Annotated in this window: 49 protein-coding genes; 22 read left to right on the forward strand and 27 right to left on the reverse strand. The window is 32.6% G+C overall.

Annotation, left to right across the window (positions count from 1 at the left end; translation table 11 throughout):
* From QZ824_RS00345 to QZ824_RS00355, 3 genes are all read left to right on the forward strand, one after another.
* The coding region (locus QZ824_RS00345) for a DUF4221 family protein (protein ID WP_291274059.1) at positions 1–361 on the forward strand (361 nt) is incomplete at its 5' end.
* Between the two features lie 16 nt (positions 362–377).
* Positions 378–806 carry a hypothetical protein gene (locus QZ824_RS00350; protein WP_291274060.1) on the forward strand — a complete coding sequence of 143 codons (429 nt, stop codon included), beginning with the start codon at positions 378–380 and terminating at the stop codon, positions 804–806.
* Between the two features lie 207 nt (positions 807–1013).
* Positions 1014–2111: a DUF4407 domain-containing protein gene (locus QZ824_RS00355; RefSeq protein WP_291274061.1), complete on the forward strand. Its 1098-nt coding sequence runs from the start codon at positions 1014–1016 to the stop codon at positions 2109–2111.
* A 70-nt stretch (positions 2112–2181) separates the two neighbouring features.
* On the opposite strand, the gene rpmA is transcribed toward QZ824_RS00355, so the two are convergent.
* Positions 2182–2442, reverse strand: coding sequence for a 50S ribosomal protein L27 (rpmA, locus tag QZ824_RS00360; protein WP_014387567.1), 261 nt, complete (start codon positions 2440–2442; stop codon positions 2182–2184).
* Between the two features lie 19 nt (positions 2443–2461).
* Positions 2462–2881, reverse strand: coding sequence for a 50S ribosomal protein L21 (gene rplU, locus QZ824_RS00365; protein ID WP_291274062.1), 420 nt, complete (start codon positions 2879–2881; stop codon positions 2462–2464).
* A 180-nt stretch (positions 2882–3061) separates the two neighbouring features.
* Here rplU and QZ824_RS00370 point away from each other — a divergent pair, with 180 nt between their 5' ends.
* Entirely contained in the window at positions 3062–4387 is a 1326-nt protein-coding gene (locus QZ824_RS00370) for a pitrilysin family protein (protein WP_291274063.1), read from the forward strand.
* Between the two features lie 10 nt (positions 4388–4397).
* The gene (locus QZ824_RS00375; protein WP_291274064.1) at positions 4398–6458 is read left to right on the forward strand and encodes an insulinase family protein; all 2061 of its coding nucleotides are present in this window, start codon (positions 4398–4400) and stop codon (positions 6456–6458) included.
* Positions 6459–6509: 51 nt separating this feature from the next.
* Here QZ824_RS00375 and QZ824_RS00380 read toward each other — a convergent pair whose 3' ends face one another.
* The 5 genes from QZ824_RS00380 to rplM form a co-directional block, all read right to left on the reverse strand.
* Positions 6510–7400: an EamA family transporter gene (locus QZ824_RS00380; protein ID WP_291274065.1), complete on the reverse strand. Its 891-nt coding sequence runs from the start codon at positions 7398–7400 to the stop codon at positions 6510–6512.
* A 59-nt stretch (positions 7401–7459) separates the two neighbouring features.
* Positions 7460–8281, reverse strand: coding sequence for a translation elongation factor Ts (gene tsf / locus QZ824_RS00385; RefSeq protein ID WP_291274066.1), 822 nt, complete (start codon positions 8279–8281; stop codon positions 7460–7462).
* Between the two features lie 146 nt (positions 8282–8427).
* Complete coding sequence (gene rpsB / locus QZ824_RS00390; protein ID WP_291274067.1) at positions 8428–9186, reverse strand: 30S ribosomal protein S2; 759 nt, start codon at positions 9184–9186, stop codon at positions 8428–8430.
* Between the two features lie 130 nt (positions 9187–9316).
* Positions 9317–9703: a 30S ribosomal protein S9 gene (rpsI, locus tag QZ824_RS00395; protein ID WP_014387574.1), complete on the reverse strand. Its 387-nt coding sequence runs from the start codon at positions 9701–9703 to the stop codon at positions 9317–9319.
* Positions 9703–10158 carry a 50S ribosomal protein L13 gene (gene rplM, locus QZ824_RS00400; RefSeq protein WP_291274068.1) on the reverse strand — a complete coding sequence of 152 codons (456 nt, stop codon included), beginning with the start codon at positions 10156–10158 and terminating at the stop codon, positions 9703–9705. The genes rpsI and rplM overlap by 1 nt, the downstream gene beginning before the upstream one ends.
* 202 nt (positions 10159–10360) lie before the next feature.
* Between rplM and QZ824_RS00405 the strand changes: the two genes are divergently transcribed.
* Complete coding sequence (locus QZ824_RS00405; RefSeq protein ID WP_291274069.1) at positions 10361–11389, forward strand: LacI family DNA-binding transcriptional regulator; 1029 nt, start codon at positions 10361–10363, stop codon at positions 11387–11389.
* On the opposite strand, the gene surE is transcribed toward QZ824_RS00405, so the two are convergent.
* On the reverse strand, positions 11384–12145 hold the full coding sequence (gene surE, locus QZ824_RS00410) for a 5'/3'-nucleotidase SurE (protein WP_291274070.1): 762 nt from the start codon (positions 12143–12145) through the stop codon (positions 11384–11386). The two genes, QZ824_RS00405 and surE, sit on opposite strands and share 6 nt — an antisense overlap.
* Positions 12146–12276: 131 nt before the next feature.
* On the opposite strand from surE, the gene QZ824_RS00415 reads away from it, so the two are divergent.
* Positions 12277–14451 carry a carboxy terminal-processing peptidase gene (locus tag QZ824_RS00415; RefSeq protein ID WP_291274071.1) on the forward strand — a complete coding sequence of 725 codons (2175 nt, stop codon included), beginning with the start codon at positions 12277–12279 and terminating at the stop codon, positions 14449–14451.
* Positions 14452–14921: 470 nt separating this feature from the next.
* On the opposite strand, the gene rodA is transcribed toward QZ824_RS00415, so the two are convergent.
* The 6 genes from rodA to purH form a co-directional block, all read right to left on the reverse strand.
* Entirely contained in the window at positions 14922–16178 is a 1257-nt protein-coding gene (rodA, locus tag QZ824_RS00420) for a rod shape-determining protein RodA (protein ID WP_291274072.1), read from the reverse strand.
* A gap of 4 nt (positions 16179–16182) precedes the next feature.
* Positions 16183–18126, reverse strand: a complete 1944-nt coding sequence (mrdA, locus tag QZ824_RS00425; protein ID WP_291274073.1) for a penicillin-binding protein 2 — start codon at positions 18124–18126, stop codon at positions 16183–16185.
* The gene (mreD, locus tag QZ824_RS00430) at positions 18123–18629 is read right to left on the reverse strand and encodes a rod shape-determining protein MreD (protein ID WP_291274074.1); all 507 of its coding nucleotides are present in this window, start codon (positions 18627–18629) and stop codon (positions 18123–18125) included. The genes mrdA and mreD overlap by 4 nt, the downstream gene beginning before the upstream one ends.
* A 2-nt stretch (positions 18630–18631) precedes the next feature.
* Positions 18632–19462 (reverse strand): rod shape-determining protein MreC, encoded by an 831-nt coding sequence (gene mreC, locus QZ824_RS00435; RefSeq protein ID WP_291274075.1) that lies wholly within the window; start codon positions 19460–19462, stop codon positions 18632–18634.
* A 10-nt stretch (positions 19463–19472) separates the two neighbouring features.
* Entirely contained in the window at positions 19473–20501 is a 1029-nt protein-coding gene (locus tag QZ824_RS00440; protein ID WP_291274076.1) for a rod shape-determining protein, read from the reverse strand.
* 143 nt (positions 20502–20644) lie between these two features.
* Complete coding sequence (gene purH, locus QZ824_RS00445) at positions 20645–22171, reverse strand: bifunctional phosphoribosylaminoimidazolecarboxamide formyltransferase/IMP cyclohydrolase (RefSeq protein ID WP_291274077.1); 1527 nt, start codon at positions 22169–22171, stop codon at positions 20645–20647.
* A 122-nt stretch (positions 22172–22293) separates the two neighbouring features.
* Between purH and QZ824_RS00450 the strand changes: the two genes are divergently transcribed.
* Entirely contained in the window at positions 22294–23544 is a 1251-nt protein-coding gene (locus QZ824_RS00450; RefSeq protein ID WP_291274078.1) for an ABC transporter permease, read from the forward strand.
* Positions 23545–23704: 160 nt separating this feature from the next.
* Here QZ824_RS00450 and QZ824_RS00455 read toward each other — a convergent pair whose 3' ends face one another.
* Both QZ824_RS00455 and QZ824_RS00460 read right to left on the reverse strand, forming a co-directional pair.
* Positions 23705–26404, reverse strand: coding sequence for a carboxypeptidase-like regulatory domain-containing protein (locus QZ824_RS00455; protein ID WP_291274079.1), 2700 nt, complete (start codon positions 26402–26404; stop codon positions 23705–23707).
* 58 nt (positions 26405–26462) lie between these two features.
* On the reverse strand, positions 26463–27371 hold the full coding sequence (locus tag QZ824_RS00460; RefSeq protein ID WP_291274080.1) for a GLPGLI family protein: 909 nt from the start codon (positions 27369–27371) through the stop codon (positions 26463–26465).
* On the opposite strand from QZ824_RS00460, the gene QZ824_RS00465 reads away from it, so the two are divergent.
* The gene (locus QZ824_RS00465; RefSeq protein ID WP_291274081.1) at positions 27370–28224 is read left to right on the forward strand and encodes a hypothetical protein; all 855 of its coding nucleotides are present in this window, start codon (positions 27370–27372) and stop codon (positions 28222–28224) included. The genes QZ824_RS00460 and QZ824_RS00465 overlap by 2 nt on opposite strands.
* 3 nt (positions 28225–28227) lie before the next feature.
* Positions 28228–28842: a deoxynucleoside kinase gene (locus QZ824_RS00470; RefSeq protein ID WP_014387593.1), complete on the forward strand. Its 615-nt coding sequence runs from the start codon at positions 28228–28230 to the stop codon at positions 28840–28842.
* 117 nt (positions 28843–28959) lie between these two features.
* Here the strand turns inward: QZ824_RS00470 and QZ824_RS00475 are convergent, their stop codons facing one another.
* The 8 genes from QZ824_RS00475 to QZ824_RS00510 all read right to left on the reverse strand — a co-directional run bounded on the left by QZ824_RS00475 (position 28960) and on the right by QZ824_RS00510 (position 42413).
* Positions 28960–31422, reverse strand: coding sequence for a sugar-binding domain-containing protein (locus QZ824_RS00475; RefSeq protein WP_291274082.1), 2463 nt, complete (start codon positions 31420–31422; stop codon positions 28960–28962).
* The gene (locus QZ824_RS00480) at positions 31415–32083 is read right to left on the reverse strand and encodes a copper homeostasis protein CutC (RefSeq protein WP_291274083.1); all 669 of its coding nucleotides are present in this window, start codon (positions 32081–32083) and stop codon (positions 31415–31417) included. The genes QZ824_RS00475 and QZ824_RS00480 overlap by 8 nt, the downstream gene beginning before the upstream one ends.
* Positions 32080–33078 (reverse strand): isoaspartyl peptidase/L-asparaginase family protein, encoded by a 999-nt coding sequence (locus tag QZ824_RS00485; RefSeq protein WP_291274084.1) that lies wholly within the window; start codon positions 33076–33078, stop codon positions 32080–32082. Before QZ824_RS00485 ends, QZ824_RS00480 begins: the two co-directional genes overlap by 4 nt.
* Positions 33079–33088: 10 nt before the next feature.
* Positions 33089–35362, reverse strand: coding sequence for a family 20 glycosylhydrolase (locus QZ824_RS00490; protein ID WP_291274085.1), 2274 nt, complete (start codon positions 35360–35362; stop codon positions 33089–33091).
* Positions 35363–35451: 89 nt separating this feature from the next.
* Positions 35452–37929: a sodium-translocating pyrophosphatase gene (locus tag QZ824_RS00495; protein WP_291274086.1), complete on the reverse strand. Its 2478-nt coding sequence runs from the start codon at positions 37927–37929 to the stop codon at positions 35452–35454.
* A gap of 97 nt (positions 37930–38026) precedes the next feature.
* The gene (locus QZ824_RS00500; protein WP_291274087.1) at positions 38027–38557 is read right to left on the reverse strand and encodes an inorganic diphosphatase; all 531 of its coding nucleotides are present in this window, start codon (positions 38555–38557) and stop codon (positions 38027–38029) included.
* A gap of 323 nt (positions 38558–38880) precedes the next feature.
* A complete protein-coding gene (locus QZ824_RS00505) occupies positions 38881–41364 on the reverse strand; it encodes a DUF5686 family protein (protein WP_291274088.1) in 2484 nt (827 codons plus the stop codon).
* A 68-nt stretch (positions 41365–41432) separates the two neighbouring features.
* On the reverse strand, positions 41433–42413 hold the full coding sequence (locus QZ824_RS00510) for a pyruvate dehydrogenase complex E1 component subunit beta (protein WP_291274089.1): 981 nt from the start codon (positions 42411–42413) through the stop codon (positions 41433–41435).
* A 262-nt stretch (positions 42414–42675) separates the two neighbouring features.
* On the opposite strand from QZ824_RS00510, the gene QZ824_RS00515 reads away from it, so the two are divergent.
* The 5 genes from QZ824_RS00515 to QZ824_RS00535 all read left to right on the forward strand — a co-directional run bounded on the left by QZ824_RS00515 (position 42676) and on the right by QZ824_RS00535 (position 47320).
* Positions 42676–43422, forward strand: coding sequence for an electron transfer flavoprotein subunit beta/FixA family protein (locus QZ824_RS00515; RefSeq protein WP_291274090.1), 747 nt, complete (start codon positions 42676–42678; stop codon positions 43420–43422).
* Between the two features lie 31 nt (positions 43423–43453).
* On the forward strand, positions 43454–44422 hold the full coding sequence (locus tag QZ824_RS00520) for an electron transfer flavoprotein subunit alpha/FixB family protein (RefSeq protein ID WP_291274091.1): 969 nt from the start codon (positions 43454–43456) through the stop codon (positions 44420–44422).
* A gap of 124 nt (positions 44423–44546) precedes the next feature.
* The gene (locus tag QZ824_RS00525) at positions 44547–45170 is read left to right on the forward strand and encodes a bifunctional nuclease family protein (protein WP_291274092.1); all 624 of its coding nucleotides are present in this window, start codon (positions 44547–44549) and stop codon (positions 45168–45170) included.
* Positions 45171–45228: 58 nt separating this feature from the next.
* Entirely contained in the window at positions 45229–46482 is a 1254-nt protein-coding gene (locus tag QZ824_RS00530) for a nucleoside permease (RefSeq protein WP_291274093.1), read from the forward strand.
* A 13-nt stretch (positions 46483–46495) separates the two neighbouring features.
* Positions 46496–47320: a thymidylate synthase gene (locus QZ824_RS00535; protein WP_291274094.1), complete on the forward strand. Its 825-nt coding sequence runs from the start codon at positions 46496–46498 to the stop codon at positions 47318–47320.
* A gap of 7 nt (positions 47321–47327) precedes the next feature.
* Here QZ824_RS00535 and QZ824_RS00540 read toward each other — a convergent pair whose 3' ends face one another.
* Positions 47328–47489 carry a hypothetical protein gene (locus QZ824_RS00540; protein ID WP_291274095.1) on the reverse strand — a complete coding sequence of 54 codons (162 nt, stop codon included), beginning with the start codon at positions 47487–47489 and terminating at the stop codon, positions 47328–47330.
* 109 nt (positions 47490–47598) lie between these two features.
* Between QZ824_RS00540 and QZ824_RS00545 the strand changes: the two genes are divergently transcribed.
* The 3 genes from QZ824_RS00545 to QZ824_RS00555 all read left to right on the forward strand — a co-directional run bounded on the left by QZ824_RS00545 (position 47599) and on the right by QZ824_RS00555 (position 49612).
* The gene (locus QZ824_RS00545; RefSeq protein WP_291274096.1) at positions 47599–48084 is read left to right on the forward strand and encodes a dihydrofolate reductase; all 486 of its coding nucleotides are present in this window, start codon (positions 47599–47601) and stop codon (positions 48082–48084) included.
* 94 nt (positions 48085–48178) lie between these two features.
* Positions 48179–48910, forward strand: coding sequence for a bifunctional demethylmenaquinone methyltransferase/2-methoxy-6-polyprenyl-1,4-benzoquinol methylase UbiE (gene ubiE / locus QZ824_RS00550; RefSeq protein ID WP_291274097.1), 732 nt, complete (start codon positions 48179–48181; stop codon positions 48908–48910).
* Between the two features lie 3 nt (positions 48911–48913).
* Complete coding sequence (locus tag QZ824_RS00555) at positions 48914–49612, forward strand: porin family protein (protein WP_291274098.1); 699 nt, start codon at positions 48914–48916, stop codon at positions 49610–49612.
* A gap of 1 nt (position 49613) precedes the next feature.
* Here QZ824_RS00555 and QZ824_RS00560 read toward each other — a convergent pair whose 3' ends face one another.
* Positions 49614–50336: an RNA methyltransferase gene (locus QZ824_RS00560; RefSeq protein ID WP_291274099.1), complete on the reverse strand. Its 723-nt coding sequence runs from the start codon at positions 50334–50336 to the stop codon at positions 49614–49616.
* A 111-nt stretch (positions 50337–50447) separates the two neighbouring features.
* On the opposite strand from QZ824_RS00560, the gene QZ824_RS00565 reads away from it, so the two are divergent.
* The 3 genes from QZ824_RS00565 to accD all read left to right on the forward strand — a co-directional run bounded on the left by QZ824_RS00565 (position 50448) and on the right by accD (position 54963).
* Positions 50448–52922 (forward strand): BamA/TamA family outer membrane protein, encoded by a 2475-nt coding sequence (locus QZ824_RS00565; RefSeq protein ID WP_291274100.1) that lies wholly within the window; start codon positions 50448–50450, stop codon positions 52920–52922.
* Between the two features lie 43 nt (positions 52923–52965).
* The gene (fbaA, locus tag QZ824_RS00570; protein WP_291274101.1) at positions 52966–54033 is read left to right on the forward strand and encodes a class II fructose-bisphosphate aldolase; all 1068 of its coding nucleotides are present in this window, start codon (positions 52966–52968) and stop codon (positions 54031–54033) included.
* Between the two features lie 75 nt (positions 54034–54108).
* Positions 54109–54963, forward strand: coding sequence for an acetyl-CoA carboxylase, carboxyltransferase subunit beta (gene accD, locus QZ824_RS00575; RefSeq protein WP_291274102.1), 855 nt, complete (start codon positions 54109–54111; stop codon positions 54961–54963).
* 35 nt (positions 54964–54998) lie between these two features.
* On the opposite strand, the gene metK is transcribed toward accD, so the two are convergent.
* Complete coding sequence (gene metK, locus QZ824_RS00580; protein WP_291274103.1) at positions 54999–56249, reverse strand: methionine adenosyltransferase; 1251 nt, start codon at positions 56247–56249, stop codon at positions 54999–55001.
* A gap of 284 nt (positions 56250–56533) precedes the next feature.
* On the opposite strand from metK, the gene QZ824_RS00585 reads away from it, so the two are divergent.
* On the forward strand, positions 56534–57457 hold the full coding sequence (locus QZ824_RS00585) for a choice-of-anchor J domain-containing protein (protein ID WP_291274104.1): 924 nt from the start codon (positions 56534–56536) through the stop codon (positions 57455–57457).
* Positions 57458–57484 lie beyond the last annotated feature (27 nt).

Raw genomic sequence — 57484 nt, forward strand, 5'->3', positions numbered from 1 at the left:
TAACGATCCTAATAAAAAAATGAATGAAAGTTTGTATGAAGATTGTTTTTATTCAAGATATCATAATGTTTATTTCGATAAAAAGAAGAAGTTATATTATAGAATTTTTGTTCCAGGGCAAGATATAGAAAAAAATGATAAACGATTACGTAAATTAGTTTCAAATCCAAAATCAATATCTGTAATTGTTTTTAACAAAAATTTTGAAAAAATTTCTGAGCTTTTATTAGATAATTACAAATTCAATATAGTTGCATTTACTAATGATAATGGATTTTATATTTCTGTAGATAATGAATTTAGTAGTAACAAAAATGTAAATCTCCCTAATTTATTAAAATTTAGAAGATTAGGTTTTTAATTTCAATAATTTATTTATGAAATATATTTATATATACATTTTAATTTTTTTTTCTACTCAAAGTTGTGTAAAAAATGAAAAAATCCAAACTGAATCTGAAATATTGAAAGAATTCATAGAAAGTAAAAATGTTGTTTTTAGTAGATACGAAAATATAATTATTATCCCTTTTAATGGTTGTGGTGAGTGTACTAAAAAAGTATTAAAATATTTCAATACTGAAAGTAGTAAGAAAAGTTTGTTTATTATTTCGGAAATTAATAGGTCAGATTTAAAAATGTTGAATTTAAAATTTAATAAATGTCTTTTTGATTATGATTCTGAATTAGTTAGTTTAGGTGTGTTAGAGAATAAACCTTTGCTGTATAAAATTAACAATGAAGATTTAGTTTTTATTTCAAAAATTGATAACAGTAATGTAGATAAAATTATTTTAAAAATTTAATATTTCTATTATAGATTTAAATTGTGAACTTCTTAATATAATTTTGAAACCTTGTGTATTTTCACAAGGTTTTTTTTTAAAACTTACAACAAATGATATCTTTAATTATAAAATGTAACAAATATTCATTTTTGGCAACAAATTTGTAATCATCATCAATCAACTAACCAGAGGTGTAGGCTTTTGGTACATTAAAAACGAATAGTCATGTTAAAAAGATTTTTTATTCTTTGTTCGGGAGCGGACAAAGATCTTATTGCCACTTGCTCCGATGGCGAACAAAACAAATATGCGGGTATAGGAGCTACCGTTTTTTTTACTGCTGTGATGGCTTTTATCGCCAGTGCTTATGCCTTATATACGGTTTTTGATAATGTGTACATGGCTGTATTTTTTGGTCTTGTTTGGGGCTTGCTTATTTTCAATTTAGATCGTTTTATAGTATCTACCATTCGTAAGAAAGGTAATTTTATGGACGAATTCATTCAGGTTTCTCCGCGAATTGCTTTGGCGATTATCATTGCAATTGTAATTTCTAAACCCTTGGAAATTAAAATTTTTGAAAAAGAAATTAATACGGTATTGTTGAAGGAAAAGAATGAAATGGCTATTGCCAACAAGAAACAAGTAGCCGATTATTTTAAAACCGATGTAGATAAAAACCAAGCCTCTATTGATAGTTTGAAGAATCAAATTAAAGCTAAAGAAAAAGAGGTAGCGGCGTTGTATCAATCGTATATAACTGAAGCCGAAGGTTCTGCGGGAACGAAAAAAATGGGTAAGGGACCTATTTATAAAGAAAAGCGTGCTGCTCATGATGCTGCAATAAAGCAATTGGATTCCTTAAAAGTGAGTAGTGCTAAAACGATTGCCGAAAAAGAAGCAAAAGGTAAAACATTACAAGCCGACTTGGATAAAAAAGTAGCGGATTCTCAACCGATTATTGATGGGTTTGATGGTTTAATGGCGCGTATTAATGCGTTGAATAAATTGCCTTTTTTACCTTCGTTTTTTATTATGTTGTTGTTTTTGGCTATCGAAACGTCGCCGATTATTGCCAAGCTATTAGCGAGTAAAAGCGAGTACGATTTTAAATATGAAGATGCCGAAATCAGTTATAAAACCATAATAGAACAAAATGCTTACCAGCGTGATTTACAAAAGAAAACTAGTGCTGAAATGTACGACGGAGTTTATAACGATTTACGTGAAGATCAAGAACTTTATGAACTAAAAAAGAAAAACGCCAAAGCGGTTTTAGAAATGCAATCGCAGGAATATTTGAGTAAGTTTAAGAAGGTATAATTTATTTATATATAGCAAAAAAATCCTGAAGAAACCTTCAGGATTTTTTATTTTTTAAAGTATACTTTAATTATGCTTCAAATGGAACAACAGATACATAAGATTTGTTGTCACCTTTTTTCTGGAATTGTACAACTCCATCAACTTTAGCATGTAAAGTATGGTCTTTACCCATGTAAACATTTTGTCCTGGGTTGTGCTTTGAACCTCTTTGTCTAACAATGATGTTTCCAGCAATAGCAGCTTGACCACCATAAATCTTAACGCCTAAACGTTTCGATTCTGATTCTCTACCATTCTTCGAACTACCGACACCTTTCTTGTGAGCCATGACGTAATATTTTTAATTGTTATTCTTCAGTTTTTTTAGTTTTTGTTGCTTTTGCTTTCGGTTTAGCTTCTTCAGCACCTTCTGCTACTTCAACGTCAGCTTTTTTAGTTGCTTTTTTCTTAGCTCCTGTTGCTGAAATTCCCTCAATTAAAATTTGAGTTAACGCTTGTCTGTGACCGTTTTTCTTTTTGTAACCTTTTCTTCTTTTCTTTTTGAAAATAATTACTTTGTCACCTTTTAAGTGTTGTAACACTTTAGCTTCTACTGAAGCACCTTCTACAGCTGGGGCGCCTAGAGTGATGTTCCCGTTATCGTCAACTAATAATACTTTGTCAAAAGTAACTTTAGTTCCTTCTTCTGAAGCTAAACGGTGAACAAAAACTTTTTGGTCTTTGCTTACTTTGAATTGTTGCCCTGCTATCTCTACGATTGCGTACATAACAATATGATTTTAATTAAATTTTAAGTTTGCAAATATACGTCTTTTTATTTACCCTGCAAGATGTGGTGTCTTTTTTTTATCCAAATAGCTTTTTGGTTAATTTTTATGCCTTTTTTGTAACATTTTTATTTTTTTTAGACCTATCTTCGAACATGTTATATTAACTACAAATTTATTATGAAAAAAATTGTAATGGCTTTAGGAACTATGGCTATGCTTGGAAGTACTGCACACGCGCAGAAAGTAGCATTTGAAGAGTTCGATTTAGAGAATGGTCTTCATGTGGTTTTACATCAAGATAATTCGGCTCCAGTAGTAGTTACATCAGTGATGTATCACGTAGGAGCAAAAGATGAACAACCAAATAGAACTGGTTTTGCTCACTTTTTTGAGCATTTATTGTTTGAAGGTACAAAGAACATCGGCCGTGGTGAATGGTTCAAATTAGTGACGGCGAATGGAGGAAACAATAATGCTAATACGACTGACGACAGAACGTATTATTACGAAGTTTTTCCTTCTAACAACTTAGAGTTGGCTATTTGGATGGAATCTGAACGATTAATGCATCCTGTAATCAATCAAATTGGTGTAGATACGCAAAATGAGGTGGTTAAAGAAGAAAAAAGATTAAGAGTTGATAACCAACCTTATGGTAATTTATTAAAGGCGGTTAAAACCAATATGTTTAAAGTGCACCCTTATCGTTGGACAACCATCGGTGAAATGGAACACTTAGATGCAGCTACGTTAGAAGAATTTCAAGCTTTCAATAAGAAATTTTACATTCCTAATAATGCTGTGCTAGTTGTAGCAGGTCAGTTTGATACTGCTCAAGCAAAAGAATGGATTAAAAAATATTTTGGAGCAATTCCTAAAGGAACACCGGTTACACGTCAAAAATATGAAGAGGCTCCTATCACCCAGCAAATTAATGCTAAATGGGAAGATCCAAACATTCAAATTCCAATGATTGTTACGGCTTACAGAACGCCTTCTATGAAAACGCGTGATGCACGTATTTTAGATATGATTTCGACATATTTATCTGATGGTAAATCTTCAGTTTTGTATAAAAAATTGGTAGATGATAAGAAAAAAGCTCTTCAAGTGGCAGCTTTCAATTATAGTCAGGAAGATTACGGAACGTATTTCATTTATGGTCTACCTATGGGTTCAACTACAACGGATGATCTAGTAAAAGAAATTGACGAAGAAATTGTGAGACTTCAAAAAGAGTTAATTTCTGAAAAAGATTTCGAAAAACTATTAAACAAATTTGAAAGTAATTATGTAAGTGCCAATTCAAGTGTAGAAGGTATTGCAGATAATTTAGCTACTTATTACATGCTTTATGGGGATATTAATTTGATTAATACAGAAATCGATATTTACCGTTCTATTACAAGAGAGGAAATTAGAGAAGTAGCTAAAAAATACTTAAATCCAAATCAAAGATTAGTATTGAATTATGAACCAGCTAAAGAGAAAGCTCAAAAATAATCAAATCAAGATGAAAAAGTATATATATATAGCAGCCAGTTTATTTTTAACAATGACGATGCAAGCACAAGATAGACCGATGCCAAAATCAGGTCCAGCACCTGCAATAAATATTAAAAAACCAGAAACTTTTACTTTAAAGAATGGTTTAAAAGTAATGGTGGTGGAGAATCATAAGTTGCCTAGAGTTTCTTATAATTTGACTATTGATAATGCACCTTATGCAGAGGGAGATAAAAAAGGAGTAGCTGATTTATTGTCAGCAATGATTGGAAACGCTACAGAAACTATTTCTAAGGAAAAATTCAATGAAGAAATCGATTTCTTAGGAGCAGATATGAGTTTTTATGCATCTGGTGCATCTGCAAATGGATTGTCACGTTATTCTTCAAGAATATTAGAACTGTTAGCTGATGGAGCTTTAAATCCAGTATTTACACAAGAGGATTTTGATGCAGAAAAAGCAAAATTGATTGAAAGTTTAAAATCAAATGAGAAGAGTGTGCCCGCTATTGCAGGTAGAGTTGAAAATGTATTAGTATATGGTAAAAATCACTATAATGGTGAATTTACTTCAGAAGAGACATTGAAAAATGTTACCTTACAAGATGTGATTAATAATTATAACACTTATTTTGTTCCTGCTAATGCTTATTTAGTTGTAGTAGGAGATGTTACTTTTAAAGATGTTAAGAAGAAGGTGGAAAAATTATTTGGTGGTGACAATTGGAAAGCAGCGGCTCCTCCTATGTTATCTTATAATGCGCCTAAAGATTTGCAGTATTCTCAAATTAACTTTATAGACATGCCTAATGCGGTTCAGTCTGAAATTTCATTAGTGAATTTGTCGTCTTTAAAAATGACAGATAAGGATTATTTTGCAGCATTAATGGCGAACCAAATTTTAGGTGGTGGAGGTGAAGGAAGATTATTCCTTAATTTGCGTGAAAAACACGGTTGGACTTATGGGGCTTATTCTTCTTTATATTCTGGAAAATATATAGGTAAGTTTAAATCAAGTGCTTCGGTTAGAAATGCAGTTACTGATAGTGCTGTTGTCGAATTTTTTAATGAATTAAAAAGAATCAGAACAGACTTAGTTTCTGCGGAGGAATTAAAAAATGCAAAAGCGAAGTACATTGGAAATTTTGTGATGCAAATTGAAAAACCAGCTACTATTGCTCGTTATGCGTTGAATATAAAAACGCAAATGTTACCTGAAGATTTTTATGAAAATTACATTAAAAATATCAATGCAGTAACAGCTGAAGATGTTAAAAATGCAGCTAATAAGTATTTCTTGGCAAACAATACAAGAGTAGTAATCGTTGGTAAAGCAGCAGATGTTTTGCCTAATTTAGAAGCCACAGCAAAAAAAGAAGGATGGCCTATTGCTTACTTTGATAAATATGGTAATTCAGTACAGAAACCAGCGGTTAAGAAACCTGTTCCTGCAGGAGTAACAGCACAAACTGTCGTTAAAAAATATGTTGATGCTATTGGTGGCGAAAAGGCACTAGCTGGAGTAAAAACCTATATGTTGTTTGCGAAGGGTTCTATTCAAGGACAAGAATTAACTTTGACTCAGAAATTGTCTTCAGCTAAAAAATTATCTTTTATCATTTCTGGTATGGGTATGGAATTAGGTGGTGTTAAAATAAATGACAAAACTGGTTTTGAAATTCAACAAGGACAAAGAAAAGAAATGGATAAGGAGAAATATGCCGATTCAAGATCTAGAGCTGTTCCATTTATTGAGTTAGAATTGTTAAAGGCAAAAGATATCACATTAGAGGGTATTGAAAACGTAGAAGGTGTGGAGACTTATGTGGTTAAGTTTGGGAAAACGAAATATTTTTATGATACAAAATCAGGATTGAAAGTAGCTGAAGAAAAAGAAGTGGAAAGAAATGGTCAGAAATCTTCGCAAACGGTTAATTATGATGATTATGTAGATGTAAAAGGAATTAAATTCCCATACAAAATGACGTTAAATGTGGGTATGCCTTTAGAGTTTATTACACAAGATGTAAAAATTAATGAAGGTGTGACAGATAAAGATTTCGAATAATCATTATTTGTTTCAATACAAAAAAGGCAGTGTTTTTAAACACTGCCTTTTTTATTTTTTGTTAGTGATGTATACACCAATTAATATAATGGCTGTTCCGATGACTTGTAAATAGCTCACCTCTTCATGGTCTATAAGACTCCAAAAAGTGGCTACAATAGGTATTAGATACGTGACATTAGAGGCAAAAATAGGAGAGGAAAGCTGTATTAATTTATAAAAGTAAATATTTGCCAAGCCTGTGCCTATAATCCCTAATAGTGCAACATAAATTAAGGGGTTAAAATATAAGTCTAAAGTCGGATTTGAGTTTATAAAAGTAATTTCAATTGTGAAGTTAGTAAAAGCTAATATTGTTATTGCTGGTAATAATAAAAAAGCAAAATTTCCAACGGTAATAGTAAATGGGGTAACGTCTGCTAAATATTTTTTTACTAAATTGATATTACTAGCATAACACCAAGTGGCTACAAGTACTAGCAGTGCATAATAATAATTTTTATTAGGATGACTATCAGCTCCAGCATAAACTAATATTAAACATCCTATGATACCTAAAACAATGCCTCCTAGTTGTTTTCGGGTAAAGGTCAGTCCAAAAAAGAAACTCCCTATAAGTAAGGTGTTTAAAGGTGTAAATGAGTTTAATGTTGAACTAATGGAACTACTAATTTCAGTTTGTGCTAATGCGAATAGAAATATTGGAAAGAAATTGCCTAAGAGTCCAGCTCCAATAATAGGAACGATTTTATTTCTTTTGATATTGAATAATTCTTTCCATCCTATGCTTAATAAGAAAATAGAAGTAAAAATTATACGCAATGCCCCTAATTGAAAAGGGTTCAATCCTCCCTCTAACCCCTTTTTCATTAATATAAACGAACTTCCCCAAACTAAGGCTAGTGCGGTTAATATAAACCATTTAGTGTTTTTTGTTTCCATAGTAAATAAAAAAAGGCTGTCTATTTAGACAGCCTTCAAAATTAGTGTATTTTTTAAGATTATGCTAAAGCAGCTCTTCTAAATCCTGTAACTGTTAAGTTAGCGTCTACTGACTTAACATAGGCTGCAACGTTCATTGAAGGTTCTTTAATGTAATCTTGATTTACTAATGTATTATCTTTAAAGAAACGAGCAATTTTTCCTTTAGCAATGTTGTCTAACATAGCTTCTGGTTTACCTTCTGCTCTTAATTGATCTTTAGCGATTTCAATTTCTTTCTCGATGATTGAAGCATCTACTCCGTTTTCATCTAATGCAATTGGAGCCATTGCAGCGGCTTGCATAGCAACGTTTCTTGCAGCTTCGTCACCACCGTCAACTTTAGCAGATAAAGCTACTAATGTAGCAATTCTGTTTCCAGCATGGATGTATGAATTAACAAAAGCACCTTCTAATCTTTCGAAAGCACCGATTTCAATTTTCTCACCGATAACTCCAGTTTGTTCCATTAATTTTTCATTAACAGTAATTCCACCAAAGTCAGAAGCTAAGAAAGCATCTTTATCAGCATAATTTAATGCTTGGTTAGCTAAATCAGTAGCTAATTTTACGAAACCTTCATTTTTACCTACGAAGTCCGTTTCACAGTTTAATGAAATAATAACACCCACAGTGCTATCAGCATTAACAGCAGCAATAACAGCACCTTCAGAAGACTCTCTGTCAGAACGGTTAGCCGCTACTTTTTGACCTTTTTTTCTTAAGATTTCAATTGCTTTTTCAAAATCACCTTCAGCTTCTACTAAAGCTTTTTTACAGTCCATCATTCCGGCACCTGTAATTCCTCTTAATTTATTAACGTCAGCAGCAGTAATTGACATTTGTACTATGTTTTAAAATGAATAATAAATTTTGTTGTAAAAAAAGTAATTCCAAGCCTTAAATCCCAAATTCCAAATATATCAAATCAACAATAAATTGTTAAGTGAATTGGAACTTGGAATCTAATTCTTGGAATTATATATTTTTATTCTTCGCTAGCGTTAGCTTCAGCTTGTACAGCTGGTGCATCAGCAGGTTGCTCTTCTTTCTCAGCTTTTCTATCAGATAAACCTTCTACAATAGAAGCAGATACTAAAGATAAAACTTTATCGATTGATTTAGAAGCATCGTCATTAGCAGGGATAACGAAATCAACCTGACGAGGGTCAGAGTTGGTATCTACCATTGCAAACACTGGAATGTTTAATTTCTTAGCTTCTTTTACAGCGATGTGCTCAGCTTTGATATCTACTACAAATAGAGCAGCTGGTAATCTTGTCATATCAGCAATTGAACCTAAGTTTTTTTCTAACTTAGCTCTTAAACGCTCAATTTGTAATTTTTCTTTTTTAGATAACGTGTTGAAAGTACCGTCTTTTTTCATTCTATCAATAGAAGCCATCTTTTTGATTGCTTTACGGATAGTAACGAAATTAGTTAACATACCACCTGGCCATCTTTCAGTGATGTAAGGCATGTTACAAGCTGCTGCTTTCTCAGCAACGATGTCTTTAGCTTGTTTTTTGGTAGCTACGAATAATACTTTTCTACCTGAAGCAGCAATTTTCTTTAAAGCTTCATTAGCTTCTTCAATTTTAGCTGCAGTTTTATATAGATTGATAATGTGTATTCCATTACGCTCCATATAAATATAAGGAGCCATGTTTGGATCCCATTTACGAGTCATGTGTCCGAAGTGTACACCAGCCTCTAATAATTCTTTAACTTCTACTTTGTTTGCCATTTTTGTAATAGTTTACGTTCTGTTGACTTAGCAATGATTAAGTAGCGATTGTTTCGGTCTTAACCATTTAGATGCTAAACTAACCTCTTTTGCAAGAGATAATAACAACAATTTTAATAAATAATTTATATTAACGTTTAGAGAACTGGAATCTCTTACGAGCTTTCTTCTGACCGAATTTTTTACGCTCAACCATACGTGGATCTCTTGTTAGTAATCCTTCTGGTTTTAAGATGCTTCTGTTTTCTGCTTCAACTTCACACATTGCTCTAGCAATAGCCATTCTTACAGCTTCTGCTTGACCTGTTGCACCACCACCATAAACATTGATTTTAACATCGAAATTGTTTTCGTTGTTTGTCATTGTTAACGGCTGTAATACTTTGTACTGTAAGGTAGCAGTAGGGAAGTAATTTGCAAATTCTCTTTTGTTAACAGTAATGTTCCCAGATCCTTCTGTAACATAAACACGTGCAACTGCACATTTTCTTCTACCGATTTTGTGAATAGTACCCATTACTTAAGATCGTTTAAATTTACAGTTTTAGGCGTTTGAGCTGCGTGTTTGTGCTCAGGACCTACATAAACATTTAAATTACGGAATAATTGTGCTCCTAATTTGTTTTTAGGTAACATTCCTTTCACAGCTTTTTCTACTAAAATAGCTGGGTTTTTTTGTTGTTGAACTCTAGCAGTTAAAGTTCTTTGTCCTCCTGGATAACCTGTGTGACGCATGTAAATTTTGTCATCCAATTTGTTTCCAGTTAAGTTAATTTTCTCTGCGTTGATAACAATTACGTTATCTCCACAATCAACGTGAGGGGTATAATTAGGCTTGTATTTACCTCTAAGTAACATGGCTACTTTTGAAGCAAAACGTCCTAAGTTATGACCCTCAGCATCAACAACAATCCACTGCTTGTCTGCAGTAGCTTTGTTCGCTGAAATTGTCTTGTAGCTTAATGTGTTCACTTTGCTAATAATTTTAATTAAACATTCCATTCCCAATTAAGGGAGTGCAAAAGTACAATTATTTATCAATATTACAAATCCATTTCTTAATTTCTTTTTCATTGATTTTAAGACGCTTAATTTGCATGAATGCAGAGGCGTCAAAATCAAAATCATAAATAAGATATTTTTTTCCTATTTTTGAACCTTAAAATGTGTTTCAATGAAGTCAAAAGCAACACTAAAAGAATTAGCGAAAGAGTTAGGTGTGTCCACTTCAACGGTTTCCAAAGCCTTGAGTGATAGTCCAGAAATAAGTGAGGTTACTAAACGCAAGATTAAAGAGTTTGCTCAACTACGTAATTATAAGCCTAATAGTGTTGCTAAAAATCTTAAAAATAAAAGGACTCATACTATAGGAGTGATTCTGCCAAATATTTTGAATCCTTTTTTTGCTAAAGTTTTTTCGGGTATTGAGAAATACGCTAATAAAAGAGGGTATAATTTAATTACTTGTACTTCAAATGAGTCGCTCACTAAGGAAAAACAAATGTTAGAGATGTTGGATAATGGTGCTATAGATGGCTTTGTTTTGGCTCTTGCAAAAGAAACACAAAAAGAAAATAATCTCGAACATTTAAAACAAGTCATTAAAGGAGGTACACCTATAGTATTGTTTGATAGAATAGCCAATGAATTGAAATGTGATAAAGTAATTGTTGATGACTATGAATCAGGTTTTCATGCTACACAATATTTAATTGATACAGGTTGTAAAAGAATTGCAATTGTGTCGACTATCGAGAATTCAAGTGTAGGTGATTTGAGAGCTAAAGGTTATTTTGAAGCTTTAGCTAAGAATCAAAGAGATAGTGATTCTGATTTGATTTTATTGGCACAAGAAGAAAAAGAATTTGATTCAAAAATTGAAGCTCTTTTAGATGAGAAACCTGATGGTATTTTTGCACTTAATGAACATGTTTCGGTTGCTACCATGAAATTAGCTTTGAAGAAAGGTTTTCGTATTCCAGATGATTTGTCAATAATTGGTTTTGCTGACGGCTTGTGGTCTAGACGGATGACACCAAGTTTGTCTACCGTGAGTCAACATGCGCCAGAAATTGGCCAAAAAGCAGCCGAATTACTCATTGAACGCATTGAACAAGAAATAGATTCTGAGGAATTAATCGTTTATAAAACTGAAATAATCAAAACAGAATTAAGAAAAAGAGATTCTGTTCGAAAGTTATAAATTCCAGTTGTTTAATTGCTGTATGGCATGATAAGCGGTTAAATCAAATTGTACTGGAACTATTGATATGTAATCATGTGCTAAGGCCCACTCGTCAGTGTCTTCTCCTTTGTCATGATTTACAAATTTACCAGTTAGCCAATAATATTCTTTTCCCATTGGGTTAATTCGTTTGTCGAATTCTTCTTCCCAGTAGGCTTTGGCTTGACGACAAACTTTAATTCCTTTAATAAGTTCTGTTTTTGGGAAATTGACATTTAAAATAACACCTTCTGGTAGACCATGGGTTAAAACTTCTGTTACAATTTTTTTTATATAGGGTTTTATTGGTTCAAAATTAGCATTCCAACTATAGTCGCATAGTGAAAAGCCAATGGAAGGGATACCTTCGATGCCTGCTTCAACCGCAGCACTCATAGTTCCTGAATAAATAACATTAATAGAAGAATTAGAGCCATGGTTGATTCCAGAAACGCAAAGATCAGGTTTTGATTTCAAAATTTCATGTACGGCCATTTTAACACAATCAACTGGAGTTCCCGTGCAACTGTAGGCATGATCAGTCTCTAAATAATTAGGGTGATGTTTAACTTCTAAAGTGTTGTTTATTGTAATGGCATGTCCCATACCACTTTGTGGGCTATCTGGAGCAACTATAGTTACTTGACCTAACTCTTGCATTACCTCAGTCAATGCTTTTATTCCTGGGGCTGCAATGCCATCGTCATTGGTAATTAAGATTTGGTAATTCTTCATTGTTGCTGGTGTTAAATTATTTGCTAAAATATTATTTTTTATCTATTATTGGATATTAAAATATTAAATTTGTTTGATTGTAACGTTTTAACAGAATTAACGTCAAATTTGGCATAGTTTTAGAAATATTAATGGAAAAGATTATTGAATTTATGAAGAGAAATTATAAAGTAGTTTTGATTATAGCGGCATTATCTGCAGTATTGTGGAGTTTCATGCCAACAAAAAAAGTAGCAGATGATGATAAAGATAAGGTGTTGCTTGAATTACTTTCATTTGTTTTAGAGAAAGGACATTATGCGCCAATTGAAATCAATGATGACTTTTCAAAAAAGGCTTATGCCGCCTATATAGCGTCTATTGATCCTACTAAACGTTATTTTACTCAACAAGACATCAATGAATTTAGTAAATATGAGTTAAGAATTGATGATATAGTTAAAGACAAAGATTTGACTTTTTTTGATTTAACGTATAATCGCTTGATGAAACGTATGGCCGAATCTAAAACGATTTACACCAATTTGCTGGCTAAGCCAATGGATTTTAATGCAGATGAAACCCTAAATGTGGATTATGAGAAGTTGCCTTATGCAGCTAATGAAGTTGAATTGCAAAATAGATGGAAGAAAATTTTAAAATTAACGTTGCTGTCAACAATAACTGATAAAGAAAAATTAGAAGAAGAAAAGAAATCTAAAGAAGCTAATTATCAAGTCGTGCCTTTTTCTAAACTAGAAGAGGAAGCAAGAAAATCAACTAAAAATAATTTAGATAATAATTATTCGTTTATAGCTGAGTTAACTCGTGAAGATTGGTTTTCAATGTTTTTAAATGCTATTGTTACTCAATATGACCCACATACTTTTTATTTTTCACCTGAAGATAAGGATAAGTTCGATGTGAGTATGAGTGGTAAATTTGAAGGTATTGGGGCACGCCTTTCAAAGAAAAATGATGCAGTGGAAATTGTCGAATTAATTAGCGGTGGACCTGCATGGAGAGGTAAACAATTAGAAGCAGGTGATGTTATCTTAAAAGTGGCGCAAGGAAATGATGAACCTGTAGATATTTCTGGTATGCGTTTAGATGATGTAATAAAAAAAATAAAGGGCCCCAAAGGAACTATTGTAAAGTTAACCGTTAAAAAAGTAGATGGTACAATTAAAGTAATCACTATTACACGTGATGAAGTAGAAACAGAGGAAACATTTGCTAAATCATCTGTTGTTGAAAAAAACGGAAAAAAATTTGGTATCATTTATTTACCTAAGTTTTATATTTCATTTGAAAATAAACAAAAACGTGACGCTTACAAGGATGTTGCACAAGAAATTGAAAGACTAAAAGAGGCAAAGGTTGAAGGTATCATTGTGGATTTAAGAGATAATGGCGGAGGTTCTTTGGAAACAGTAGTTAAAATGGTAGGTTTATTTATTGAAAAAGGGCCAGTAGTTCAGGTGAAGGCTGCTGGAAGAAAACCTGAAGTTTTGCCTGACCCAGATCCACAAGTACAATGGACAGGGCCTTTAGTTGTAATGGTGAATAATTACTCTGCTTCTGCCTCTGAAATTTTTGCTGCTGCAATTCAAGATTATAAAAGAGGAATCATAATTGGAAGTAAACAAACTTATGGTAAAGGGACGGTTCAAAATGTTTTTGAATTGAACCAATTCTTGAGAACAAATAAATTTGGTGATCTTGGGGCATTAAAAGCAACTACTCAAAAATTCTACAGAATTAATGGTGGTTCTACTCAATTAGAAGGTGTAAAGAGTGATATCGTAGTCCCAGATCGTTTTGCTTTCATTGAAACTGGGGAACGTGATGAAAAAAATGCTATGGCTTGGGACAAAATTGAGCCAGCTCCTTATGCTCCTGTAACAACTGGTTTTGATTTACAAATAGCCAAAAGTAGAAATAGAATTGCTTCAAATACTCAATTTAAATTGATTGAAGAAAATGCAAAATGGATTAATGATAGAAAAGAAGATAATATAGTACACCTTAGATATTCAGATTATAAACAAGAAATGGCTGATTTAGATAAACAAACAACTAAATTTAAAGCTATTCAAGAGTATAAAAATGGATTAGTATTTAATTCTCTTCCCTATGAACAAGAATTGTTTAAAACAGATGATCTCTTAAAACTTAAGCGTGAAAGATGGCATGATGATATGCAGAAAGACATATATGTTGAGGAGTCTTTAAATGTATTGAATGATTTAACTGTAAAAGATTTGAAGGATATGGTTAAGAACAATAAAAAGAGAAAGACAAAGGAAATTACGGCTGTTAAATAATAAAAAACGCGTTAGAATTGCACTGCCCCCAAAAAGTTAGACACTATTTGGGGGTATTTTTATGACATTGTCCTAAAGTTTATGTGTTAAAAATAATGGGGTTTGACTTTTAATTAAAGTTGAACTCTTTTTTCAAATATAGCTAAGAACTTTTTCTCTTAGGATGTTTTCATGAAATTTTTTGGGTAACTAAAATTTTTCAGTTGCTTGAATTTTTATTGAATTTTAGGATTGAAACTACTAATACATTCTTTTTTTGTGCTTAAGTAATACTAAATTATAAAGAAGATTAACACTGATTAATAATAATTTTGGAATTCATTAGATTCAAATTTGATTGAATTGCAGTGCATTGAGTATTCCCAAATAGTATTATTTTGACTGTTTATTATTAGAGTTTAGTTTGGTTCTCTTTAAAATGTAAGTTGTATTTATTTGACATACGATTTTACCAATGTTAAAATAATGAGTTACCATTCATTCACTTTGTTCGCATCCAATTTAATAAAAATAAATAACATTATAGTAAATGCCCATAAACTTGAACCTCCATAAGAAAAGAAAGGTAAGGGAACACCAATAGTAGGGAATAGCCGTATTAACATGGCTATGTTTACAAAAAAATGAGTAAAGAGATAAGTTGCTACACAATAACCGTAAACCCTGCTAAATTTAGTTTTCTGTCGTTCAGCCAAATAAATGATTCTTAGAAATAACCCAACAAATAGGGAAATGACTAATAAGTTGCCCATAAATCCCCATTCTTCGCCAACAGTGGTAAAAATATAATCGGTGTGTTGTTCAGGTACAAATCCTCCTTTGGTTTGAGTTCCTTCTAAATAACCTTTTCCTAACAACCCTCCAGACCCAATGGCAATCATGGATTGATGTAGGTTGTACCCTTCTTTTTTAAGATCTACTTCTTTTCCAAGTAAAACATTTATACGTTCTTTTTGATGCGGCTCTAATACATTGTCGTAAACAAAACTTACGGAGAAAGCAAATGCAGATATGGCTAAAAAAATTAAAAAGTAGACAATGGGATTCCTAGAAATACGTCTATTAAATACATAGTGAATAAGCATTATGATAAAAATAATGGCTATTAAAAAAATAGGCTTTACAATTAATGCTGATAAAAAAGTGACAATAGCGATTGCTCCAGTCCATAAATACCATGAAGGTAAACCTTCTCTGTATAGCACGAAAACTAAGGACAAAAAAATCATAGCACTTCCTGCGTCAGGTTGTAATAAAATTAAAAACACAGGCAATCCAATAATCGCAAAAGCAAAGTATTGAAATTTACTTTTACTTAAATTTACTTGTGCGTCACTTAAATACTTAGATAAAAGTAAGGCTACTGCTGTTTTGACAAATTCAGAAGGTTGAAACCCAAATCCACCAAACTGGTACCAATTGGTTTGTCCTTTTTTGGTAACTCCAAACACAAATAATCCTAAGAGTAGAAGTATACCAAAACTATAGAACACCAGTGAAAACCGTTCAAATAATTTTGAGTCTACAAAAAGTATAGTGAATATTAGAGGAATTGCAATGATAATAAACATCAATTGCTTGCTATAATGTTGTCCAAATTCAAAAGTGTATTCTTGATCGGCAGGCACAGTTACAGAATAAATAGTCATCCATCCAAAGATAACTAAGATGGTATAGAGTAGGATGGTGATCCAATCAATCGAACTACTTAAACTTTGATTTTTCATTTATTTATTTCTTAACTGAGTCTTTTGATTTATTTGTCTTTGCTTTTATTAGTTTTAAACGAATGGAATCTTGTTTAGTCAAAGTAAATTTCGGCATAAACTCACTATCTTTTCTAGGATATAATTTTGCATATTCCCAATTTAAATTTCCTTCTAACATTCGTTTTTCAAGATCGGTTCGTGTAATTTTTTTATTGATGTATTTTTCTATCATCAAGGTGGCAATTGGGCCAGCCCAACGATTTCCCCAATATCCATTTTCTACAAATACAGCTATGGCGATTTTAGGATTGTGTCTAGGAGCGAATGCAACAAAAATAGAGTGGTCAGTCAATTGAACTCGTTTTCCATTTAGTTTGGTGAAGTTTTCTGCTGTTCCTGTTTTTCCGCAAATTTCTAAACCTTGAACGCCTAAACCTGCGGCTGTACCTAGGTTATAAACATCAAATAACCCATCTATCACTGGTTCAAAGTGTCTTGATTCAACAGAAGTGGTATGTTTCGTGGTGTATTTAGAATCAATCTTATGATTCTTAATTTTCTTAATTACGTGTGGTGTATAATACCAACCCTTATTGGCAACAATGGCCATCATGTTAGCTAATTGTATGGGAGTCATTAAAACTTCACCCTGACCAATTGAATTTGAAATAATTGTTGAGGAACGCCAACCACCATTTGGATAATAATGGTCGTAAAATTTAGAACTTGGAATATGACCTTTTCTTCCAGGAGGTAAATCATAGCCTAAAAATTGTCCCAACCCAAAACTTTTCATATGCTTATTCCATTGGTCAACTCCAATTTTGGGTTTACTGTATTTTTCAATAGTTCTTTTGTAAACTTGTGCAAAATAAGTATTACATGATTTATAAATTCCATTGTGAAGTTTGATGATTCCTCCAGGGCAGTGACAACGCATGAAAGCTCCACGGCCATATGAAAAACCATGACTACAGGTAAAAGTAGTTTCAGTATTAACAACACCTTCTTGTAAGCCTACTAATCCAGTGAGTATCTTAAAAGGTGAACCTGGGGGGTATTCTGCTAATAAACCTCGATCAAAAAGGGGTTTGGCAATGGAATCGTTATATAATTTTGTGTAGTTTTTTGAGCGTTCTCTACCTACTAATAATGATGGTTTATATGAAGGAGCTGTAACTAAAGCAAGAATTTCTCCTGACTTAGGTTCAATAGCAACAATCCCCCCCCGTTTATTAATCATCAACTCTTCTCCGTATTTTTGTAAATCTCCATCAATAGAAAGGGTTATGTCACTTCCTTGTTGAGCGATGGTGTCAAATTTTCCTTCTTTGTAAGATCCGATTTCACGGTTGTGTTTGTCTTTTAAAATGTATTTTACACCTTTTACGCCACGCAAAATATCTTCATAAGCCTCTTCAACACCTTGTCTGCCAATTAAGTCACCACTTTTATAATAAGGATTCTTTTCAATAATTTGGTCGTTAACTTGTGTGATAAATCCAAAAATATTAGCGCCATAATCTACTTGATAATCTCGTAAAGCTCTTTTTTGAATATAAAAACCTTTGTATTTTCTAACTTTTTCCTGAAAAGCAGCAAATTCAAGTTTATTCAATTGTGCAAGGAAAACGGAAGGAAGTCTAGGACTGTATATTTTTGCTTTATCAATTTTTTTTAGGAATTCATCTTTGGTAATTCTTAAAATTCGACAAAATTCGAGTGTGTCAATGTTTTTAACTTCATTGGGCACTACCATAATGTCATAAGAGGGCTGATTAGCTACTAAAAGTTTTCCATTACGGTCATAAATATAACCTCGTTCAGGGAAATCGTAGTTAATTTTAATGGCGTTGTTTTCTGATTTTATTTTTAGCGTTTCATCAATTACTTGTAAATAAAAAAGACGAATCAATAAAATAACAGCCGTTACGATAATGATAGTAGGTAATAATGTCTTTCTCATTTTCTACTTGGCTTTATTAAATAGATGCTAATTACACAGATGATAAATGTGAAAATCGTACTTAATATGGTACGAGAAATAATTTCAAAAAATAGATCTAAACGATATACTTCTAAACTAAACAAAATAGTATGATGGAAAAGAATCGATATCATAATGAAAGTAAAACGATCCACTGAAAGTTTGTCTGCAATACGAATGGTTTGGTATTCATAACTCAATCCAAAAGCAAAACGCAAGAAACTCGGACGTAGATAAGCTAATAATAAACAAGCCGTTGCGTGCACTCCGCCACTGTCACTGAAGATGTCCATAACTAAGCCTAGGAAAAAACTAGCTGTAATGAATCCAAACTTATTAGAATTGATAGGGTAAAGAATAATGAATAGAATATAAACATAGGGATCAATCCATCCTCCAAAATTGATCTGATTAAGAACGAAAATTTGAATGATTAGTAAAACAACAAACCGGATGCTATTTAAAATAAAATTGCTATTCATTATTATTTATTGACTTCTTTTTCTGAAGCGGCTTCTAGGATTTCTTTTTCTTTTCTTTTCTTGTTTTCAATAATGTAAACATAACCTAAATTAGTCATGTCATTAAATAACCGTACATTGATAACAAATTTATTAGTTGATTTATCAATGAAAATTTTATCAATTTTACCCACAGGGATGTTTTCAGGGAAAATATAAGATTGACCACCTGTTACAATGGTATCTCCTTTCTTAAGAGTGGCTAATTTTGGTACATCAATTAACTGAACATATCCTGTGTTTTTTCCATCCCAAGTAATTGAACCAAAGTGATTTGAATTTTTAATTTTTCCATTGATTGGATTATTAGTGTGTAGAATGCTAATAACAGTCGCAAAATTTTTAGTGGTTTTATCTACTATGCCTACTACTCCGCGATCACTAATAACGCCCATATCACCTTTAATCCCTTTTAAGTTTCCTCTATCTAATGTTATGTAATTTTCTTGTTTCTCGTATGAATTTTTTATTACACGAGCTGGGATTACTCTAAAGTCCGTAGCAAAAGAAGGGGCGCTCTTTAAGTCAATTACTGTATCTTTAGTGTTGAATAGTAATTCCTTTAATCGAGCATTTTCTAGTGCTAATTCTTCATTTTTGGCTCGTAAACCAAAATACTCTCTTACATTGTTAATTTTTTCATAGGTATAGCCTGAAATACTATTTGCTGAATGAATATATTGACTTCGATGATAAGAATGCGACTGAATAGTAAGCATTAGTGAAATGCTTAGAAGCAGCAAAAACAGCAATCTATAGCTGTTTTTTATAATAAAATAGATGATTTGCTGCATTAACTAAGTCTTATTTAATTAAGATGTTTTTGTATTTGTTGATGTTTTTTAAAGCCATACCCGTTCCTCTAACTACGGCTCTTAATGGGTCTTCTGCAATGTAAACAGGTAAATCTGTTTTCAAAGAAATTCGTTTGTCTAATCCTCTCAACATGGAACCACCACCAGCTAAATAGATACCCGTATTGTAAATATCTGCGGCTAGTTCAGGAGGGGTTTGTGATAATGTTTCCATGATAGCATCTTCAATACGTTGAATGGACTTGTCTAGAGCTTTTGCAATTTCTCTGTATGACACATCAACTTGTTTGGGTTTTCCAGTTAATAAATCACGTCCTTGAACTGACATATCCTCTGGAGCGGTATCTAAATCTTCAGTAGCGGCACCAATTTGTATTTTAATTTTTTCAGCGGTGGTTTCTCCAACAAACAAGTTATGTGCAGTTCTCATGTAATAAATGATATCATTAGTGAAAACATCACCCGCAATTTTTACTGATTTATCACAAACGATACCGCCTAATGCAATGACTGCAATTTCTGTAGTTCCACCGCCTATGTCTACTATCATGTTTCCTTTAGGTTGCATAATATCAACTCCAATACCAATAGCAGCTGCCATAGGTTCATGAATCAAATAAACCTCTTTTCCATTTACACGCTCAGCAGATTCTTTTACGGCACGCATCTCCACCTCAGTAATGCCTGAAGGAATACAAATTACCATACGTAACGCAGGTGTAAATAATTTTTTCTTTAGTGCTGGTATGCTTTTAATAAACATACTAATCATTTTTTCTGATGCATCAAAATCGGCAATAACCCCATCTTTTAAAGGTCGAATTGTTTTGATATTTTCGTGTGTTTTTCCTTGCATCATATTAGCTTCTTTTCCAACAGCTATAATTTTGCCAGAAATACGGTCTCTAGCGACGATGGAAGGACTATCTATAACAACTTTATCGTTGTGAATGATCAATGTATTTGCGGTACCAAGGTCAATAGCAATGTCCTCAGTCATGAAATCAAAAAATCCCATATATGTTTTTATAAAGGGTTAATGTAACTATAGTTTATTCAACTGACAAAAGTAGAAAAATATTTTGTTTTTAATGTAAAAAAAATGCATTAAAACAAAAAGTCTTAATGCACTTAATTACTTGGTTTTATTTGATTTTATTCTTAGTGTTTAAAATGACGTACACCAGTGAAAACCATAGCTAAATTATTTTCGTTGCAATAGTTTATACTTAGCTCGTCTTTTATAGAACCACCTGGCTGGATTACCGCTGTAATTCCTGCTTTATTTGCAATTTCAACACAATCTGGAAAAGGGAAAAAAGCATCACTTGCCATAACTGCTCCTGTCAAATCAAATTCAAAGGATTGCGCTTTTTCTATTGCTTGTCTTAATGCGTCAACTCTAGAAGTTTGTCCTGTTCCTGAAGCACATAGTTGTTTGTTTTTTGCTAATACAATAGTATTAGATTTGGTGTGTTTGCAAATTTTTGAAGCAAAGATTAAATCTTCAATTTCATCATTTGTCGGTGCTGTAGTTGTAACTGTTTTTAACTGTTCTTTTGAATCAGTAATATAGTCTTTTTCTTGCACTAAAATTCCGTTTAGACAAGTTCTCACTTGTTTAGCTGGTAAAGTTACTTCGTTTAAGATTAAGATGATTCTATTTTTCTTTTCCTCTAAAATGCCTATTGCTTCTTGGTCAAAAGCAGGAGCAATAACTACTTCACAAAATAGTTTGTTAATTTCTTCAGCGGTTGCTTCATCAATTAGTCCATTCGCAATTAATACACCTCCAAAAGCAGAAGTAGGGTCTCCAGCTAAAGCTTCTAAATAAGCTTCTTTCATTGTGGGTCTTGTAGCGATTCCACAAGCATTGTTGTGTTTTAAAATAGCAAAAGTAGGCTCGTCTGTTTTAAATTCGCTAATTAAATTTACAGCAGCATCTACATCTAACAAATTATTGTAAGACAGTTCTTTTCCATGTAATTTAGTAAAAAGTTGATCAAAGTCTCCGAAGAACAATCCTTTTTGATGTGGGTTTTCTCCATAGCGTAAAACTTGCCCGTTAGATTCACTTATTTTTAAATAGCTATCTTCTTCATTGAAGTAATTAAAAATAGCCGTGTCATAGTTAGAAGAAACATGAAAAGCTTTAGTAGCTAGTAGTTTACGTTGGGCTAAAGTAGTAGAACCATTCTCTTCAGTATAATGTTGTAAAAAAGATTCATATTCATTTACAGAAGCTACAATAACAGTATCTTTAAAATTTTTGGCAGCTGCACGAATTAATGAAATCCCTCCGATATCAATTTTTTCAATAATATCTGGTTCTGAGGCTCCTGAAGCAACGGTTTTTTCAAAAGGATATAAATCTACAATTACTAGATCGATTTGTGGTATATTAAATTCGGTCATTTGAGCTACATCGCCATCATGGTCTTGTCGGTTTAAAATCCCACCAAAAATTTTTGGATGTAAGGTTTTAACTCTACCACCTAAAATGGAAGGGTAAGACGTTACGTCTTCAACTGCAATTACTGGTATGCCTAAATTTTTAATAAATTCTTCAGTTCCTCCTGTAGAATATAAAGTAACTTGGTTTTCATGTAAGGCTTGGACAATAGGTGCTAAGCCTGTTTTATCAAATACAGAAATGAGAGCTGCTTTGATTTTCTTGGTATGTGTCATTGTGTTGTTGTTTTGAAGCTGCAAAAGTAACTATACTATCTTTAACTTTCAAGAACAATTGGACAAATTGTAACAACTTTTGTTTTTTGACTACTAATTTGATAAACAAGAGTAGAGAAGGTATGTTTTTGTATTTAAGATTATTAGGAGAGAGTTTAACGTTTGCATTAAATGCATTAAGGAACAATAAGTTGCGAACATTTCTTTCGTTACTTGGGGTAACCATTGGTATTTTTTCAATTATAGCTGTTTTAGCGGCTGTTGATTCTATGAAAAAAAATATTGAAGGTAGTTTGGAAGGCATGGATAAAAATACCATTTATCTTTTTAAATTTTCATTTGGACCATCTGATATACCTCAATGGAAGAGAGATCAATTTCCTAATGTTACTTATGAAGAGTATCAATTTTTAAAACGAAATTTAACAGATGTAAATCAAATTTCTTTTAACTTTTTTACACGGAATGAAAGTATTAAATATGAGGATAATATTGTTACTTCTATTCGAGTTAAGCCTTCTACTTATGAGTTTTTTGACATTGAACCGTTTGTTGTTGAAAAAGGACGTTTGTTTAATGAATCAGAATCAAATTCTGGAGTTCCTGTTATAGTAATCGGATACGATGTAGCTGAAGGGCTATTCCAAAATAATGATCCTCTTGGAAAACAAATCAGATTGTATGGTCAACGTTTTAAAGTGATTGGAGTATTGAAGAAGCAAGGCCAAGATACTTTTGGTGATAGTAATGATATTGCTGTTTTTTTTCCTGTCAACTTCATGAGAAAAATGTATGGGGATAATAACAAAGCGTTTACTCCAGCTATTTTAATTAAGCCTGAAAAAGGTGTTGATGTGGAAGAATTTAAAGCTGAATTAGTACAAAAACTAAGAAATCATCGTGGATTAAAACCAGATGATATTAATAATTTCTTCATAAATGTTTTATCTGGATTTACTAAGTTTATTGATGATATAACAAGTCAGATGAATTTGGTAGGTTGGATTCTTAGTGGTTTTTCTTTGCTTGTAGGTGGTTTTGGGATTGCCAATATTATGTTCGTCTCTGTTAAGGAACGAACGAACTTAATTGGAATACAAAAAGCACTTGGAGCAAAAAATCGTTTTATTTTATTTCAATTTTTATTTGAAGCAGTTATTTTGTCTTTAATTGGAGGAATGATTGGAATGATATTAGTTTGGGTTATTGCTATTATATTGACTAATGTGCTTGATTTTGAGTTTGTATTGAGCTTCTCAAATGTTATTTTAGGATCAAGTTTAGCAATTATTATCGGATTAGTTGCTGGTATTATACCTGCAATTTCTGCCTCAAAATTAGATCCAGTTGAAGCGATAAGAACAGGAATGTAAGTGAAATAAATTAGTTTATTTCAGAGTAGAATAGTAATTAACGATTTAAACAAGTTAGTTAATTTTAAAATGACTGAGTTAATTGATGATTGAATTTTAGCATAAAACTAAAAAGTCCCGATGAATTATCATCGGGACTTTTTAGTTAGAACTAACTTAATCATAAGTTATATTTTAAACTAAATACTATATATCTTGGTTGTACATAATAACTGGAGAAATTACTTGAACCTCCTAAAGCATTAAAACTACTATCGTTTAATGTTTTTGTGTTCAATAAGTTAGTTGCTCCAATTTTATATTCCATCTTACTATCTTTTTTTCTATAGCTTAATGAAGCTGTTAAAAAGTCATATTCTGTATTGATGGTTTTTTGTTTATTTCTGTTGTGATAAAAACTATATTCAGAAGTAAATGAAAATGCGTCTAAGAAGAAGTATTCTAATAAAATAGAAGGATTATCTACATAGTAAATTTGATTTTGAAAATCATTGATAGTGTATTCATATTCTAAAGTTAAATTAGGTAACTGCTTAAAGTTAGTCGAGAAACTAGCACTATAGATTTGTGAAAATTGTTCAGTAGATTGAATATATTCACTGTTGTCAAAATTCACACGGATATTATTGTTTTTAGACCAAGATAATCTAGCATTAACATCCGCTTTGAAATACCTCAGGAAAGAACGGCCATAACTACCAAATCCTGAAAGTGATTCGTTAGGGAAATTGGAAGGCATATTGACCGAAGATGAAATTTGATTCACACCTGCTAACAAAGCTCTATTAGTAATGGCATCTACTTGTCTTGTGTAGGTAAGATTAGCAGAAATATTTTCAAAATTAAACATGCTATATTTAAAAAATCGTAAACTATGCACATGAGCTAATGAATTTTCTAAAAAACGATTTCCACTAAATAAACTATTGTAATTTGAGAAAATATAACCTTGAGCCAATTTATTGATATCGGTAAAACTATTCGTCATGGAATAAGTATAGGTCAACGTTTGAGATTTTTTAATTTGCCATAAAGCATAAAAATCAGGCAATACTCGAGTAAAACTCATTTTATTTGTTGAGCCTAATTGTTTGTCTGCGGTGTTGAATTGATGGAAACTTACACCAGGATTAAATGTAAATTTACCGGTCAAAAACTTATAATGTAAGCCTAAAAAGACATCGTTGAAACTATAATTCACATTGTTATTGTTTTCAGGGGCATCAAGATGATTTACAGAACCATTATCTAAAATTTGAAAAATCTTAGAATTAAAATTTTGATATGAATAAGTATTTCCTAAAGTAATATTGATGTTACTTTTAGGTGTAAGGCTGTAGTAGTAATCTAGTTTTGCGTCAGTTTTATTAGTTTTTACTAAACGCTCTTGATTGATGTCATTTCGCAATTGTGCATTGTTATATCCGTTTAAATTAAAAGGTTGAAGGGTTAAATTAGCATTATAAAAAGGATCTTCCTCTTGAAATAAATTTTGCATTTCAAAGGCGAATACGTTCTTCTCGTTTAATGTATAATAGTAATTCAAGTTTTGGTTAATAGCTAATGGTTTTTGTTTTTTAACCGTATAAATGTCGCCTTGTAAACTTGATAAAGTACTTTGATTTTCTAATTGACTAGAAAATTTTAGTAAGGCATCATAGTCAAAGTGTATTTTAGTATTAGGGACATAACTTGAACTTAATTTAAACAAACCTAAATCTGTTCTTTGACGTGATTGATCAGTTTTATTTTCTGTTACTTTTGTACCATCTCTATCGGTTCTGTTGTATAGGTTTTCGGTAAGTAAATTGGTCTTGTTGTAAGAGTAAATACCAAAACCACTGATGGTCCAAGCTTTTGAAGGATTGTAGCTGAAGTTTGTAGCGCCAAATTTAGTATCAATATTTTGAGCTCGATTGTTTCGCATTCCCATAATCCCTAAATCATTAGAAGTTACATTGAAAGTAGAACCTCCTTTTTTCATTAGATTTTTAAATCCTCCCGTGAATTTAAAATAATCCTGCATTGTTAATGGAAGTTCACCAATGTTATTTAGATTACCAATAACATTAATGCTGTATTTTGGATTATAATAAAATAATTTCGGATTCAAAATATAACGATCGACTTGATCACTTACCCCAGCTCCAGCCATCATATCGCCAAACCAAAAATTCTTTTTTCCTTCTTTCAGTTTAATATTTAAGGCAATATTTTCTTCATTATTTTCTAGCCCTTTCAGATTAGAAACCTCATTATAATTGCGTAATACTTGAATTTTATCTAAGGCATCTGCTGGAATATTTTTTGTAGCAATTTTAGTGTCGCCATCAAAGAAATCTTTGCCTTCAACCATTACTTTTTGCACTTTTTTGCCTTCTACTTCAATTTCGCCATCTTTATTGACTTCAACACCAGGTAATTTTTTTAGTACATCTTCTAATTTACGCTCGGTACCATTAGTAAATGAATCAGAGTTGTAAATAATGGTGTCACCACTAATTCTTACGGGCATTTCTTTTACGATTTCAACCGCCTCAATTTCATTATTTTCTTGTAATGAAATGTCAAAGGTCATATTTTGATTAGATGTTGTAATCTTCTTCTCGAAAGGAGCAAAACCAATATATCCCGCTTTAATAACATATTCAGTATTGGGTTTTAGATTTAGAGCAAATCTTCCTTTTTCATTAGTAATATTATAAGCATCCATAGCTTTTGTGGTCGTGTTGATAGCCATCACATTAGCCGTCTCTATGGGATTGTTTAAATTATCTTTTAGGACACCTTCTAATTTAATAGATTGAGCCTGTAAAAATCCTGTAAATAGGAACGTACAAAATAAAATTAGTTGTCTCATTTTTGGTTAAATAAAAGTCGCTCTACAAAAGCGACCTAATTGATGTTCATTATTTAAATTATCTACTCATTCTAAATTGCATTCCTCTTCCACCACCTGGGCCACCACCCATTTCGCTCATTTCTTTCATTTTTTTCATAATGATGTCGTCAAACTCTTTTTGAGTAACTTTATCTCCACCAGTCGGAGCTTTTATTTCTGCTTTTTCTTTAGTATTCATCGCTAATTTAGAACATAAAATAATAGTTTTCCCATCATTCACTTCCATGATTAAACCAGGTAGTCCCCAATAACCTTCTGGTCCTTGATTAATTGGAATTTCAGGACAATACCATGCAGTAACGGTAATTTCTTTTGGCATATCAACTTCGTCAAAAAAGTTGGTTTTCTTTTCTTTTTGTTCCGAAGTTTTTTCGTCTTTATTTTCTGTTTTTCCTTCTTCTTTTTTGGCTTCTTTTCTTCTAAAGTTTCTAAAATCTGTTTTGCTTGCTGCTACGACAGCAGTAGCTTTGAAACAAGTATAATCTCCAATTTTCTTTGTCTCTTGACTTAAAAGCCAGTTGTATTTTGGTAAGGAATCTTTAATTAAAAATTCTTTTCCAAAAACTTCTTTATCAACGGTATAGGTTTTTTCTTTTACGTTTTTGTAGTACGTTCCACCACCGCCCATAATCGACGTCATCATACGCATTCCGCCTCCTTGTCCAGGAGCATCTAATTTTTCTTCTTCTTTATAAATAGAGGCAGATTTATCAAAATTCAAAATAAAAGTTTTTTCAAATGCTTTTTTCATTCTTTCAGCAATTTGCGCTTTCATTTCGGGTGTAATATCTTTATTACTATCCATATTTTTCATGAATTCGGCTGTGCTGGTTTTTGATTCATAAACCGCCATGCCTTGAAAATCTTTTTGAGCAAATGTGGCTAAACTTGAAAGCCCAACCAATAGTAAAACTATTTTTTTCATGGTATTGATTTTAATTAACTATCAGTTAGACAATGAAAAGATGAAAAAGTTACATTTTAAATTAGTATTTTTGTTTTCATCTATTATTCCAATGTTTAAATACTTTTTTTTACTAGTTTCCTGTTTGTTGTCAGCACAAACGATAACAGTAACACCTATTGCTTCTATTCAGGCTCCATATGAAGTTTTTTGGAGTATGGACGCTCTTAATTTTTTTTATTGTTCTAATCAAAATGATATACATAAAATAAGTCAAGAGAAAAAATGGGTATATACATCTAATCTAGGAGGTAAACTAACAGATATAGATGCTTTTAATGGATTGAATATTTTTCTATTTTATAAAAATACCAATACAGTTGTCGTTTTGGATACACAATTGAATCCTATTCAGACGGTCACTTCAAATGATTGGTTGTTAGATTGGATAAAACCCGCATCACAAAGTGAATTTTGGTTTTTTGATTCGCTTACTCAAAAAATAGGATTATATAATTTGAATAAAAAAGCGTTCAGATTTTTGTCTAATGCAATGCAACAAAAAATAAAGTATACTTGTTCGGATTACAATAAATTGTATTGGATTAACGAAGAAAATGAATTGAATAGTATCGATAAATTTGGTTCGATTAAATACTTGGGAAAGGTGCCTTTTTTTGACCAAATCTCATTTGATGGTTCAGCAAATTTGATTTACAGTAGAGAAGGAGTGTTGTATAGCTTCAATTGGAAGGAAAGTAAAATTGAAGCTTTGTCTGTTCAAGAAAAAAGGATAAAAAATTTTTGTTTTAAAGAGGGAATTTTAGCTATTTTTACCGAAAATCAGATTACTAATTATCAATTAAAATTTTAATAAATGCATATAGCTGTTGCAGGAAATATTGGTGCGGGGAAAACAACATTAACGAAGTTATTATCAAAACATTTTAAATGGGAAGCTCACTTTGAAGACGTTGATGATAATCCATACTTAGATGATTTTTATCATTCGATGGAGCGTTGGAGCTTCAACCTTCAAATTTATTTCTTAAACAGTCGTTTCAGACAAATTTTGGATATTCGTAAAACGGGTAAAAAAACGATACAAGACCGAACCATTTATGAAGATGCATTCATTTTTGCGCCTAACTTACATGCAATGGGTTTAATGACGAATCGTGATTATACTAACTATAAGTCGTTGTTTGATTTAATGGAAGATTTAGTTGGACCGCCTGATTTGTTAATTTATCTAAGAAGTTCTATCCCTAATTTGGTGAAACAAATTCACATGCGTGGGCGTGATTATGAGAATACCATTTCAATTGATTATTTAAGTCGATTAAACGAACGTTATGAAGCTTGGATTCAAACTTACGATAAAGGTAAATTGGTTATCATAGATGTAGATAATATAGATTATGTAAACAATCCTGAAGATTTAGGAAACATCATCCAGAAAATTGATGCTGAAATAAACGGATTGTTTTAAAAATAGTAAGCCTTGAGAAATCAAGGCTTTTTTTATTTAACTTGTCCTTCTGAACTCGTTTCAGCATCTCAAAAATCTACACTTAAAAGCTGAAATAAATTAACGCTATGAATGATTTTATTGTACGGTATTTAAACTATACCATTTCAAATCTTTTATTTCTTTTGACGCCTGAATTATTATTGGCTCATTGGGTAAAACATCAAAATAATTATTTTCAAAAAATACACCTTCAGCCTCTAGGTATAAGTTTTTAACTAAAGTATTAGATGTGATTTTAATTTGATGATTGAATAAGTAATCAAACCTAATGTCAGGTTGCTGTAATTGTAAGTCTTTGGGCTTTACAAAATAATATATTCCTTCTTTTTTTTGTCCAGAATTATCTAAAGTAACCTTCAAAAACATATGGTTGGGATTCAATTGTGGAAGCGTTTTTAAATTAATGCTATTTAAAATGTCATTAGAATTGGGGTGTATAAATGTAGCGGTCTCATACTGCCAATACACGCGTCCAAAAAAGTCGATTAGTTCTATTTTTAATTGACCATAAAAAGTCGATAAGTCTTCATTTATACCGAAGATGTCGACGATATCATTTTTTTCTTCAAACGAAAGTATTTGTTTTTCAAAACTGCGTTTCGCTTGATAATGAAAGGCTTTCCAATTGCCATAAAAATCAATAGAACTCCAAGAAGTAACCGGCCAACAATCATTAAATTGCCAAAACAAACTTCCCATACAATAAGGCATAGCGCGTCGGTGTGCTTCAATAGCTGTTTTCATTCCCTCCGCTTGAAGCAATTGTGAAACATACACATAACATTCAAATGTGATTGGTTTTTTATAATCACGAACTAAATATTCGTCTATGGTTTCGTAACCTGTAGGATGTTTTTGGTGGGCTTTAATACTAGGGTTAGCCCAATTTAAGTTGGAGGTAAATTTTTTAAAAGTTGCTAGGGATGGCATACCTTGAAAACCATATTCACTCATGAATCGCCCCACTTTTTGAGTGTACATTTCAAAGGGTTCTTTGCCCCACCACACACCCCAATAATGGGAGTCTCCTTGAGTTAAACTTTCTTTTCTACCCCAACCAGTTGAAGGGGAAGAAGGCCAATAGAAAAATGGATGGTCACCTAACGTTTCATTTAATGTTGTTGGTATTAACTCATGAAATAATTTTTTGTAGTTGTTCCAAATTTGGTTTTCTTCTTCTTTGCTGTAATTGAATTGTTTTTGCCAACCCCAATTGTGCCATCCTTCATCATTTTCATTATTTCCACACCAAATAGCTATTGAAGGATGATTTCGTAATCGTATTATATTATCAGTAATTTCAGCTTTGACATTGTTTACAAACGCTGTGTCCCCTGGATACATGGCGCAAGCAAACATAAAATCTTGCCATACTAAAATTCCGTTCGCATCACAAGCATTATAAAAGGCATCATCGGCATATACACCACCTCCCCAAACGCGAAGCATATTCATGTTGGCATTTTTGGCTTGAACAACTAAATTGGTATAATCTTCAGTTGATACTTCAGGAAGGAAACTATGAGGAGGAATGTAATTGGCCCCTTTCATAAAAACAGGGATGCCATTTAATTTTAAATAAAAACTTTTTCCAACATGATCAGGTTCTTGGACCCATTCAATTTGGCGTAATCCAATAGATTCTCTTTTTTCTGAAAGTAGTTTTTTAGAGTCAGTTAATTGAATAGAGAAATGATACAGATGCGGTTTTCCTAATCCATTACACCACCATAATTCGGGTTTTTCTATAGTTAATGGAAATTCAACAGTATTACGACCTTTATCTACTACAATCTCTTTGGATTGATGATCAATTTTTAAAAGGTATTTTCCTTTTTTATCGCACCAAATTTGGGTTTTAAATACAAGTTCTGCTTTTTCTTTAGTTACCACTTTTTGTTGAATTAAACAATGTTCAATATACGCCTTGTTGCTAAAATGCAGTTCTATTTTTTTCCAGATTCCTGCTGTAACAAAACGAGGTCCCCAGTCCCAGCCAAATTGGTATTGTGCTTTTCTAACAAACACCCGTTCTTTTTCGGGAAGCGTATAGGGTAATTGCTGTGCTAATTCTTTTCCTTTTTTTGGAGCTGATAAAAAAATAATTTTTAGACTATTGTTGCCTTTTCTTAGCTGCTTTTTTACCTCAATGTTCCAGGTGCGAAACATGTTGTTCGCTTGTAAAATTATTTGGTCATTCAAAAAAACGGTAGCGTAAGTGTCTAATCCATCAAATTGTAATTGAATATTTTGATGTTGCAGTTCTTTTGAAGTGAGGGAAAATGAACTCTCGTAAACCCAATTCTCGTTTTCAATCCATTGTAGTTTTGCTTCATTATCTTCAAGGAAAGGATCGGGAATTAATTGGTTTTGTAATAAATCAGTATGAACCGTGCCAGGAACGTTAGCTATATATTTTTCTGATTTTCCTTCTTGGTGAAATTGCCAATTCTCGGTGCTTAAATCTCGATATTTTTCTTGTCCAAAAACCGACAATGAACTGGAAAATAGAAGAAGGAATACAACTAGTTTACGCATGAAGTTTTTGTTTTAAATTTTGAATTTCTTCTGCATTTGCTGTGTTGCTTCCATCTGTAATCGCCGCAGAATGATACCAATTGGCTTGAACAAAGCGGTCTAATTCTTCAATATTTGAAGACCGAACACCACCGCCTGGCATAATTGTTATTCGGTTGTTGGCTTGTTGAATCAAATCTTGTAAAATTTCCTTTCCTTCAAGGGCTGTTTGCTTCAAACCCGAAGTTAATATGTTTTGAAACCCGCAAGTAATACAATCTTCAAGTGCTTGTTGAACTTCAATCACTTGGTCAAAAGCACGGTGAAAGGTACAAGGTAGGGGATGAGCCAGTTGAATCAGTTCTTTGTTTTTAGAAATATCAACTTGAAAATCTTCCGTTAATAGTCCAAATACAAATCCATCAATTGCTTGTTCTTTTAAATCAAGCAAGCTTTTTTTCATGGATTCAAATTCTTCAGTTGAGTAAACAAAATTTCCTCCTCTTGGTCGAATCATTGCATATTTTAATAGGTCGTATTTAGCGGCTTCAGTTACCATTTCATGGGAAGGAGTGGTTCCGCCCACTTCCATTTGATCACATAATTCTATTCGGTTGGCGCCATTTTCCAACGCTATTTTAATCGATGCAATGGTAAAACAAGCAATTTCTAATTTTTTCATGATTTTAAATAGTAGGGTGCATCAATTAATCTACTTCCTGAATTATCCTGAACGGCATAATTAAATCCACCTTGAACACAATACGAACCGGTTTGCCCTTTTTTATTTAACGCAATGAATCCAACTTGAATATCTTTTAAATTTTTATTTCTTAATTGGGTTAATTTTATAATGCGTTGAACCGCTTCTTCACATGCTTGTTGCGGAGTTCTGCCTTGTCGCATGAGTTCAACCACTAAATGGCATCCTGCAATTCGAATAACTTCTTCACCATGACCCGTAGCTGTTGCTGCTCCAATTTCATTATCTACGAATAATCCAGCGCCAATAATAGGGGAGTCGCCCAAACGGCCATGCATTTTAAATGCCATACCACTGGTGGTACATGCCCCAGATAAATTTCCATGTACATCCATGGCAATCATTCCAATAGTGTCATGATTTTCTATGTTGACAATAGGTTTGTATTGGCTTGTTTTTAGCCATTCTTTCCATTCTTTTTCTGATTCTTCAACCAGTAAGTTTTCTTTTTTAAATCCTTGTGATAAAGCAAATTGTAACGCACCATCACCAACTAACATAACATGTGGAGTTTTTTCCATCACAGCACGAGCAACTGAAATGGGATGTTTAATGTGTTCTAAACAAGCCACGGAACCAATATTGGCATATTCGTCCATTATACAAGCATCTAAAGTAACACGTCCATCGCGATCTGGTCTGCCGCCATAGCCTACACTTCTTTCCTTGGGGTCGCCTTCGGGTATTTTTACTCCAGCTTCCACAGCATCAAGAGCTCGTCCGTTATTTTTTAAAATTTCCCAAGCCGCTTCATTCGCTTGTATGCCAAAATTCCAAGTAGACAGTACAATTGGTTTCTTTACTTTGTCTAATGATGGTTCAGAAACCTCTTCAATTTTAGATTTAAATGAACTTAGTGCTAGCGCTGCAGAGCCAAGAGCTGCTGTTTTTATAAATTTTCTACGATTTGCCATGTTTTTATGTTTATTCTACTCCAATTTCATCTACGAATAACCAAGCTTTTGAACCTGCTCCGGGCATACCTTCAGGGATATCGCCAAAATTGGTAGCTTTAATTTTTACAAATTGTGCTTCTTGTTTTTCTAAATTTAGGGTTACTTTACCATCGGTCTTTTTAATATCGTCAAGTTCTATTTTTGAAACACTTTTGAACTCCTTACCATCAGCAGAAACAAAAATTTCAATATTTTGAGGGAAATAAATCCAACTTCCCTGACTTTCTAAAACAGAAATTGTTACTTTGTTGAAAGAATCTATTTTTCCTAAGTCAATTGTAGCCATTAAATCCTTGCCAGCGAATCCAAGCCAATCTTTTCCTAGTGTTTTGTTTTTAGAAACCATGCCGTCTACCAAGGTCATTGCGCCTCCGTGACTATAATTTTCGCTAGGTTGAACCTGTAATTCTATATTTTTTCCAGTGGCTTTGTTAATTTGAAAAGCTTGTTGTAGGGTGGCACTTTTTTGTTTTCCATTTTCAAAATAGGCGGCTTTAACAATTGTGTTTTCTGAAATTTGAATAGGTTGGATATAAGGTGTTGAATTTATTGTTGGAACGGTTCTGTCAGTGGTATATCTAATGAAGTTGTTGTTTTTAACCGAATTTAATTCAAATAAAATACCATTCGCGTTTTTGGCTGCTTTTACGTTAGAAGTAATATCAAAAACGGCTTTGCTGTAATTAATACCTTTGCTTTCTAATAAGTCAAAATGATGGATCATTCTGTTTTGAAAATCGGCATATTTTTCCGGATTTGATGTTCCCCAAAGCACTTCAGATAAGGCGAACATTCTTGGAAAAATCATGTATTCCACATGGCTGGGTGTTTCAATGTATTCGGTCCAAAGATTAGCTTGTGCTCCTAAAATATAATTAGCCTCTTCCGAAGTTAAATTTTTTGGTGTTGGATTAAAGTTATATACTTTTTCTACTGGTGTATAACCGCCAAATGCGATAGGTTCGTTTTTAGGATTCCCTTGATAATGGTCAAAATAGCAATGTGAACCGGGTGTCATTACCACGAAATGCTTTTGTTTGGCTGCAGCAATTCCACCTTCCGTTCCTCGCCAACTCATTACGGCAGCATTTGGAGCTAAGCCTCCTTCAAGGATTTCATCCCAACCTATAATTTTTCTTCCCTTACTATTAACAAATTTTTCAATGCGTTGAATGAAGTAACTTTGTAGTTCGTGTTCGTCTTTTAAATTTTCGGATTTCATTCTATTCTGACAATGAGAGCAGGTTTTCCACCTTGTTTTTGGACATTCGTCACCCCCAATATGGAGGTATTCTGAAGGGAATAATGAGATGACTTCACTCAAAATGTTTTCTAAAAATGTAAAGGTTTCTTCTTTCGGACAAAATACATCATCTAAAACACCCCAAGTTTTTCCAACTTCAAATGGACCACCCGTACAAGAATATTCTGGATATGCAGCTAAAGCGGCAACTGCATGTCCGGGCATTTCAATTTCCGGAACAATAGTAATGTGTCGTGCCGAAGCATATGCAACTATTTCTTTAATTTCTTCTTGGGTGTAATAGCCACCATAGCGAATGTTGTCGAATTTTTGTTCACTATAATGACCTATCATGGAGCCATTTCGCCAAGCGCCAATGCTCGTTAATTTTGGGTATTTTTTTATTTCAATTCGCCAGCCTTGATCGTCGGTTAAATGCCAATGAAAAACATTGAATTTATACATGGCTAGGTAATCAATATATTTTTTTATAAATTCTTTGGGAAAGAAATGACGAGCACAATCCAAATGCATGCCACGCCATTTATATTTTGGTTCGTCTTGAAGTTCAAGACAAGGAATTTTTATTGTTTGTTTTTTTTCATTAGGAATAATCTGTATCAAACTTTGAATTGCATAGAATATTCCTTCAGGACTGTTTGCTTTAATTTCTATTTGATTTTCATTTATTTTAATTTCATATTGATTTTTTAGTTTTGTAGAAGTAGCATCAATATTTCGAAGGTTTAAAATTATTTTAGAAGAAGCTTTTGATTTTTTTAGAGTAGGTAACGTTAGTCCAGTTTGTTGAAAAATTACGTTTTGTAAATATGATATTTCAAAGAGGTCCTTTTCATTGGTCTCAATTTCGGTGTTTTTGCAAAGTGTAAAAAACGAGTTTCTAACTTTTAAATGCTGAGGTTGCGGAATGATAGATGGTTGATGTTGACCTGTAGCCCAACTAAAACTAAGTAGCCATAAAAAGTAAATGTTTTTCATGTGTTGTGTTTGTTTGGCTAAATGTAAGGAAAATTGAAAATAAAAAAAAGTCTCAGTTAAACTGAGACTTTTCGTATTAGAATTTTATATTATTTTTTGGCACAACAGTCGGCGCCTTCTTTATGGCCTATAAATTTGCCCTCTTTGTCATAATGTGACATACACATTTCTTTTTCTTCAGCAGAACAACCCAAAGAGTCACACATTTTTGCACATTCTTCTTTAGTCATAGTTGCGCATTTGCTCATGTCGCATTTGCCAACCATTTTTGAACTTTCACTGCAACAAGCAGCTTTGTTGGTTTCAGCAGCACAACATTCGTGTGTACAAGTGGCAGGAGTGCAATTTTCTTTTTTACACATTGTAGCACATTGTTCAGTTCTACAATGACTGTTTGAAGTTGTAGCACTGTGTCCGCCTAATAGAGGAGCAATTACTAAACCAACTAAACAAGTAAGTTTGATTAAGATATTCATTGAAGGTCCAGAAGTATCTTTAAATGGATCACCAACAGTATCTCCAGTTACTGCGGCTTTGTGAGCATCAGAACCTTTAAATGTCATTTCCCCATTAATCATTACTCCAGCTTCAAAAGATTTTTTCGCGTTGTCCCATGCACCACCTGCATTGTTTTGGAAGATAGCCCACAATACTCCTGATACACAAACTCCAGCCATATAACCACCTAAAGCTTCAGCTCCCATAAGGAAACCTAAAATAATTGGTGTAATAATTGTAATAGCACCTGGTAACATCATTTCACGTAATGCAGCTTTAGTTGAAATATCCACACATTTTCCATATTCAGGTTGCCCTGTACCTTCCATAATACCAGGAATTTCTCTGAATTGACGACGTACTTCATTTACCATGTCCATAGCTGCCTTACCAACAGATTGCATAGCTAATGCTGAGAATACAACTGGAATCATTCCACCAATGAATAAGGCTGCTAAAACATCTGCTTTAAAAATATTAATACCTTCAATACCTGTGAAAGTTACATACGCTGCAAATAAAGCTAAAGCTGTTAAAGCGGCAGAAGCAATGGCAAAACCTTTTCCAACAGCAGCGGTTGTATTCCCTACAGAATCCAACACGTCTGTACGTTGACGAACTTCTTTTGGTAATTCGCTCATTTCTGCCACACCACCTGCATTGTCCGCAATTGGTCCAAAGGCATCAATGGCTAATTGCATAGCTGTTGTTGCCATCATAGCAGAAGCGGCTATTGCCACACCATAAAATCCGGCTAAAGCATATGCTCCCCAAATAGCAGCAGCAAATAAAATAACAGAACCAAAAGTAGATTTCATACCCGTAGCTAAACCAGCAATTATATTAGTTGCTGCCCCCGTTGATGAATTTTGAACAATATTTAAAACAGGTTTTTTTCCTAATGCAGTAAAATATTCTGTTATGGCTGAAATTAACCAACCTACAGCTAATCCAACTAAAGTGGCGTAAAACACATGACGAGAAGGGATTTCTTTGATGCCTTCACCAAAAAAGTTCATTTTAATTGTTTCTGGCAACATTTGTTTGATTAAAAACCAACAAGCGACAACAGTTAATGCTAGTGAAACATAATTTCCTAAATTTAAAGCACCTTGTACTTCCGCTTCTTTAGCATCGTTGTTTTTGATTTTAACAAAAAAGGTTCCTACTATTGAAGCTAAAATACCCACTCCTGCAATAACTAATGGAAGTAGAATTGGTCCCATGTTTCCAAAAGCATCTGTGAATTGAGCGCCATTTGCTTCACTCATGTCTTTAATGATATAATTTCCTAAAACCATAGAAGCCAGTACGGTTGCTACATAAGAACCAAATAAATCGGCTCCCATACCTGCTACATCTCCAACATTATCCCCTACATTATCTGCAATAGTAGCAGGGTTTCTTGGATCGTCTTCTGGAATTCCCGCTTCAACTTTACCTACTAAATCCGCTCCAACATCTGCTGCCTTGGTGTAAATTCCACCTCCAACTCGGGCAAATAAAGCAATCGATTCGGCACCAAGAGAGAATCCGGCTAAGGTTTCTAATACCATCGACATATTATCATAGAATGATTTTGTAGTATCACCCATGAATTGATTTAAAAATACTAAAAAGAAAATACTCAATCCAAGAACTGCTAAACCGGCTACGCCTAGTCCCATTACTGTTCCACCTGAAAAGGAAACTTTTAAGGCTTGAGGTAAGCTTGTTTTTGCGGCTTGTGTTGTTCTTACGTTAGATTGAGTTGCGATTCGCATTCCAATGTTTCCAGCTAATGCTGAAAAAATAGCTCCAAAAATAAAAGCTACTACAATCATCCAATGTGAGGCGCCTGAAAATCGAGATACAAAGAACAGGGCTACTGAAGCGATAACCACAAAAATGGCTAATATTCGGTATTCAGCTTTTAGAAAGGCCATGGCACCTTCTTGAATACTTTTTGAAATACGTTGCATTTTTTCGTCTCCTGCATCTTGTTTATTTACCCATGCGGCTTTAATAAACATAAAGACTAATCCGAATACGGCCAATGCAATTGGCAGGTAAAGCATGATTTCATTCATAAATTTATAGTTTTTAGTTGTTGATTTTAACAAATGTAAAAAAAAATGGCAATTATCCTAATGATAATTGCCATTTTTAAATATTTTGTTAAAAAGTTTATTTTATGCTAAATAGTCCTTCTGCTCTATTTTCAATTGCTTGGAAACGATCTACGCATTGTTTTAAAATCTCTTTTGCCTCGTTAACATCTCCCCAGCCTTGTACGTCCACTTGTTTGTTTTCTAAATCTTTATACACTTCAAAGAAATGCTCAATTTCTTTTAATAAATGAGGGTTAATATCGGATAAATCATTTAATTTATTCCAAATAGGATCAGAAACAGGAACACAAATTACTTTTTCGTCTGGTCCTTTATCGTCAGCCATGTGAAATACACCGATTGGCTTCACTTCTATTACACATCCAGGGAAAGTAGGTTTTGTTACCAATACCAATACGTCTAATGGATCTCCGTCAAGTGCTAAGGTTTCTGGAATAAATCCATAATCTGCAGGATACATCATAGAAGAGAATAACATGCGATCAAAACGCATTCTTTTTAAATCAAAATCGTACTCATATTTGTTTCTACTTCCTCTTGGAATTTCAACTAATACATCAAAGGTTGTTACTTTATCTGCTGTCATTTTTAATTTATTTTGAAGCTGCAAAAGTAGCTATTTCCAACTGATTTTTACTACTATGTATATAAAATTTACAAAGTTGAGTCAAAACTTAATGTTGTGGTGATGTAAAATTAGAATTCAGGTGTTAAATTCTCAGGAATAAATAATAACTTAACGTTGTTTTTAATGATTCGTTTTGTTTAAAATTAGTAATCAAATTTTATGATTAGTTGAGGTGCTATTATAGAATTAAATTATTTTTGATCATACTGATTGTATAAGTAGAGTTGATAAAAATTTACGATTTTTTCAGTACTATAGATTTTTATTAAAAACATATTTGTTTAGAAATAAAAGCCAAAACCTACTCTAACGGTGAATTTTCGGGCTTCAGGTAAGTCGAAATAACTACCTCGCCAAGCACAATCAATGCGAGCTACTTTAAAAATATTTCCAATTCCCGCATGATATTCAATGTAACCATCCACCGGAGCAATATAATTTAATCCAGAAGCATTCAGTGCTTTATTTTGGTCTGAAACAGAGCCATATACAGCTTTTACTCCTACGATTTCTCTCCAGTTTAGTTTGCGTAACATTGGTACACGGGCAAATAATTTACCATTGAAGTTATGTTCTAAATGAAGTGATGTGTATTGATCGGCTACAAAATCATAATAATTCAATAAATTGTAGGTATTATCAATGATAAAATACGATTGGTTTCCTGGAATGACGTTCATTAATCCTAACGGAACTGTGCCAAAAGTTTTGCCTACTTCTAAAGTAGTGAATAAACGACCAAAGCCTCCAATTAATAACGGCTGCCTGTAATAAAATTGTAGTTTAGAATAGCTAAAATCACTATTTAATACGCCTTTTAATCCTTGTGAGTAACTAACAAAAAAACGAGGATAATTTATGTCTACTTCGATGCGGTCTACACCATAACCTACCATTTTTCGTTTTGGTGTGTAGTCAATCATAAAATTAATTTCAGATTGTTTCACTTTGCTAGCGGTAGAAGTGAAAGTATCATCGGTAAAGTAATCTAATTTAAATGCGCTTGAGGCAGATTCTAGTTTTCGATGTGAAAAAGTAGCTTGGAAATTTAAGTTTTTAACAGGTTCTATTTCTAATCCAATAGTAGTTAAGTTTACTTTTGTTAACTTGTTGTTGGTTCCACTTGAAAAGAAAGACGACGAGGCAAAACTTCTTCCCAAAACATCGTTAGAAGTGGTTAAACTCACCCCAATTTGTTCAACATCGCTTCTGTTTCCAACGGATATAATAAAGCGATTTTTTTTGTTAAACATATATTTTCCTAAAATACCATATTTGAACTTTTCATCTTTAAATCCATAAGCTGTATAACCTTGAATTCTCCAGTAATCATTAGGTCCGAAATAAGTTCTGCCTCCTAATCGGATACGCTGACCTTCCACATCATTATATCCGAAGGTAGAGAATAAAGGGCCAATGTCAAATTTACCCACTTGTACATAACCGCTGCCTAAAATAGATACTAAGTTGTAAATGCGTTTGAATTTTGGTACGGTTTTTAAGGTGTCAAGCATGTCATATATGCCTTTTTCATTGCTATTGAGGCTTTCAAAACGGTTTTCCTCCCAAAAAGCATTATCTTTGGTGTAGGCTTCTTTGTCAAAATAGTTGACTTCTTCTCGGTAAAATTTATCGTCTTTCTTTTCGTTAAAATTATGATTTTTAAAAAGTGTGGTTCGCTTACCATACATGCCACTTGATTTTTCTTTTTTGGTTAAAGCAAAATCAGTCATCATATAATCTCTTTTTAATAAAAAGACAGAATCGTTCAATACATCAAATTCTTGTTCAATATAAATATCACGCACCCAGTTAATGTTAGCACTTTTACTAGCTTCCAAGTTGATGGTTTTGATGGCATACGTTGTGTCATTAACCCAAAAGTCGCCTTTAAAGGTTAGTTCATTTTTTCTTCTTGGGTAATATACAATTTTATAACACCATTTCTTATCAATAAAAGAACTGTCAGCTAAAACATAATTATAAACTTGAATTCCAGTTCTAGAAAGTGGACTCACAAAGTCTTTGTCAAAGAACTTTAGATAGTTGTTATAGATGTCGTATTCGGCATATAAGTCTTTTAAAAAAGCATTTACTCCATCATTGTTTGCATTTCCAAATCCAGAGTATTTATTTGCTTTTAAAACTTCTTTATTTCGTTTGTTAATATTATCTCCGTAGACCTCACTTAACGTTTCATTAATGAAAATGGGCAAGAAGTTTTTTCCTGTAATGTCCGAAGTATCTACGTGTTTGAATACAAACTCCATTTTTTTAAAGATTTTATTTTTCATAAAAGTACTATCAATGGAATTGATGTCAAATTCTATTTTTTCGTATTTATCGAATTTATATTGGTCAAATTGACGTAATCCATTCTTTTTCTTTCTTTCCCATATTTTGCGTAAAATATCAATAGCTGGATTGTTTTTTTTAGATGTTTTGCCAGAATAAACAGTCACGGCTTCAATTTCTTTATCGGCGGATAAAAGTACTTTTAAGTCGTAGTTGTGTTCACCATTTAATGTGATTTCTTTGCTTGTATAGCCTACATTTGAAACCACAAGAATAGAGTAGTTTTTTTTAGATTCTAGATAGAATTTTCCGTTTTCATCGGTCATTACACCCTCGGCTGAATTTTTAAAAGCCACAGTAGAGTAAGAAATAGGTTTGTTTTTGTCATCTAAAACTACTCCGCTTACCTTGGTTTGAGCCAAGACAAAAGTTTGGAAAAATAATAAGAATAAGGCTAGTATTTTTTTCACGATAAATGATGTTTAAATAAAAAAATCCCGATGTAAATCGGGATTCAAATATAAAAATAAAAATGGGTTTATTTTTTATACAACACTTTTTTAACAGCTTTAATCACATCATTACTATTAGGTAGCCATTCTTTTAATAAATTAGGTGAATAAGGAGCTGGAGTATCAGCGGTAGTGATACGTTGTACTGGAGCATCTAGATAATCAAAAGCTCTTTCTTGAACCATATAGGTAATTTCAGAAGCTACAGAAGCAAAAGGCCAAGCTTCTTCTAAAACAACCAAACGATTGGTCTTCTTGACAGAGTTGATGATGCAGTCATAATCCATAGGACGAACTGTTCTCAAATCAATAACTTCAACAGAAATCCCTTCTTTGGCTAATTCTTCAGCAGCCAATAAAGCTTCTTTGATGATTTTACCAAAAGACACTACAGTAACATCTGAACCTTCGCGTTTGATATCTGCAACACCTAGTGGAATAGTATACTCTCCTTCAGGTACTTCACCTTTATCTCCATACATTTGTTCAGATTCCATGAAAATTACAGGATCATTATCACGAATAGCCGATTTTAATAAACCTTTAGCATCATATGGTGTAGAAGGGACTACAACTTTTAATCCAGGGGTGTTTGCAAACCAGTTTTCAAAAGCTTGAGAATGGGTAGCAGCTAATTGACCAGCAGAAGCCGTTGGGCCTCTAAATACCATTGGCATAGGGAATTGTCCTGCTGACATTTGTCTCATCTTTGCAGCATTATTAATTACTTGATCAATTCCAACTAATGAAAAGTTAAATGTCATGAATTCAACAATTGGTCTACATCCATTCATAGCTGAACCTACAGCAATGCCTGCAAAACCTAATTCTGCAATAGGTGTGTCGATCACTCTCTTTGGTCCAAACTCATCTAACATTCCTTTTGAAGCTTTATACGCTCCATTATATTCTGCTACTTCTTCACCCATTAAATATACCGCTTCATCACGACGCATTTCTTCGCTCATTGCTTCGCAGATAGCTTCTCTAAACTGTATTGTTCTCATTTTATATAAATTCCAAAATTTAGTGAAAGGCAAAAATAATAATTTTTAATGAGTTGATTTGCCAATTTTTATAAAAATAATAATTTTTTACTCAAACGTTTTCTTTATGAACTTTTCAAAGAGGGTGTTGTGATTGGTTTAAAAATTAAATTTTGTTTAATTTTTGCTAAATATTTATGAAAATTTCATATTTATTATGCGTGCATAGTTTTTTTAAAACATTTTTTTGTAATTTCGTGGCATCAATATAAAATTAGGAATAATGAAAATATTAGTTTGCATCAGCCATGTGCCTGATACTACTTCAAAAATTAATTTCGTTAATAACGACACTGAATTTGATACAAACGGAGTGCAATACGTTATTAATCCGAATGATGAGTTTGGTTTAACTAAAGCTGTAATTCTAAAAGAGCAAACAGGAGCGCAATTAACAGTGGTAAATGTGGGTGGCCCTGATGCAGAAGCTACTTTAAGAAAAGCATTAGCTATTGGTGCGAATGAAGCTATTCGTGTAAATGCCAATCCTACAGATGGCTTATTTGTGGCCAAACAATTAGCACAAGTAGTTCAACAAGGTGGTTATGATTTAATCATCGCTGGAACAGAATCAATTGATTACAATGGAGGAATGGTTCCAGGAATGCTTGCTGGATTGTTAGGATACAATTTTGTAAATGCTTGTATCGGTCTTGAATTCAATGGATCTGAAGCTACAGTGGTTAGAGAAATTGATGGTGGTAAAGAAACTTCTACTGCTTCTTTGCCATTAATTATTGCAGGTAAAAAAGGTTTAGTGGAAGAAAAAGACTTACGAATTCCAAATATGAGAGGAATTATGACGGCAAGGACTAAAGCCTTAAACTTAGTAGATCCTACAGGTGATGCAGCTGCTACATCTGCGGTAAAATTTGAGAAACCTGCAGCTAAGTCAGCAGTGAAATTAGTTAGTGCAGATAATTTAGATGAATTAGTAAGCTTGTTACACAACGAGGCTAAAGTGATTTAATTTAACAGTTGAAAATCGTAATTTTAAAAATATGTCAGTTTTAATATATACAGAATCAAGCGAAGGTAAATTCAAAAAAACAGCTTTTGAAATTGCTTCTTACGCAAAAAATATTGCTGATGCATTAGGAACAACAGTAACAGCTGTTTCTATTAATGCAACAGAAAACGCAGCTTTAGCTAACTATGGGGTTTCTAAAGTATTAAAAGTAACTAATACTCAATTAACTAATTTTTCTGCAAAAGCTTATGCAGATGTAATTAAACAAGCGGCAGAAAAAGAAGGGGCTAAAGTTATCGTTTTAGCATCAACAACAGATAGTTTACACGTTGCACCTTTAGTAGCAGTGAATTTAAATGCTGGATATGCATCAAATGTTGTGGCAGCCCCAGTAAGTGTGTCACCTTTTCAAGTAAAAAGAAATGTGTTTTCAAATAAAGCATTTAATATCACTGAAATCTCAACAGATGTTAAAGTTTTAGGTTTGTCAAAAAACTCATTTGGTTTAGTTGAATCAAATGTTTCTCTAACAGAAGAGGATTTTGCTCCAGCCTTAAGCGATGCTGATTTTGGGGTAAAAGTAGTTAATGCAGAGAAAACAACTGGTAAAGTAACGATTGCAGATGCTGAAATAGTTGTTTCTGCAGGACGAGGGTTGAAAGGTCCTGAAAATTGGGGTATGATTGAAGAATTGGCTTCAGTTTTGGGTGCAGCAACAGCTTGTTCTAAACCTGTTTCTGATATTGGTTGGAGACCTCATAGTGAACACGTGGGGCAAACAGGAAAACCAGTTGCAGCAAACTTGTATATTGCTGTAGGTATATCAGGTGCTATTCAACATATTGCTGGTATCAACTCTTCAAAAGTAAAGGTTGTAATCAACAATGATCCAGAAGCGCCTTTCTTTAAAGTAGCAGACTATGGAATAGTAGGTGATGCTTTTGATGTAGTGCCACGTTTAATAGAAAAATTAAAAGAATTCAAGGCAAATAACGCATAATTTTTTATATATTGTGCCCTTCAAAGGGCTATCTAAATTGAGATGGAATTATCTTTGTTTAGATAGCCTTTTTTTTATTTTTTTACTACTTTAGTACATTTTTTGAATAATGATTTAAAAGAAAATGAGTTTAGTTAAATTAACCATTAAAGGAATTTCATATAGCCAAACACAAAATGGAGCTTATGCATTGATACTTAACGAAGTAGAAGGTGAGCGTAAATTACCAATCGTTATCGGTGCTTTTGAAGCACAATCCATTGCTATTGCTCTAGAAAAAGAAATAAAACCTCCTAGACCCTTAACACACGATTTATTTAAAAGTTTTGCCGATAGATTTGATATTGTTGTGAAGCAAGTTATCATTCATAAATTAGTAGATGGAGTGTTTTTCTCAAGTATCATTTGTGAACGTGATCGTATTGAAGAGATTATAGATGCTCGTACTTCTGATGCTATTGCATTAGCCTTGCGTTTTGATGCACCTATTTTTACCTATAAAAACATTTTAGATAAAGCTGGCATTTATTTAAATAACCCCTCGGCTGAATCAAATCCAGAAGATGCTGAAAACGATGGAGTTCTGTCATCACCTGAAACATTTGGTTTGGAAGATGAATCAAATAAACAAGGATGGTCAAAACATTCTTTACAAGAACTTTATGATTTGTTAGAAGAAGCAGTTCAACAAGAAGATTATGAAAAAGCGGCTCAAATTAGAGATGAAATAGATAAAAGAGAAAGCTAATTAATAAACAAACACGCAACTATAACTAAAACTAGACTAATCAAAAAACTATTTCTTTATGAATGTTAAATTTAGATTGACTATTATGAGCTTTCTCCAATTTTTTGTTTGGGGAGCTTGGTTGATTACAGTTGCCAATTACTGGTTTGGTACTAAACAATGGGATGGAGCACAATTTGGAGCTATTTTCTCAACAATGGGAATTGCTTCCATTTTTATGCCTACGATTTGTGGTATAATTGCTGATCGTTGGATTAATGCAGAAAAATTATATGGAATTCTTCACGTTTTAGGAGGGTTTACCTTGTTTTATGTGCCACAAATCACAAATCCAGCTGACTTTTTCTGGGTAATATTAGTAGCTATGATTTTTTACATGCCAACTATTGCTTTGTCAAATTCCGTTGCCTATAATGCTTTGAAAACGAGTAATCTTGATGTAGTAAAAGATTTTCCTCCCATTCGAGTGTGGGGTACTGTTGGTTTTATTGTAGCTATGTGGATTACTAATCTTACTGGGAATAAAGCTAGTGAAAATCAGTTTTATATTGCTGCCATAGCCGCTATTGGTTTAGGTATTTACTCTTTTACTTTACCTAAATGTGAACCAAAAGGAAAAACAACAGACAATAAATCTTTCATTGATTTACTAGGCCTAAGTTCGTTCAAATTATTTACTGATTACAAGCTGGCTTTGTTTTTTATTTTTAGTATGTTTCTAGGGGCCGCTTTACAGTTGACTAATGCCTATGGAGATGTGTTCTTAGATGATTTTAAACACCTTCCTGAGTATGCAGATTCGATTGTTGTTAAATACTCAACTATCATCATGTCAATTTCTCAGATTTCTGAGACATTATTCATCTTAGCTATTCCGTTTTTCTTGAAACGTTTTGGAATTAAACAAGTAATGTTGTTTAGCATGATTGCTTGGGTATTACGTTTTGGATTATTCGCTTACGGAAATCCTGGTGACGGTTTATGGATGATTATTTTATCATGTATAGTTTATGGAATGGCTTTTGATTTCTTCAATATTTCGGGTTCGTTATTTGTGGAAACATCTACTGATTCAACTATTCGTTCATCGGCTCAAGGTTTATTTATGATGATGACTAATGGGTTTGGGGCTGTTTTAGGAAGCGTTACTAGTGGTTATATTATTGATAGATATTTTACTACAGCTGAAGGAAAAGATTGGCATAACATCTGGTTGACTTTTGCCATTTATGCATTAATAATTGCTGTAGCTTTTGCTGTTTTATTCAAACACAAGCACAATCCTAAAGATGTAGAATCGTTTTCACATTAATTTTTTAAAAATAATGAAACAATATCACGATTTAGTAAAGCATGTTTTAGAAAATGGTCACCAAAAAGGGGATCGAACAGGAACAGGAACCATTAGTGTTTTTGGATACCAAATGCGTTTTGATTTGAGTGATGGCTTTCCTTTGGTTACCACTAAAAAATTACACGTTAAGTCCATAATTCATGAATTATTGTGGTTTTTAAAAGGAGAAACGAATATTGCTTATTTAAAGGAAAATGGAGTTAAAATTTGGGATGAATGGGCAGATGACAAAGGAGATCTTGGACCTGTTTACGGTCACCAATGGCGTAATTGGAACAATGAAGAAATAGATCAAATTAAAGAATTGATTGAAACTTTGAAAACAAATCCGAATAGTAGACGAATGCTTGTTTCAGCATGGAATCCTTCTGTTTTACCAGATACATCAGTTTCATTTGCAGAAAATGTAGCTAATGGAAAAGCGGCTTTACCACCTTGCCATGCATTTTTCCAATTTTATGTAGCAGATGGAAAATTGTCGTGTCAATTGTATCAAAGAAGCGCCGATATATTTTTAGGCGTTCCGTTTAATATTGCGTCTTATGCGTTGTTTACCATGATGGTGGCACAAGTATGTGGTTTAGAAGCAGGGGAATTTATTCATACTTTTGGAGATGCTCATATTTATAATAATCATATTGAACAGGTGAATTTACAATTAAGTAGAGAACCAAGAAAATTGCCAAAAATGATTTTGAATCCTGAGGTTAAGAATATTTTTGATTTTAAATTCGAGGATTTTACTCTAGTTGATTATGATCCGCATCCACACATCAAAGGAGAAGTTTCGGTTTAGATTATATTCAGTAGATTGTATTTAATGGTAATGGATTGTACCAATTTAATGTTTCAAAAAAAGAAAATGAACCAGAAATGTTAATTTCGTTTATTATAAAAACGGATGGTACAGTATCTGATGTGAAAATTTTAAAAGCAAATGGATCAGATAATATAATTAATGACATAGTTATTAATCATTTGTTAAGTTTTAATAATTGGGAACCTGCTGAATATAGGGGTGAAAAATTGGAATATAAATATAATCTTCCTCTTAAAATTCAAATAAATTAATCTATGCTAACTATAATTGCTGCCGCAGCAGAAAACAATGCCTTAGGAAAAGACAATCAACTCGTTTGGCATTTACCCGATGATTTTAAGCGTTTCAAAAGTTTAACTTCGGGACATTTTATAATTATGGGAAGAAAAACGTTTGAAAGTTTTCCAAAACCATTACCCAATCGTACGCACGTGATTATTACACGTCAAGCTGATTATACAGTTCCTGAAGGATGTAAAGTAGTTTCTAGTTTGCAAGAGGCTATAGATTTTTGTCCTAAAGAGGAAGAGGTTTTTGTAATTGGTGGCGGTCAAATTTATCACCAAGCTATCAATTTAGTTGATAGAATTGATTTAACAAGAGTGCATACAACTGTTGAAGCTGATGCTTTCTTTCCAGAAATTGATTTAGAGAAATGGCAATTGATTTTCGAAGAGTTTCATTCCAAAGACGATCAACACGTTTTTGACTTTACGTTTACTACTTATCAAAGGAGATGATTTTGATAGAATGATCGTTGATGAAGTTAAAGGAGTTGATTTTTAACCTCAATATTGAATTTTATAATTACTTTTGTACTCCAAAAATAGAGCTATGTCAAAGATAATCACACCATATCAAGATTCTGAAAAAGGAAAAAAAGAACAAGTGGCCCAAATGTTTGATACCATTTCTGAAAATTATGATGGTTTAAATAAAGTTATTTCTTTTGGGACAGATGCCAAATGGAAAAAGAAAATCTTGAAGATGGTGCAAGAAAAGCAACCAACTACTATTCTAGATATTGCTACAGGTACTGGTGATTTAGCTATATTGTTTTCTTCGACTTCTGCTCAAGAAATAATAGGTCTGGATATTTCTCAAGGTATGCTTGAAATTGGTAAGCAAAAAATTCAGGCTAAAAACTTAAATGACAAAATTCAAATGGTATTAGGTGATGGTGAAAATATTCCCTACGCTAATGATTATTTTGATGTTATTACAGTGGCTTATGGAGTTAGAAATTTTGAGAATTTAGAAAGAGGATTAGCCGAAATTTTGAGAGTATTAAAACCTGAAGGTCAATTATTGATTCTTGAAACGTCTGTACCCACTCAGTTTCCATTTAAACAAGGTTACTATGTTTACACTAATTTCGTCATGCCAATGATTGGTAAATTGTTTTCTAAGGATCAAAAAGCGTATCAATATTTATCTACTTCGGCACAAAATTTTCCTTTTGGAGAGGTTTTAAACAATATTTTGAGAAAAATTGGGTTTATAGATGTACAACATCTGCCTCAAACGATGGGTGTAGCTACCATATACAAAGCATCAAAAAAATAAAAAATGAAGTTGAAATCACTATTTATTGTTATAATTTTTACTCAAATTAGTTTTGCTCAATATGGCATGTTTGGCAAAAATCCACTTATTCATTTGGAAAATTTTGATAAACAAAGAACACATTGGGGGTACTTTTTAGGTTTTAATAGTTATGATTTTAAATTTGATTACCTCACTGTAGGAAAAGATATTGAGGTGAAATCTACTACTGGGTTTAGTGTGGGTTTAGTTGGTAATTTGCGATTGAATGATTATTTTGACCTTCGATTTGAACCAGGATTTTATGCTACGCAACGTAATTTAACTTATCCTAATATAGAAGATAGTGTAGATCGACTTAGAGAGGTAAAATCTTCTAATTTGCACTTTCCTTTATTGTTGAAATTTTCTGCTTTACGAACAGGAAATATTAAGCCTTATTTAGTAGGTGGTTTTTCAAGAACATTGAATTTAGGTAGTAATGCAAATGCTCAAGATGATAACTACTCGAATCGTTTTAGAATGAAAAAATGGACAAGTAATTATGAAATTGGTTTTGGTGTTGATTTGTATTTGGAATATTTTAAATTCTCTCCTTCAATCAGAGGTGTTTTTGGAATGGGAGATGAGCTAATACGTGATAATAATCCTAATAGTCCATGGACAGGAAATATTCAATCAATGAAAACAAGAGCCATTTTTATTAATTTTACATTTCATTAATTTATCTTCTTTTAAATTCCGAGAGAATAATTGCGGTGGCAGTTGCTACATTTAAACTTTCTGTAGCTTGAATCGTTCCAAATCTTGGGATGCTAATTTTTTGGGTGATTAGTTTTTCAATTGAGCGGCTAATTCCATTGGCCTCATTCCCCATTACAATGATTCCTTTTTTGGGTAAGTTCAGTTCATAAATAGTACTTCCTTCCATGAAAGTACCATAAATAGGTAAATTTGACTGTGAAAGATAAGAAGCTAAATCCGTATAAATAACCTCAACCCTTGCAATAGAACCCATGGTGGCTTGTACTACCTTTGGGTTGTAAATATCTACCGTTTCATTAGAACAAATTATTTTCTTGATGCCAAACCAATCGCATAATCGAATAATGGTTCCCATATTGCCTGGATCTCTAACTGAATCAAGTGCTACAACAAGTTCGTCTTCGTTTTTAGTAACTATTTCTTTAATTTTAAATACGGCTAGACAATCATTTGCTGTTGTTAAAGCAGATATTTTCTTTAATTCAGCTTCGGTAATTAAGGTGTAAGGGATGTGTTTTTCAAAAATAGTTTCTTCGGTTACAAATAAGGAAACCAATTCAAAATCAGCATCAAGCAATTCATTAATCACTTTTTTACCCTCTGCAATAAAAAGGTGGTGTAATTTTCGGTATTTTTTTTGCTGTAAACTAGTAATTAGTTTAATTTGGTTTTTGCTAACCATAAAAAATTGTATTTTTGAATAAATTTTATGCGCTTGAAATTTCTGTCTTCAAAAATAGTATTATTTTTTCTTATAAGTTTATTTTTTTACTCTTGTTCAGAAGTAAGAAAATTGCAAAAGAATGAATTTTTACTTCATCAAAATAAAATCATGGTTAATGGTAAAGAATCTAATTTAGAAGAATTAGAAATTCAACTTTATCAAAAACCAAATAGTAAATTATTAGGTTTTAAGCCTAGACTACAACTCTATAATTTAAGTAAAAAAAATCCAGATTCGTCATATCAGGCTTGGCTAAGAAAAAAACCAAATAGAATTGCCCGAATGAATAAAATCTATTCTAAGAAGCAAGTAGATAGCTTAGGTCATTCTTTTTTAGTTTCTGGCTACAGTGATTTTTTAAAAAGAGTAGGTGAAGCACCTGTAATTCAAGATTCAGCAAAAGTTAGAAAATCACAGAGGAGATTGATACAGTATTTTTTCAATAGAGGGTTTTATAACGTAAAAGTAGAGGCTAAAGTAGACACATTAAAAAATAAAAAAACAAAGGTTACTTATTCTGTAAAAACAGTCAATCCTTTCTTAGTAGACTCTATTTCTACCAAAATTCAATCATCTGTTGTGGATTCTATGTATAGAGCTATTGAACGAAATTCAATCATTGAAAAAGGGAAGCCTTTTACGGCTGTTATGGAAGATGAAGAAAAAAATAGAATCACAAAAGAGTTTAAAAATAATGGGTTGTACTATTTTGAAAAAACCAATATTAAGTATGATGCAGATACTTTAGGAACTAATAAAAAACTTAATATTGTTGTTCGTATAGACGATAAAAAAATTAAACAAGGCGATTCTTTAATTACAAAGCCATTTAAAATATACAAGGTTAGTCGTGTCAATATTTTTACTGATCGTCAAACGAATGATAAAACAGCGATTATTGATAGTACAACCTATAAAAAGTTTCATATTTACAGTTCAGGTAAATTGAAGTATAGACCAAAGGCCTTAGCTGATGCGATTTTTATTGAAGAAGGTAAAGTTTTTAGTGATAATGACAAAGTGTTGACGGGTAAGGCTTTGTCAAATTTAAAGGTATTTTCTTTTCCTAGAATCCAATACGTGGAAAATAATTTAGATAGTAATACATTGACGGCTAATATTATTTTGTCACCATTAAAGCGAAGACAATTTAATATTAAAGCGGACGTCACTACCTCAAATATTCAAGATTTTGGCATCTCTGGATTTGTTGGTATTACTTTTAGAAATGTGTTTAAAGGTGCTGAGATTTTAGACTTTTCCATGCGTGGCAATTTAGGTTCTTCAAGTAAGTTGTCTAATCCAGATAATTTGTTTTTTAATGTAAGAGAGTATGGAGCAGACATGAAGCTATCTTTTCCAAGAATATTTTTCCCTTTTAATACACGACGAATCATAAAAAAAGACATGTTTCCATCAACATCTATAACTATGGGTATGTCTAAACAAACGAACATTGGTCTTGACAAAGAATCGTATGTGAGTAATTTTTACTATGATTGGACTACTACGAAGGGAAAAGAAAAAAAATATCGATTTGACTTATTAAACTTACAATTTATTAGAAATTTAAATACAGCTAACTATTTCAATGTTTACAAGTATTCTTACAGTGTCTTAAATGCATATGCTCAAGATTATGGAATTAATCCAGATTATTTAGATGCTGATGGAAATTTAACTTATTCAGGAGCCTTGGGTTTTGTAAATGATGTTGTTGATGGTAGTTATAATACAATTCCTTATGGTAGTTCTGTTTATCGAACAATTAATAGTATTGGAGAAAGAAGAAAACGATTAATTGAAGATAACTTGATTTTGTCTTCTTCCTTTAGTTTCAATTTAAGTTCTAAAAAGGGTTTTAATGATATAGAATTTTATAATATTCGGGCAAAAGTAGAAAGTGCAGGTAATTTTGTTTCTTTAATCGCAAGACAATTTCCCACTAAATTTAGTGATAATGGAAAGAAAACTATGTTTGGAATTGAATATGCGCAGTATTTTAAATTTGAATTAGAATACATAAAACATTTACACATAAGAAGAAAAAGTTCACTTGCCTTTAGAACTTTTGGAGGTATAGCCATTCCTTATGGAAATGCAAATTCTATTCCGTTTTCGAAGAGTTATTTTGCAGGAGGTAGTAACGATAATCGCGGTTGGTTGGCTTACAGTTTAGGACCAGGTTCAAGTAATAGTTTGAATGATTTTAACGAAGCCAATTTTAAGTTATCTGCTAATTTAGAATACCGATTTAATATCTTTGGGAAATTGAATGGAGCCTTGTTTGCAGATGCAGGAAATATTTGGAATGTTTATGATAATGTTGAAGATGAGAAGTTGAAGTTTAATGGAATTGCCTCTTTAAAAGACATTGCCTTAGGTTCAGGGATTGGTTTCAGGTATGACTTTGGATTTTTTGTAGTACGAACTGATTTTGGTTTCAAAGCTTATAATCCGGCTAAAGAAATGGAACAGCGATGGTTTAAAGATATGAGTATAAAAGAAGGAGTGTTTAATATTGGTATTAATTATCCTTTCTAGAATTAATAAAATTGTTACTTTTGTAAATCTAACAACATAAATTATGAGTCACAATATTAAACCCGGTGTTGCCACTGGAAATCAAGTTCAAGAAATTTTTAAATATGCCAAAGAAAAAGGATTTGCTTTACCAGCGGTTAATGTAACTGGTTCAAGTACAATTAATGGTGTATTAGAAACTGCGGCTAAGTTAAATGCGCCAGTAATTATCCAATTTTCTAATGGAGGTGCACAATTTAATGCGGGAAAAGGATTGTCAAATGAAAATCAGCAATCTGCTATTTTAGGAGCAGTTGCTGGAGCTAAACATATTCACACGCTTGCTGAGGCATATGGAGCTACAGTTATTTTACATACAGATCATTGTGCTAAAAATTTATTACCTTGGATTGACGGATTATTAGATGCTTCTGAAAAGTATTTTGCAGAAACGGGTAAACCATTATATTCATCTCATATGATAGATTTGTCAGAAGAGCCTCTACATGAAAATATCGAATTGTGCAAAAAATATCTTGAGCGTATGAGCAAAATGGATATGACTTTAGAAATTGAATTAGGTATCACAGGTGGTGAAGAGGATGGGGTAGATAATTCAGATGTCGACAGTTCAAAACTATATACACAACCAGAAGAAGTGGCTTACGCATATGAAGAGTTAATGAAAGTAAGTCCAAGATTCACCATCGCAGCTGCTTTTGGTAATGTGCATGGAGTTTACAAGCCTGGAAATGTTAAACTTACACCAGTAATTTTGAAAAATTCTCAAGAGTTTGTTCAAAAGAAATTTAACACAACAGCAAATCCAGTTGATTTCGTTTTTCATGGTGGTTCTGGATCAACTTTGGAGGAAATTAGAGAAGCAATTTCTTACGGGGTGATTAAAATGAATATCGATACAGATTTACAATTTGCTTTCACAGAGGGGATTAGAGACTACATGATAGGTAAAATAGATTATTTGAAAACACAAATAGGTAATCCAGAAGGTTCAGATAGTCCAAATAAAAAGCATTACGACCCAAGAGTTTGGGTTAGAAAAGGGGAAGTAACTTTTAATACACGTTTAGAGCAAGCATTTGCTGATTTAAATAATGTAAATACTTTATAATAATTTCGAATTGCAAGTTTGTTGTTTCATACAGTTGTAATTCGCAATTTAATTTATAATTCATAATTATAAACTATGGCTTGGTTCAAGAGAAAAGAAAAAGGGATTCAAACCCCTACCGATGAAAAAAAAGACGTTCCTAAAGGATTGTGGTATAAATCACCAACGGGTAAAATTGTTGATTCAGATGAATTAGAAAGAAATTTATGGGTAAGCCCAGAAGACGATTATCATGTAAGAATAGGAAGTAAAGAATATTTTCAAATTTTATTTGATGATAACGTTTTTACTGAGCTTGATGCTAATTTAACATCAGTAGATTCATTGAATTTTGTGGATACAAAGAAATATAGTGAGCGTTTAAAAGAAGTTACAGAAAAGACCAATTTAAAAGATGCTGTTAGAACGGCTGTAGGTAAATCTAAAGGTAAAGATTTAGTTGTTTCTTGTATGGATTTTGCATTTATTGGAGGCTCAATGGGTGCTGTAGTGGGTGAAAAAATTGCTAGAGGAATTGATTATGCTATTAAACATAATATTCCTTTTGTAATGATATCTAAATCTGGAGGTGCTCGTATGATGGAAGCTGCTCAGTCTTTGATGCAGTTAGCCAAAACCTCAGCTAAATTAGCACAATTAGCAGAAGCTAAAATTCCATACATTTCTTTATGTACAGATCCAACAACAGGAGGTACAACAGCTTCTTATGCTATGTTGGGAGATATTAATATTGCTGAGCCAGGAGCTTTGATTGGTTTTGCTGGGCCACGTGTTGTAAAAGATACAACAGGGAAGGATTTGCCAGAAGGATTCCAAACGTCTGAATTTTTGTTAGATCATGGTTTTTTGGATTTTATTGCTCACAGAAAAGAACTGAAAAACAAAATTAATTTATATATCGATTTAATTTTAAATCAAGAAGTAAGATAAAAAAATCCCGATGAATAATCGGGATTTTTTATTTTTTATAATTTAAAAGCAGCTTTTACTTGGTCAACATAGTCTAGTTTTTCCCAAGTAAATAATTCTACTTCTAATTTTTTCTCTTGTCCATCAGGAGATTTGAAAACTTTTGTTACCACTTCATTTTTACGGCCCATGTGTCCATAAGCAGCTGTTTCACTATAAATTGGATTTCTAAGTTTTAGGCGTTGTTCAATAAAGTAAGGTCTCATGTCAAAAATATTTTCAACAATTTTACCAATTTCACCATCGGTTAACTCAACTTTTGAAGTACCATAAGTATTAACATTAATTGATGTTGGTTCTGCCACACCAATCGCATAAGAAACTTGAACTAAAATTTCGTCAGCCACACCAGCTGCAACTAAATTCTTAGCAATGTGTCTTGTGGCATAAGCAGCCGAACGGTCCACTTTTGAAGGGTCTTTTCCTGAGAAAGCACCACCACCATGAGCACCTTTTCCACCGTAGGTATCAACAATAATTTTTCTACCTGTTAATCCAGTATCACCATGAGGCCCACCAATAACAAATTTCCCCGTTGGATTAATGTGATATTTAATCGCATCATTGAATAAGTGAGCGTATTGTGGGTTTTTAGCAATTACTCTTGGAATTAATATCTCAATAATATCTTTTTTGATTTTTGCCAGCATCGATGGTTCGTCTGCAAAATCATCATGTTGTGTTGAAACCACAATGGCATCTATACGAACAGGTTTGTTGTCATCTGAATATTCAAGAGTAACCTGAGATTTAGCATCTGGACGCAAGTAAGTAATCTCTTTGTTTTCTCTTCTCAAAGCAGCTAATTCTTGTAAAATTTGGTGTGATAATTTTAAAGCTAAAGGCATGAATTCTTCAGTTTCATTAGTTGCATAACCAAACATCATACCTTGGTCACCAGCGCCTTGTTCTTCTTTACTTGCTCTATCCACTCCTTGATTAATATCTGCTGATTGTTCATGAATAGCTGATAAAACACCACATGAGTTAGCTTCAAACATGTATTCACTCTTTGTGTAACCAATTTTCTTGATTACTTCTCGAGCAATACTTTGAACGTCTAAATATGTATTCGATTTTACTTCACCAGCTAAAATAACTTGTCCAGTTGTTACCAATGTTTCACAAGCTACTTTTGATTCAGGATCAAAGGCTAAAAAATGATCAATTAAAGCATCACTGATTTGATCAGCAACTTTGTCTGGATGTCCTTCACTCACAGATTCTGACGTAAATAAATAAGCCATATTACAATTAATTAAATTAATATTAGTGAAGAAAAATTGAAATTGCAGGAAAAAGCTAAAGAAGGATTCATCTGCTTTAGCATTTTTTATAGAGGTTGCAATCAGTCAAATTTTTCCTCTGTTAAATTTTGGCAAAGTTATGAAATCATATTTAAATTTAAATTGAATTATATATTTTTTTTAAAATATTAATTTGGTCGATTTTTTTTTCTTTTTAACGATATTTTGTTCAGAGTGTCGAATTTAAACATTAAATTTAAGAATTAAACTATAAAAATAATCACATGAAAAAAACATTACTTTTTATTTTATTGCCATTTTTAGGTATTTCACAACAGAATGTATTTAATTTTGGTTTTGATGGAACAAATACAGCGATGCAAACAGCTGGTTGGCAATTTACTAATCAAAGCTCACCATTAGGGGCATCAACTTGGAGTGTTGCTACTTACACTACTCCTCTCTCAAGTGCTTTGTTTGGAAGTGGAAATGTAAATACCGTGCCTGTTGGACAAGCTGGAGGAAATAATTCATTTGCTCTTGTTAATTTTAATAGTACAACTGGAGCGGGAACTATTAGTAACTGGTTAATTACTCCAACTATTACAGTGCAAAATGGTGATATTGTAACTTTTTATACACGTAAAGGTACTGATGGGACTACCGATTATCCTGATAGATTAGAGTTAAGAATGAGTTCAGCAGGAACACATGTTGTGCCTTCAACAGGTTCGTCAGATGTGGGTACCTTTACAACATTATGCACTTCTGTTAATCCTACTTTGGCTGCTGGTTTCGTTTATCCTAAGACTTGGACGCAATACACTTACACAGTTTCAGGTTTATCTGGTTCAACGGCTGTGAGATTCGCTTTTAGATATTTCATTACTAATGGTGGACCGAATGGTGCTAATTCTGATTTAATTGGAGTTGATACTTTTTCTGTAGACAGACCTTTAAGTACAGATAGCTTCTTTAATCAAAATTTTGCTATGTATCCAAATCCTGCAAGCAATGTGCTTAATCTTTTACCAAGAAATGGTAATTCTGTTAATCATTTTTCAATTACAGATTTAAATGGTAGAACGGTTGCTTCTGGAGCAGTTGTTGATAATTCGGTTAATGTTTCTAATTTATCTCCTGGTGTTTATTTTGTATCAGTTGAAACTAATGAAGGCAAGGGAACTGCTAAATTTGTGAAAAATTAATTAGAGTTTAGTAATTCATAGTAAAGC

This window comes from Flavobacterium sp. (assembly GCF_021151785.1).
GTDB lineage: Bacteria > Bacteroidota > Bacteroidia > Flavobacteriales > Flavobacteriaceae > Flavobacterium.

Coding starts and splice junctions, on each gene's coding strand:
- purH (WP_291274077.1), bottom strand. CDS start 22,171: ATGACACATACCAAGAAAATCAAAGCAGCTCTCATTTCTGTATTTGAT.
- QZ824_RS00485 (WP_291274084.1), bottom strand. CDS start 33,078: ATGGCAAATCGTAGAAAATTTATAAAAACAGCAGCTCTTGGCTCTGCA.
- QZ824_RS00490 (WP_291274085.1), bottom strand. CDS start 35,362: ATGAAAAACATTTACTTTTTATGGCTACTTAGTTTTAGTTGGGCTACA.
- QZ824_RS00415 (WP_291274071.1), top strand. CDS start 12,277: ATGGAAAAGATTATTGAATTTATGAAGAGAAATTATAAAGTAGTTTTG.
- QZ824_RS00520 (WP_291274091.1), top strand. CDS start 43,454: ATGTCAGTTTTAATATATACAGAATCAAGCGAAGGTAAATTCAAAAAA.
- mreC (WP_291274075.1), bottom strand. CDS start 19,462: ATGCAGCAAATCATCTATTTTATTATAAAAAACAGCTATAGATTGCTG.
- QZ824_RS00540 (WP_291274095.1), bottom strand. CDS start 47,489: ATGTCATTAATTATATTATCTGATCCATTTGCTTTTAAAATTTTCACA.
- rpmA (WP_014387567.1), bottom strand. CDS start 2,442: ATGGCTCACAAGAAAGGTGTCGGTAGTTCGAAGAATGGTAGAGAATCA.
- mrdA (WP_291274073.1), bottom strand. CDS start 18,126: ATGAGAAAGACATTATTACCTACTATCATTATCGTAACGGCTGTTATT.
- surE (WP_291274070.1), bottom strand. CDS start 12,145: ATGAAGAATTACCAAATCTTAATTACCAATGACGATGGCATTGCAGCC.
- rplU (WP_291274062.1), bottom strand. CDS start 2,881: ATGTACGCAATCGTAGAGATAGCAGGGCAACAATTCAAAGTAAGCAAA.
- QZ824_RS00375 (WP_291274064.1), top strand. CDS start 4,398: ATGAAAAAGTATATATATATAGCAGCCAGTTTATTTTTAACAATGACG.
- QZ824_RS00535 (WP_291274094.1), top strand. CDS start 46,496: ATGAAACAATATCACGATTTAGTAAAGCATGTTTTAGAAAATGGTCAC.
- metK (WP_291274103.1), bottom strand. CDS start 56,249: ATGGCTTATTTATTTACGTCAGAATCTGTGAGTGAAGGACATCCAGAC.
- QZ824_RS00555 (WP_291274098.1), top strand. CDS start 48,914: ATGAAGTTGAAATCACTATTTATTGTTATAATTTTTACTCAAATTAGT.
- accD (WP_291274102.1), top strand. CDS start 54,109: ATGGCTTGGTTCAAGAGAAAAGAAAAAGGGATTCAAACCCCTACCGAT.
- QZ824_RS00510 (WP_291274089.1), bottom strand. CDS start 42,413: ATGAGAACAATACAGTTTAGAGAAGCTATCTGCGAAGCAATGAGCGAA.
- QZ824_RS00470 (WP_014387593.1), top strand. CDS start 28,228: ATGCATATAGCTGTTGCAGGAAATATTGGTGCGGGGAAAACAACATTA.
- QZ824_RS00480 (WP_291274083.1), bottom strand. CDS start 32,083: ATGAAAAAATTAGAAATTGCTTGTTTTACCATTGCATCGATTAAAATA.
- QZ824_RS00450 (WP_291274078.1), top strand. CDS start 22,294: ATGTTTTTGTATTTAAGATTATTAGGAGAGAGTTTAACGTTTGCATTA.
- QZ824_RS00515 (WP_291274090.1), top strand. CDS start 42,676: ATGAAAATATTAGTTTGCATCAGCCATGTGCCTGATACTACTTCAAAA.
- QZ824_RS00405 (WP_291274069.1), top strand. CDS start 10,361: ATGAAGTCAAAAGCAACACTAAAAGAATTAGCGAAAGAGTTAGGTGTG.
- QZ824_RS00560 (WP_291274099.1), bottom strand. CDS start 50,336: ATGGTTAGCAAAAACCAAATTAAACTAATTACTAGTTTACAGCAAAAA.
- QZ824_RS00465 (WP_291274081.1), top strand. CDS start 27,370: ATGGTATTGATTTTAATTAACTATCAGTTAGACAATGAAAAGATGAAA.
- QZ824_RS00370 (WP_291274063.1), top strand. CDS start 3,062: ATGAAAAAAATTGTAATGGCTTTAGGAACTATGGCTATGCTTGGAAGT.
- QZ824_RS00500 (WP_291274087.1), bottom strand. CDS start 38,557: ATGACAGCAGATAAAGTAACAACCTTTGATGTATTAGTTGAAATTCCA.
- QZ824_RS00440 (WP_291274076.1), bottom strand. CDS start 20,501: ATGGGATTTTTTGATTTCATGACTGAGGACATTGCTATTGACCTTGGT.
- rpsI (WP_014387574.1), bottom strand. CDS start 9,703: ATGGGTACTATTCACAAAATCGGTAGAAGAAAATGTGCAGTTGCACGT.
- mreD (WP_291274074.1), bottom strand. CDS start 18,629: ATGAATAGCAATTTTATTTTAAATAGCATCCGGTTTGTTGTTTTACTA.
- QZ824_RS00380 (WP_291274065.1), bottom strand. CDS start 7,400: ATGGAAACAAAAAACACTAAATGGTTTATATTAACCGCACTAGCCTTA.
- QZ824_RS00495 (WP_291274086.1), bottom strand. CDS start 37,929: ATGAATGAAATCATGCTTTACCTGCCAATTGCATTGGCCGTATTCGGA.
- fbaA (WP_291274101.1), top strand. CDS start 52,966: ATGAGTCACAATATTAAACCCGGTGTTGCCACTGGAAATCAAGTTCAA.
- QZ824_RS00585 (WP_291274104.1), top strand. CDS start 56,534: ATGAAAAAAACATTACTTTTTATTTTATTGCCATTTTTAGGTATTTCA.
- QZ824_RS00530 (WP_291274093.1), top strand. CDS start 45,229: ATGAATGTTAAATTTAGATTGACTATTATGAGCTTTCTCCAATTTTTT.
- ubiE (WP_291274097.1), top strand. CDS start 48,179: ATGTCAAAGATAATCACACCATATCAAGATTCTGAAAAAGGAAAAAAA.
- QZ824_RS00355 (WP_291274061.1), top strand. CDS start 1,014: ATGTTAAAAAGATTTTTTATTCTTTGTTCGGGAGCGGACAAAGATCTT.
- tsf (WP_291274066.1), bottom strand. CDS start 8,281: ATGTCAATTACTGCTGCTGACGTTAATAAATTAAGAGGAATTACAGGT.
- rpsB (WP_291274067.1), bottom strand. CDS start 9,186: ATGGCAAACAAAGTAGAAGTTAAAGAATTATTAGAGGCTGGTGTACAC.
- QZ824_RS00350 (WP_291274060.1), top strand. CDS start 378: ATGAAATATATTTATATATACATTTTAATTTTTTTTTCTACTCAAAGT.
- QZ824_RS00460 (WP_291274080.1), bottom strand. CDS start 27,371: ATGAAAAAAATAGTTTTACTATTGGTTGGGCTTTCAAGTTTAGCCACA.
- QZ824_RS00525 (WP_291274092.1), top strand. CDS start 44,547: ATGAGTTTAGTTAAATTAACCATTAAAGGAATTTCATATAGCCAAACA.
- QZ824_RS00455 (WP_291274079.1), bottom strand. CDS start 26,404: ATGAGACAACTAATTTTATTTTGTACGTTCCTATTTACAGGATTTTTA.
- rodA (WP_291274072.1), bottom strand. CDS start 16,178: ATGAAAAATCAAAGTTTAAGTAGTTCGATTGATTGGATCACCATCCTA.
- QZ824_RS00545 (WP_291274096.1), top strand. CDS start 47,599: ATGCTAACTATAATTGCTGCCGCAGCAGAAAACAATGCCTTAGGAAAA.
- QZ824_RS00475 (WP_291274082.1), bottom strand. CDS start 31,422: ATGCGTAAACTAGTTGTATTCCTTCTTCTATTTTCCAGTTCATTGTCG.